This window comes from Amycolatopsis sp. N2S4-7 (assembly GCF_058119595.1).
Genome location: NZ_CP172299.1, coordinates 3,966,138 through 4,022,059, shown reverse-complemented (window position 1 = coordinate 4,022,059; position 55,922 = coordinate 3,966,138). Strand labels below are relative to the sequence as shown.

The 55,922-nt window shown below is 72.4% G+C and carries 54 protein-coding genes (2 of these 54 cut by a window edge); 25 read left to right on the top strand and 29 right to left on the bottom strand.

Annotation, left to right across the window (positions count from 1 at the left end):
- A protein-coding gene (locus ACH54P_RS18730; protein WP_489914438.1) for a carbon-nitrogen hydrolase family protein crosses the window boundary here: on the top strand, positions 1–70 show its 3' end. It extends 764 nt beyond the left edge of the window; only the last 70 of its 834 coding nucleotides appear in the window; the start codon falls outside the window, past its left edge; its stop codon occupies positions 68–70.
- Positions 71–87: 17 nt separating this feature from the next.
- On the opposite strand, the gene ACH54P_RS18725 is transcribed toward ACH54P_RS18730, so the two are convergent.
- The 6 genes from ACH54P_RS18725 to ACH54P_RS18700 all read right to left on the bottom strand — a co-directional run bounded on the left by ACH54P_RS18725 (position 88) and on the right by ACH54P_RS18700 (position 4,487).
- Positions 88–690 carry a hypothetical protein gene (locus ACH54P_RS18725; protein WP_489914436.1) on the bottom strand — a complete coding sequence of 201 codons (603 nt, stop codon included), beginning with the start codon at positions 688–690 and terminating at the stop codon, positions 88–90.
- A 56-nt stretch (positions 691–746) separates the two neighbouring features.
- Positions 747–917: a hypothetical protein gene (locus ACH54P_RS18720; protein ID WP_489914434.1), complete on the bottom strand. Its 171-nt coding sequence runs from the start codon at positions 915–917 to the stop codon at positions 747–749.
- Positions 918–1,173: 256 nt separating this feature from the next.
- Positions 1,174–1,920, bottom strand: coding sequence for an SDR family NAD(P)-dependent oxidoreductase (locus ACH54P_RS18715; protein ID WP_489914432.1), 747 nt, complete (start codon positions 1,918–1,920; stop codon positions 1,174–1,176).
- A gap of 105 nt (positions 1,921–2,025) precedes the next feature.
- On the bottom strand, positions 2,026–2,214 hold the full coding sequence (locus ACH54P_RS18710) for a hypothetical protein (protein ID WP_489914430.1): 189 nt from the start codon (positions 2,212–2,214) through the stop codon (positions 2,026–2,028).
- 117 nt (positions 2,215–2,331) lie between these two features.
- On the bottom strand, positions 2,332–3,225 hold the full coding sequence (locus ACH54P_RS18705) for a LysR family transcriptional regulator (protein ID WP_489914428.1): 894 nt from the start codon (positions 3,223–3,225) through the stop codon (positions 2,332–2,334).
- Positions 3,225–4,487 carry a cytochrome P450 gene (locus ACH54P_RS18700; RefSeq protein WP_489914426.1) on the bottom strand — a complete coding sequence of 421 codons (1,263 nt, stop codon included), beginning with the start codon at positions 4,485–4,487 and terminating at the stop codon, positions 3,225–3,227. The genes ACH54P_RS18705 and ACH54P_RS18700 overlap by 1 nt, the downstream gene beginning before the upstream one ends.
- A 46-nt stretch (positions 4,488–4,533) precedes the next feature.
- Between ACH54P_RS18700 and ACH54P_RS18695 the strand changes: the two genes are divergently transcribed.
- Both ACH54P_RS18695 and ACH54P_RS18690 read left to right on the top strand, forming a co-directional pair.
- Positions 4,534–5,262, top strand: coding sequence for an alpha/beta fold hydrolase (locus tag ACH54P_RS18695; RefSeq protein WP_489914424.1), 729 nt, complete (start codon positions 4,534–4,536; stop codon positions 5,260–5,262).
- Positions 5,263–5,500: 238 nt separating this feature from the next.
- A complete protein-coding gene (locus ACH54P_RS18690) occupies positions 5,501–8,746 on the top strand; it encodes a tetratricopeptide repeat protein (RefSeq protein ID WP_489914422.1) in 3,246 nt (1,081 codons plus the stop codon).
- Here the strand turns inward: ACH54P_RS18690 and ACH54P_RS18685 are convergent.
- On the bottom strand, positions 8,671–8,907 hold the full coding sequence (locus tag ACH54P_RS18685) for a hypothetical protein (protein ID WP_489914420.1): 237 nt from the start codon (positions 8,905–8,907) through the stop codon (positions 8,671–8,673). The genes ACH54P_RS18690 and ACH54P_RS18685 overlap by 76 nt on opposite strands.
- Positions 8,904–9,704 (bottom strand): L-histidine N(alpha)-methyltransferase, encoded by an 801-nt coding sequence (locus tag ACH54P_RS18680; protein WP_489914418.1) that lies wholly within the window; start codon positions 9,702–9,704, stop codon positions 8,904–8,906. The genes ACH54P_RS18685 and ACH54P_RS18680 overlap by 4 nt, the downstream gene beginning before the upstream one ends.
- Positions 9,705–9,732: 28 nt before the next feature.
- Between ACH54P_RS18680 and pdxR the strand changes: the two genes are divergently transcribed.
- From pdxR to ACH54P_RS18665, 3 genes are all read left to right on the top strand, one after another.
- Positions 9,733–11,193: a MocR-like pyridoxine biosynthesis transcription factor PdxR gene (pdxR, locus tag ACH54P_RS18675; protein ID WP_489914416.1), complete on the top strand. Its 1,461-nt coding sequence runs from the start codon at positions 9,733–9,735 to the stop codon at positions 11,191–11,193.
- Positions 11,194–11,318: 125 nt separating this feature from the next.
- Entirely contained in the window at positions 11,319–13,088 is a 1,770-nt protein-coding gene (locus ACH54P_RS18670; protein ID WP_489914414.1) for an MFS transporter, read from the top strand.
- Positions 13,089–13,150: 62 nt separating this feature from the next.
- Positions 13,151–15,334: an nSTAND3 domain-containing NTPase gene (locus tag ACH54P_RS18665; protein WP_489914412.1), complete on the top strand. Its 2,184-nt coding sequence runs from the start codon at positions 13,151–13,153 to the stop codon at positions 15,332–15,334.
- A gap of 1 nt (position 15,335) precedes the next feature.
- On the opposite strand, the gene ACH54P_RS18660 is transcribed toward ACH54P_RS18665, so the two are convergent.
- Both ACH54P_RS18660 and ACH54P_RS18655 read right to left on the bottom strand, forming a co-directional pair.
- Positions 15,336–15,995, bottom strand: a complete 660-nt coding sequence (locus ACH54P_RS18660; protein ID WP_489914410.1) for a peptidylprolyl isomerase — start codon at positions 15,993–15,995, stop codon at positions 15,336–15,338.
- A 25-nt stretch (positions 15,996–16,020) separates the two neighbouring features.
- Positions 16,021–16,278: a DUF2631 domain-containing protein gene (locus tag ACH54P_RS18655; RefSeq protein WP_003057577.1), complete on the bottom strand. Its 258-nt coding sequence runs from the start codon at positions 16,276–16,278 to the stop codon at positions 16,021–16,023.
- Between the two features lie 94 nt (positions 16,279–16,372).
- Between ACH54P_RS18655 and dxr the strand changes: the two genes are divergently transcribed.
- The 3 genes from dxr to ispG all read left to right on the top strand — a co-directional run bounded on the left by dxr (position 16,373) and on the right by ispG (position 20,063).
- Positions 16,373–17,575: a 1-deoxy-D-xylulose-5-phosphate reductoisomerase gene (gene dxr / locus ACH54P_RS18650; protein ID WP_489914408.1), complete on the top strand. Its 1,203-nt coding sequence runs from the start codon at positions 16,373–16,375 to the stop codon at positions 17,573–17,575.
- A gap of 3 nt (positions 17,576–17,578) precedes the next feature.
- Positions 17,579–18,793, top strand: a complete 1,215-nt coding sequence (locus ACH54P_RS18645) for a M50 family metallopeptidase (protein ID WP_489914406.1) — start codon at positions 17,579–17,581, stop codon at positions 18,791–18,793.
- 118 nt (positions 18,794–18,911) lie between these two features.
- Positions 18,912–20,063 (top strand): flavodoxin-dependent (E)-4-hydroxy-3-methylbut-2-enyl-diphosphate synthase, encoded by a 1,152-nt coding sequence (gene ispG, locus ACH54P_RS18640; protein ID WP_489914404.1) that lies wholly within the window; start codon positions 18,912–18,914, stop codon positions 20,061–20,063.
- A gap of 55 nt (positions 20,064–20,118) precedes the next feature.
- Here ispG and ACH54P_RS18635 read toward each other — a convergent pair whose 3' ends face one another.
- On the bottom strand, positions 20,119–20,373 hold the full coding sequence (locus tag ACH54P_RS18635; protein ID WP_086853692.1) for a hypothetical protein: 255 nt from the start codon (positions 20,371–20,373) through the stop codon (positions 20,119–20,121).
- 81 nt (positions 20,374–20,454) lie between these two features.
- Between ACH54P_RS18635 and ACH54P_RS18630 the strand changes: the two genes are divergently transcribed.
- Together ACH54P_RS18630 and ACH54P_RS18625 are read left to right on the top strand one after the other, a co-directional pair.
- Positions 20,455–21,261 carry a helix-turn-helix domain-containing protein gene (locus tag ACH54P_RS18630; RefSeq protein WP_489914402.1) on the top strand — a complete coding sequence of 269 codons (807 nt, stop codon included), beginning with the start codon at positions 20,455–20,457 and terminating at the stop codon, positions 21,259–21,261.
- Positions 21,258–21,650, top strand: a complete 393-nt coding sequence (locus tag ACH54P_RS18625; RefSeq protein WP_489914400.1) for a VOC family protein — start codon at positions 21,258–21,260, stop codon at positions 21,648–21,650. Before ACH54P_RS18630 ends, ACH54P_RS18625 begins: the two co-directional genes overlap by 4 nt.
- 66 nt (positions 21,651–21,716) lie before the next feature.
- Here the strand turns inward: ACH54P_RS18625 and ACH54P_RS18620 are convergent, their stop codons facing one another.
- Positions 21,717–21,923, bottom strand: coding sequence for a DUF4177 domain-containing protein (locus ACH54P_RS18620; protein WP_489914398.1), 207 nt, complete (start codon positions 21,921–21,923; stop codon positions 21,717–21,719).
- Between the two features lie 99 nt (positions 21,924–22,022).
- On the opposite strand from ACH54P_RS18620, the gene ACH54P_RS18615 reads away from it, so the two are divergent.
- From ACH54P_RS18615 to map, 3 genes are all read left to right on the top strand, one after another.
- Positions 22,023–22,877: a GNAT family N-acetyltransferase gene (locus ACH54P_RS18615; RefSeq protein ID WP_489914396.1), complete on the top strand. Its 855-nt coding sequence runs from the start codon at positions 22,023–22,025 to the stop codon at positions 22,875–22,877.
- 62 nt (positions 22,878–22,939) lie between these two features.
- Complete coding sequence (locus ACH54P_RS18610; protein WP_489914394.1) at positions 22,940–24,730, top strand: penicillin-binding transpeptidase domain-containing protein; 1,791 nt, start codon at positions 22,940–22,942, stop codon at positions 24,728–24,730.
- Positions 24,731–24,753: 23 nt separating this feature from the next.
- Positions 24,754–25,611, top strand: a complete 858-nt coding sequence (map, locus tag ACH54P_RS18605; RefSeq protein WP_489914392.1) for a type I methionyl aminopeptidase — start codon at positions 24,754–24,756, stop codon at positions 25,609–25,611.
- 6 nt (positions 25,612–25,617) lie between these two features.
- On the opposite strand, the gene ACH54P_RS18600 is transcribed toward map, so the two are convergent.
- The 5 genes from ACH54P_RS18600 to ACH54P_RS18580 form a co-directional block, all read right to left on the bottom strand.
- On the bottom strand, positions 25,618–26,421 hold the full coding sequence (locus tag ACH54P_RS18600; protein ID WP_489914390.1) for an ABC transporter permease: 804 nt from the start codon (positions 26,419–26,421) through the stop codon (positions 25,618–25,620).
- Complete coding sequence (locus ACH54P_RS18595; protein ID WP_489914388.1) at positions 26,421–27,377, bottom strand: ATP-binding cassette domain-containing protein; 957 nt, start codon at positions 27,375–27,377, stop codon at positions 26,421–26,423. The genes ACH54P_RS18600 and ACH54P_RS18595 overlap by 1 nt, the downstream gene beginning before the upstream one ends.
- A 27-nt stretch (positions 27,378–27,404) precedes the next feature.
- Entirely contained in the window at positions 27,405–28,247 is an 843-nt protein-coding gene (locus tag ACH54P_RS18590; protein ID WP_489914386.1) for a DUF4097 family beta strand repeat-containing protein, read from the bottom strand.
- 70 nt (positions 28,248–28,317) lie between these two features.
- Positions 28,318–28,815, bottom strand: a complete 498-nt coding sequence (locus ACH54P_RS18585) for a hypothetical protein (protein WP_489914384.1) — start codon at positions 28,813–28,815, stop codon at positions 28,318–28,320.
- A 92-nt stretch (positions 28,816–28,907) separates the two neighbouring features.
- Positions 28,908–29,591, bottom strand: coding sequence for a FadR/GntR family transcriptional regulator (locus ACH54P_RS18580; RefSeq protein ID WP_489914382.1), 684 nt, complete (start codon positions 29,589–29,591; stop codon positions 28,908–28,910).
- A gap of 49 nt (positions 29,592–29,640) precedes the next feature.
- Here ACH54P_RS18580 and ACH54P_RS18575 point away from each other — a divergent pair, with 49 nt between their 5' ends.
- Entirely contained in the window at positions 29,641–30,849 is a 1,209-nt protein-coding gene (locus tag ACH54P_RS18575) for a CynX/NimT family MFS transporter (RefSeq protein ID WP_489914380.1), read from the top strand.
- Between the two features lie 262 nt (positions 30,850–31,111).
- On the opposite strand, the gene ACH54P_RS18570 is transcribed toward ACH54P_RS18575, so the two are convergent.
- Entirely contained in the window at positions 31,112–32,506 is a 1,395-nt protein-coding gene (locus ACH54P_RS18570; RefSeq protein WP_489914378.1) for a mycothione reductase, read from the bottom strand.
- Between the two features lie 96 nt (positions 32,507–32,602).
- Positions 32,603–33,466 carry a M15 family metallopeptidase gene (locus ACH54P_RS18565; protein ID WP_489914376.1) on the bottom strand — a complete coding sequence of 288 codons (864 nt, stop codon included), beginning with the start codon at positions 33,464–33,466 and terminating at the stop codon, positions 32,603–32,605.
- A 166-nt stretch (positions 33,467–33,632) separates the two neighbouring features.
- On the opposite strand from ACH54P_RS18565, the gene ACH54P_RS18560 reads away from it, so the two are divergent.
- On the top strand, positions 33,633–34,451 hold the full coding sequence (locus ACH54P_RS18560) for a S1 family peptidase (RefSeq protein ID WP_489914374.1): 819 nt from the start codon (positions 33,633–33,635) through the stop codon (positions 34,449–34,451).
- A 19-nt stretch (positions 34,452–34,470) separates the two neighbouring features.
- Positions 34,471–34,902, top strand: a complete 432-nt coding sequence (locus ACH54P_RS18555; RefSeq protein ID WP_489914372.1) for a GNAT family N-acetyltransferase — start codon at positions 34,471–34,473, stop codon at positions 34,900–34,902.
- A 186-nt stretch (positions 34,903–35,088) separates the two neighbouring features.
- Here ACH54P_RS18555 and ACH54P_RS18550 read toward each other — a convergent pair whose 3' ends face one another.
- The 3 genes from ACH54P_RS18550 to ACH54P_RS18540 form a co-directional block, all read right to left on the bottom strand.
- A complete protein-coding gene (locus tag ACH54P_RS18550; RefSeq protein WP_489916507.1) occupies positions 35,089–36,249 on the bottom strand; it encodes an 8-amino-7-oxononanoate synthase in 1,161 nt (386 codons plus the stop codon).
- Positions 36,250–36,360: 111 nt separating this feature from the next.
- The gene (locus ACH54P_RS18545; RefSeq protein WP_489914370.1) at positions 36,361–37,923 is read right to left on the bottom strand and encodes a DEAD/DEAH box helicase; all 1,563 of its coding nucleotides are present in this window, start codon (positions 37,921–37,923) and stop codon (positions 36,361–36,363) included.
- Positions 37,924–38,249: 326 nt separating this feature from the next.
- On the bottom strand, positions 38,250–39,248 hold the full coding sequence (locus ACH54P_RS18540; protein WP_489916506.1) for a serine protein kinase RIO: 999 nt from the start codon (positions 39,246–39,248) through the stop codon (positions 38,250–38,252).
- Between the two features lie 428 nt (positions 39,249–39,676).
- Between ACH54P_RS18540 and ACH54P_RS18535 the strand changes: the two genes are divergently transcribed.
- A complete protein-coding gene (locus tag ACH54P_RS18535) occupies positions 39,677–41,215 on the top strand; it encodes a phytoene desaturase family protein (RefSeq protein WP_489914368.1) in 1,539 nt (512 codons plus the stop codon).
- 6 nt (positions 41,216–41,221) lie between these two features.
- On the opposite strand, the gene ACH54P_RS18530 is transcribed toward ACH54P_RS18535, so the two are convergent.
- Positions 41,222–42,124 carry an MBL fold metallo-hydrolase gene (locus ACH54P_RS18530; protein WP_489914366.1) on the bottom strand — a complete coding sequence of 301 codons (903 nt, stop codon included), beginning with the start codon at positions 42,122–42,124 and terminating at the stop codon, positions 41,222–41,224.
- A gap of 83 nt (positions 42,125–42,207) precedes the next feature.
- Here ACH54P_RS18530 and ACH54P_RS18525 point away from each other — a divergent pair, with 83 nt between their 5' ends.
- Positions 42,208–43,053, top strand: coding sequence for a LysR family transcriptional regulator (locus tag ACH54P_RS18525; RefSeq protein WP_489914364.1), 846 nt, complete (start codon positions 42,208–42,210; stop codon positions 43,051–43,053).
- Positions 43,054–43,057: 4 nt separating this feature from the next.
- Here the strand turns inward: ACH54P_RS18525 and ACH54P_RS18520 are convergent, their stop codons facing one another.
- Positions 43,058–43,612 (bottom strand): suppressor of fused domain protein, encoded by a 555-nt coding sequence (locus tag ACH54P_RS18520; RefSeq protein WP_489914362.1) that lies wholly within the window; start codon positions 43,610–43,612, stop codon positions 43,058–43,060.
- Positions 43,613–43,696: 84 nt separating this feature from the next.
- On the opposite strand from ACH54P_RS18520, the gene ACH54P_RS18515 reads away from it, so the two are divergent.
- Positions 43,697–44,767 (top strand): NAD(P)/FAD-dependent oxidoreductase, encoded by a 1,071-nt coding sequence (locus tag ACH54P_RS18515; protein ID WP_489914360.1) that lies wholly within the window; start codon positions 43,697–43,699, stop codon positions 44,765–44,767.
- A gap of 419 nt (positions 44,768–45,186) precedes the next feature.
- Entirely contained in the window at positions 45,187–45,486 is a 300-nt protein-coding gene (locus tag ACH54P_RS18510; RefSeq protein WP_489914358.1) for a GNAT family N-acetyltransferase, read from the top strand.
- Here ACH54P_RS18510 and yaaA read toward each other — a convergent pair.
- On the bottom strand, positions 45,473–46,219 hold the full coding sequence (gene yaaA / locus ACH54P_RS18505) for a peroxide stress protein YaaA (RefSeq protein ID WP_489914356.1): 747 nt from the start codon (positions 46,217–46,219) through the stop codon (positions 45,473–45,475). The genes ACH54P_RS18510 and yaaA overlap by 14 nt on opposite strands.
- A gap of 156 nt (positions 46,220–46,375) precedes the next feature.
- On the opposite strand from yaaA, the gene ACH54P_RS18500 reads away from it, so the two are divergent.
- A complete protein-coding gene (locus ACH54P_RS18500; protein WP_489914354.1) occupies positions 46,376–47,329 on the top strand; it encodes a GNAT family N-acetyltransferase in 954 nt (317 codons plus the stop codon).
- 21 nt (positions 47,330–47,350) lie between these two features.
- Here ACH54P_RS18500 and ACH54P_RS18495 read toward each other — a convergent pair whose 3' ends face one another.
- The 3 genes from ACH54P_RS18495 to ACH54P_RS18485 all read right to left on the bottom strand — a co-directional run bounded on the left by ACH54P_RS18495 (position 47,351) and on the right by ACH54P_RS18485 (position 51,031).
- Positions 47,351–48,253 carry a 2-hydroxyacid dehydrogenase gene (locus tag ACH54P_RS18495; RefSeq protein ID WP_489914352.1) on the bottom strand — a complete coding sequence of 301 codons (903 nt, stop codon included), beginning with the start codon at positions 48,251–48,253 and terminating at the stop codon, positions 47,351–47,353.
- Between the two features lie 16 nt (positions 48,254–48,269).
- Positions 48,270–50,108 carry a S1 family peptidase gene (locus tag ACH54P_RS18490; protein ID WP_489914350.1) on the bottom strand — a complete coding sequence of 613 codons (1,839 nt, stop codon included), beginning with the start codon at positions 50,106–50,108 and terminating at the stop codon, positions 48,270–48,272.
- A 572-nt stretch (positions 50,109–50,680) separates the two neighbouring features.
- Positions 50,681–51,031 carry a VOC family protein gene (locus ACH54P_RS18485; protein WP_489914348.1) on the bottom strand — a complete coding sequence of 117 codons (351 nt, stop codon included), beginning with the start codon at positions 51,029–51,031 and terminating at the stop codon, positions 50,681–50,683.
- Between the two features lie 124 nt (positions 51,032–51,155).
- Between ACH54P_RS18485 and ACH54P_RS18480 the strand changes: the two genes are divergently transcribed.
- From ACH54P_RS18480 to ACH54P_RS18470, 3 genes are all read left to right on the top strand, one after another.
- A complete protein-coding gene (locus ACH54P_RS18480; RefSeq protein WP_489914346.1) occupies positions 51,156–52,904 on the top strand; it encodes a proline--tRNA ligase in 1,749 nt (582 codons plus the stop codon).
- Positions 52,904–53,800, top strand: a complete 897-nt coding sequence (locus ACH54P_RS18475) for a DUF8017 domain-containing protein (protein WP_489914344.1) — start codon at positions 52,904–52,906, stop codon at positions 53,798–53,800. The genes ACH54P_RS18480 and ACH54P_RS18475 overlap by 1 nt, the downstream gene beginning before the upstream one ends.
- A gap of 64 nt (positions 53,801–53,864) precedes the next feature.
- Entirely contained in the window at positions 53,865–54,569 is a 705-nt protein-coding gene (locus tag ACH54P_RS18470; protein WP_489914342.1) for a hypothetical protein, read from the top strand.
- Here ACH54P_RS18470 and ACH54P_RS18465 read toward each other — a convergent pair.
- A protein-coding gene (locus ACH54P_RS18465) for a bifunctional lysylphosphatidylglycerol flippase/synthetase MprF (RefSeq protein WP_489916504.1) crosses the window boundary here: on the bottom strand, positions 54,547–55,922 show its 3' portion. Its footprint extends 688 nt past the window's final position; 1,376 of the gene's 2,064 nt are visible here — the last part of the coding sequence; the start codon falls outside the window, past its right edge; the stop codon is at positions 54,547–54,549. The two genes, ACH54P_RS18470 and ACH54P_RS18465, sit on opposite strands and share 23 nt — an antisense overlap.

Below are 55,922 nucleotides of genomic sequence, written 5' to 3'. Positions count from 1 at the left end.
CGCGAGGCCGGACGTTTTCGCGCTGACGGTGGACGAGCGCCCCCAGGACGGCGTCACCTTCCTGCGGTGACGCCGTCCTGCTCTCGGCTAGCTTTCGAGTTCGCTGAGCATCTGCCTGGCGGTTTCGGGGTCGTTGCGTATTGCGGCACGCAACTGCTTGACCCGGAACCTCTCGCGACTCGCCTCGACGACGTCCGGCCACCCCGTGCGGCCAGGCGTCAGCTTCTCGACGATGAGGAACTCGATCAGGTCTTCGATGGTGGGCCGAAATCTCCGGGGACCGACCGGGAAATGCAGGCGGGCCATCTCGCGAGTCGTGCCGTCGGGCCGTGTGCAAGCCTTCTGCCAGGCCTTCGAGGTCGCGCAGATCTGCAGGTGGGCCTCGGGGTATCCGTCGGACTTGTTTCTTTCGTAGTCGTAGTGGAACAGCTCTTCGCTCAGATCCTTGTCGGTGGTCACGACCAGCGCCGATGATACGACCATCAGGTACTCGGACTTCGAGTCCGGAGCGAGGCGGTACGACAGTCCCAGAAAGAGCCGCGGCTCTTTGTTGTCCATGGCGAGAGGAATTCCCACGCGCGCGTCCAGGACGTGCTTACTGATCTGGTAGCCGACAACGGAACGCGGGCTCTTCTCGTTCGAGATGACGGAACTCAGCTTGACGTTCGTGCACACCGTCCGGTTCAGCAACGCGGCGAGGTCGTCGCTGAACTTCCGAGACTCCTGAGCCAGCTCGAAAGTGGACCTCAGCGCACGCCTCCGTGCAGGTCGCCGATCGCCACCCAAGCCAGGCGCGCACGGGTGGACTCGAAGTCTCCGCTCCTGGCTTGTTCCGCGAGCTCGTCGAAGGTGAGCCCGGCGTGTTCCAGTGCGTTCCTGATCGCTTCTTCGAGGTCGGTGGCAGTGGCCTGAGTCACGTCGCTCCCGGGTCGCTCTGCGATCGCAGTCAACGCGAACTCCTCTCGGACGGGGTCTCGGGTTCCATACTCCGGTGGGGACCGACAGTTCTCCAGCTTGAAGTGTGCGATCCGGGCCACGAGTGCGGAGCATCACCCATTGGACGTAACCGTCCTGTGCGGCTGCACGTGCACGCCGTCCTTGAGGTCAACAGACGGTGGACGAGCGCCCCCAGGACGGCGTCACCTTCCTGCGGTGACGCCGTCCCGTGCGGACTCACACCGCCGCGCGGCCGCCGTCCACCGGGAGGATTGCGCCGTGGACGAAGCTTGCCTTCTCCGTCACCAGGAACGCGATCGCCGAGGCGATCTCCTCCGGGGAGGCCACCCGGCCGGCCGGGCCCGCCGAGGCCAGCTCGTCCAGGCCGTCGCCGAAGACCGCGGTGCCCTCCGTGCGGGTCGGGCCGGGGCTGACCGCGTTCACCCGGACCCCCGACGGCCCGTACTCCGCCGCCCACGCCTTCGTCATCAGCTCGACCGCCGCCTTCGACGAGCCGTAGAGGGCCATTCCCGCCATGCCGCGCAGCGCGACCATCGTGGACACGTTCACGATCGCGCCGTGGCCGCGCTCGGCCATCTCCGGCGCCAGCTCGGCGACGAGGTAGAACGGCACCTTCACGTTGGTCGTGTAGACGCGGTCGAAGTCGGCCTCGGCCGTGTCGGCCGTGGGGCCGGTCGGGAACACACCGGCGTTGTTCACCAGCACGTCGACCCGCCCGCCCACCTCCCGCGCCCGGGCGGCGAGCGCCCGCGCCGCCGCCGCGTCCTTCAGGTCGGCCGCGACGAAGTCGGCCTTCCCGCCCGCCGCGCGGATGGTCTCGACGACCTGTTCGCCGCGCCCGGCGTCCCGGCCGGACAGCACGACGTGCGCGCCGAGCCCGGCCAGCGCGACCGCCGTCGCCCGGCCGATCCCGCTGGTCCCGCCGGTCACCAGCGCCGTCGTCCCGGACAGTTCTGCAGTCATGGCTTTCACTCCCGCTCACTCGCCGGGGTGTTTCCCCGGTCGCAGGGTTCAAGCGGGAGCGGCCCTCCGGGCTTCCGGGAGCGCGTTCGGCGCTCCTTATGCCGGCTATCGGCCGCGGTGATGGCCCGGCACCGCCGCCTCGAGCGCGGCGAGGAACCGGTCGCGGCCGACGGTGTTCGCCGGGTTCCGGACCGGCGTGCCGCGCTTCGCGGAGATGCCGAACTCCAGGCCGGACTTTCCCGATCCGCGGCAGAACACGAGCCGCCGGTCGGTGAGCACCAGCGTGCCGCCCATCATGGGACACCTCCGAGGAGCCGGCCGCCGAACTGGGTCGTCACCACGACTTCGCCGGACATCGCCGCTTCCTCCGCCGTCGCCGGGAAAGAGGCCGAGACGGCCGGGCAGATACGGTCAGCCCGCGTTTTCCAGCGCCGCGACGAACTCCGCGACGTCCCGGCGGTGCGACGTCGCGGGCCACACCGCCCAGGTCCGCCGGACGATCGGGTTCCCGGCCAACGGCAGCCACCGCACGGTGTCCGGCATCGGGTACGGCCAGTCGGGCGGCGCGAAGGCGTAGGCCCCGCCCGCGCTGACCGCCGGGATCTTGAGCTCGACGATCAGCCGCTGCTCCTCGGGGACGTCGGGGCCGACGTCGAGGCCGTGGCTGCGGAGGATCGCCGCCAGCTCGTCGTACCACGCCGGGCTGCCCGCGCGGGCGAAGGCGAACCAGTCGAGCCCGGCCAGGTCCTGCAGGCGCACGCCGTCCGGCCCCGCGAGCTTCTCCGCGAGGTCCGCCGCCAGCAGGACACCCACGTTCTCCTTGACGACGAGCGACGCATCCAGGTCGGGCCCGGCCGGGCGTTCGCGGACCAGCCCGACGTCCAGCTCGTCCGCCCGCAGCGCGGCCACCTGCGCCACCGACGACAGGTGGCGCGCCTGCACCCGCGTGTCCGGGAACGCCTCCGCCAGCCGCGCGAGCGCCGACGGCAGCAGGTCCGGCGGCAGTTCGAGCGGGACGCCGACGCGCAGCACGCCGCCGCCGGTCGCCGTGTGCCGGGCCATCGCGGCCAGCGCCTGGTCGTGCCGCGCGAGGACCGCCCGGGCCTCGCCCAGCAACGTCGTCCCGGCGTCGGTCGCCTGGACACCGGTGCTGGTGCGCACGAGCAGCTGGACGCCGAGCCGTCGCTCCAGCGCGGTGATCGTCTGGGACAGCGCCGGCTGGCTCACGTGCAGCTGCCGCGCCGCCTTCGACATCGCCCCGGCTTCGACGACCGCGACGAACGCGCGCATCTCACGGATCTCCATCAGCGGGCCCACCGGATCGGCAGCGACTTGAGGCCGTTCTGGAAGTTCGACCGCAGCCGCACCGGCTCGCCCGCGAGTTCCACGAAGCCGAGCTGGTCGAGCACCGCGCCGAACATCGCCCGCAGCTGCACGCGGGCCAGGTGCGCGCCGAGGCAGAAGTGCGGGCCGTGGCCGAAGGTCAGGTGGTCGTTCGGCGACCGGCCGACGTCGAAGACGTCCGGCGCCGGGAACACCTCGGGGTCGCGGTTGGCCGAAGAGAACCAGACCACCACCTTGTCCCCGGCGCGGATATCCACATCGGACAGCCGGACGTCCGAAACGGCCGTGCGCCTGAAGTGCATGACCGGAGTCCACCAGCGGAGCATTTCTTCGACGGCGGACGGCAGCAGCGACCGGTCCGCCAGCAGCCGCCGGTACTGCGCGGGGTGCGACAGCAGGGCGAGCATCCCGCCGGGCAGGCCGTTGCGGAGGGTTTCGTTGCCCGCCACGGAAAACAGCCAGAACAGGTTTTCGAACTCGGCGAGCGAGACGCGCCCGCCGTCGTCGCCGACGTGCCGCATCAGGTTGCTCATCACGTCGTCGCCGGGGTGCTCGCGCTTGTGCTCGCCCAGCGCGTTCGCGTACGCGTAGAGGTCCGGCATCCCGGCGCGGGTCCGCGGGTCCGGCATCGAGCCGTCCGGGCCGGGGGACGGGCGGACGGCCAGTGCCGCCCGCGCCAGGTCGGTCACCTCCGCCGCGTCGACGGTCGCGCTGACCGCGTACTCGGCGTCCTGGTAGCCGATCACGCGGTTGCTCCAGTCGTACATCAGCCGCCGGTCGCGCTCCGGCACGCCGAACACCGCGGCGAGGGTGAGCAGCGGCAGGTCGGCGGCCACCTTCGCGAAGTCGCACTCGCCGTCGGCGGCGACCGCCGCGACGAGCTCTCGCGCCCGGCTTTCGATCTGCGAAGTCAGCTTCGCGACGGCGCGCGGGGTGAACGCCTTGGTGAGCAGCCCGCGCAGCCTGCCGTGCTCCGGCGGGTCCATGTTGAGCATCATCCGGCGCACGTAGGCCAGGTCCGCCTCCGACGCCGGGTCGCGGATCTGCGTCCCGCCGAGCTGGGAGGAGAACACGCCGGGGTCACGCAGGACGCGCCGCACGTCGGCGTGCCGCAGCACGGCCCAGAAGTCGCCGACGCGCACCACCGGCGACTCGCGCCGCAGCCGCGCGAGCTCGTCGTACGGGACACCCCGCACGTAGGTGTCCGGATCGGTGATCGCCACGAGCCGACCCTAGCCGCGCCCACCGGCGATTTGGGAGGCTGCGCGGATGGACACGCTCAACATGCGCTCCGGCGGCCAGGGCGAACCGGCCGTCCTCCTCCTGCACGGCCTCGGCGCGACCGGCGCCGTGTGGGCCCACTTCGCCCCCTTGCTCGGCCGGCGCGTCCTGGTCCCCGACCTGCCCGGCCACGGCCCGTCCTCGCCGTTGCCGCACTACAGCTTCGAGACGCTCACCGCGGCGATCGCGCGGGCGCTCCCGGACACCGGCCCGCTCGTCGTCGCCGGGCACTCGCTCGGCGGGGTGCTCGCGCTGGAACTGGCGTCCGGCCGGTACGACGTCGAGGTCGCCGGCGTGCTCGCGCTCGGGGTGAAGGTCGAGTGGAGCCAGGACGACCTGGGCCGCGCGGCGTCCTTCGCGGCCCGGCCGGTCCGGGTGTTCGAGACGCGGGTGGACGCCGAACAGGCGTACCTGAAGGTCTCCGGGCTGCTCGGGATCGCGCCCGCCGACCCGGCCGGGCTCCGCGAGACCGAGGGAGGTTGGCGTCTCGCGATGGACCCGGCCGCGTTCGGCGTCGGCGCGCCGGACATGCCGGCCCTGCTCGCCGCGGCGCGGTGCCCGGTGGTGCTGGCGGCGGGCGAGACCGACCCGATGAGCCGTCCGGAGCAGCTGCGCGCGCTCGACCCGGACGCCGTCACCCTCGCCGGCCTCGGGCACAACGCGCACGTCGAGGACCCGGCCGCCGTGCGTGCCCTGCTGGAGCGGTTCGGCGTCTGAAGGTCCGGAGCAGCCGTCGTACCCCAGGCGACGGCTGCTCCGCGAACCCCTCGCCACTACGGACCCGGCAAAGCCTAGGAACACCCGGTGGACGAATGCCTGTACTCGCGGCCCGCGCCGCCGTCACCGTCGGTACCTGCGGAAACGGTTATCTTCGCCGATCGGTGGTACAGGTGGAGCGGCACGATCGTGATGCTGGAGGGGTACGTTCCGCTCGGGCACGCGGGAGAGGACGCCTGTGGACGAAGGCCTGTCGTTCGCCGGATGGCTGCGGGAACGGCGCGTGCTCGCCGGTCTCACCCAGGCCCAGCTCGCCGAGCGGGCCGGGCTGAGCCTGCGCGCGGTGCGCAACGCCGAGCTCGGCAGCGTCCGCCGTCCCCGCCCGGAGACGGCGAGGCGGCTGCGGGAAGCGCTTGCCGAAGCCCCGCCGGAGCCGGTGCGGATCGGCGTCCTCGGTCCGCTGACGGTGACGCGGGGCGCCGAGCCGGTCGAGATCGGCGCGGAGAAGCAGCGCCTGCTGCTCGCGCTGCTGGCCCTGCAGCCGAACCGGACCGTGCGGCGCGAGGACCTCGTCGACGTCATCTGGGACGAGCCGCCGCCGTCGTGCCTGGAGCTGCTCCACACCTACGTGGCGCGGCTGCGGCGGGCGCTGCGGCCGGCCGATCTCATCGCCACCGACAAGGGCGGTTACCGGCTGACCGCCGGCGAGGACGAGCTCGACTTGCTGCGGTTCGAGGCCCTCCTCGCGCGCGACGCCCACCGCGAGGCGCTCGAACTCTGGCGCGGGCCGGCGCTCGTCGACGTCGAACGGCTGCGCCAGCACCCCGCCCGGCTCGCGCTCGCGATGCGGCGCGCCAAGGCCGTGATGGCCTACGCCGGGGTCGCGGACCCCGAGGACGCGGCGGTGCAGCTGCGGGTGCTGACCGCCGAGGAGCCGCTCAACGAGTCCGCGCACGCCCGGCTGGTGCTGACGCTGGCCGCGTCCGGGCGCCAGGCCGCCGCGCTGGACGTGTACGACGAGGTGCGCCGCCGGCTGGCCGACGAGCTGGGCCTCGAACCCGGCCCCGAGCTGCGCGCGGCCCAGCGCCAGGTGCTGCGGCAGGACTTCGCCGCCCCGGAGCCGCCGGCCCGCGTCCCCGCCCAGCTGCCCGCCGACGTCTCCGGCTTCCGCGGCCGCGCGTCCCAGCTGGCCGAGCTGGACGGCCTCGTGCGCCGCGACGAAGGCGACACCGGCGCGCGGATCGCCGTCCTCTCCGGGACCGGCGGCGTCGGGAAGACCGCGCTCGCCGTCCACTGGGCCCAGCGGTCCCTGGCGGAGTTCCCGGACGGCCAGCTCTACCTCGACCTGCACGGTTACGGCACGGTCCGGCCGGTCGAGCCGGGCGACGCGCTGTCGGGGTTCCTGCGGGCCCTCGGCGTCGACGGCGCCGACATCCCGGCCGAGCCGGACGAGCGCGCGGCGAAGTTCCGCACCGCGCTCACCGGCCGCCGGATGCTGCTGGTGCTGGACAACGCCGGCTCGGTCGGGCAGGTCCGCCCGCTGCTGCCCGGCTCGCCGTCGTGCCTGGTGCTGGTGACCAGCCGCGACGCGCTGCCCGGGCTCATCGCCCGGCACGGCGCCCGCCGGGTGCTCGTGGACCTGCTCACCGACGCCGAAGCCGGTGACCTGCTGCGGACGCTGCTCGGCCGCCGCGTCGACGACGAGCCCGAGGCCACGGCGGCGCTGATCGGCTACTCGGCCCGGCTGCCGCTGGCGCTGCGGCTGGTCGCGGAGCTGGCCCTGAGCCGGCCGGGGGAGCGGCTCACCGCGCTCGCGGCCGAGCTGGCCGACGAGCGGCGGCGGCTCGACCTGCTCGACGGCGGTGGTGACCCGCTGACCGCGGTCCGCGCCGTGTTCTCGTGGTCCTACCGGCACCTGGCGCCCGACGCCGCCCGCGTGTTCCGGCTCTGCGGCCTGCACCCGGGCCGCGACCTGACGCCCGCCGCGATCGCCGCGCTCGCCGGCGTCGCGCTGCCGGAGGCGGAACGGCTCACCGGCGCGCTGGTGCGCGCCCACCTCGCGCAGGAGACCGGGGCCGACCGCGTCCAGCTGCACGACCTGCTGCGCGTCTACGCCGCCGAACTCGCCGCCGCCGAGCCGGCCGAAAGCCACGCGGCCCAGGAGCGGCTGTTCGACTTCTACGTCCGGTCGGCCGCGCAGGCCATGGACGTCGTCCTGCCCCTGGAACGCCACCTGCGCCCGCACGTGCCCGACCCCGACGTCAAGGTGCTCGACGCGCCGGCGTGGCTGGAGGCCGAGCGCCGCAACCTCCTGGCCGTCGCCGCGCACGCGACCCGGCACGGCTGGGCCGACCACCTGCGGCTGCTGTCCGGGATCCTGTGGCACTACCTCGACGTCGGCGGCTACCACGAGGAAGCGCTGGTGCTGCACACGCACGCGTCGGCACTGGCCCACGACGCCGGCGACCGGGTGGCCGAGGCCGAGCCGCTCACGCTGATCGCGCTGGGCCACTGGCGGGTCGGCCGGTCCCGGGAAGCCCGGCGGTACCTGGAGGAAGCGCTCGTCCTCGTCCGCGAGACCGGCGACCGGCGCACCGAAATCCACGTCCTCAACACCCTCGGCCTGGTCTGCCGCGCACTCGGCCGGTTCGCCGAGGCGATCACGTACTCGGCGGAAGCACTGGCCCTGGCGCGGAAAACCGGCGACCGCACCAGCGAAGGCCTGGTGCTGGTGGTGCTCGGCTGTTCCTGCCGCGGCATCGGCCGCTACGGCGAAGCGATCGGCTACCTCGGCGAGGCCCTCGCTCTCGCGCGCGAGATCGCCGACCGCACGAGCGAGGGCTACGCGCTGGTCAACACGGGCGACGCGTTGTCGGCGCTGGGGCGCCACGACGAAGCGGTCCGGGCCCTGCGGGAGGGCCTGGAACACTTCCGCGCCATGGGTGTCCGGGTGAGCGAGGGGTACGCGCTGGGCATCCTCGGCGACGTCGAACACGCGCGCGGCCGGTACGCCGAGGCCGCCGCGCACCTCGAGCGGGCGCTGGAGATCGCGCAGGAGACCGGAAGCCCGCCGAACCGCAGCGTCGCGCTGAAGCACCTCGGCGACGTCCGGCTGGCGCAGGGCCGGCACGCGGAAGCGGCCCAGCACCTCGAAGAGGCGCTGGGCCTGGCCCGCGAATGCGGCGACCGGGGCGTGGAGTCCCGCGTGCTCAACAGCCTCGGTGCCCTGGCGTCGGCACGCGGCGCTTCGCCGGACGCGCTCGCGTACCACCGCGAAGCCCTGGCCGTGGCCAAGGAAACGGGCTGCGGTCCCGAGCAGGGCCGGGCCCACTGCGGGCTCGGCGAAGTCCATTGTGGACTCGGTGACCCGGAGGCCGCGCGCGAACACTGGGAACGCGCGTTGGCTTGTTACGCCGGGGAATGCGTCCCCGGCCTGATCCGCGTGAAGGACCACTTGGCGGCGCTGGAGCGCGTCGCGGGGTAGTGGCGTTCGTCGGCGACCAGGTCGCCTTCGAGCCGCTGGGCGTCCCGGTCGAAGACGTCGGTGCTGCCGGCCAGCCGGTTGCGCGGGTACGGGCGGCGGCGGTACGCGCGGTCCAGGGCCCACGCAACGAGAACGGCGGCGGCGAGAACGGCGATGATCATGACGCTCCTCCCGGAGTGCGGAGTGCTGTTGCCTTGAAGAACGTGTAATGGAAGGTCCCGTATTCCCTGGTGGTGCGGTAAAGGTCGGCGATGCCGCGCGCCCAGCCCGCCTCGTCGGCGAGCCCCCCGGACACGGCGGCCGCGCCGACGCCTTCGACCATCGCGATGAACGTGTCGCGGGTGAACCCCGTGACGAGCTCGGGCCGCGACGCGTCGGCGTAGACGGTCCTCGGTTCCAGTGCGACGTCACCGAATCCGGCTTGCGCGAGCAGCGGGTACAGGCGGCGCCCGAGGAGCCCGTCGCCGCCGGCGTCGGCCTGGAGGCGGACGAGGCAGTCGATCGCGGCCTGGGCGTGCTCGCTGCGCGGGTGGAAGAACGCGGAGCCGTGGTCGCCCTCGATGACGGTGATCGTGCCGCCCGGCCGCAGCAGGGTTCTCAGGTGCGCCAGCGCTTTCTCCGGCTCCGGCAGGTGCTCCAGCACGAAGCAGACGAAGAGGTGGTCGTATTCGCCGTCGAGGTCGAACAGGTCGGCCCGGCGGAAGTCGGCCCGCGGGCCGACTCTGGCCTTGGCCTGGGCGAGGGATTCCGCGGAGACGTCGACCGCGGTCAGGTGCGCGCCGGGACTGCGGGCCACGAGGTGGACGGTCTGGGCGCCGACGCCGCAGCCGACCTCCAGCACGCGGCTGCCGTCGGGGTAGGCCGTCCCGGCGTGCAGCAGGTCGGCGAGGGTGTCGGCCTGGTCGCCGAGGCGGCGGGCCTCGGGGGCGGTGTATCCGTGCACGTAGGTGGTGTCCATGGGTCCAGCGTGCTGCGACAATGGTCCGATGGACAGAGCCAAAACCCACCATCCGGAGGGGTCCATAGGGTCCGACTTCCTCCAGCTCGACGTCCGCGAGGCGCCGCCGGGCGGGCTCGCGGACTGGCTCGCCGGGCGGCTGCGCGCCGCGGTCGCCGACGGCAGGCTCCCGATCGGCGGCCGGCTCCCCGCGTCCCGGGTGCTGGCCGCCGAGCTGCGCGTGTCGCGCGGGGTGGTCACCGAGGCCTACCAGCGGCTGATCGACGACGGCCACGCCGCCGGGCGCGGCCGGGCGGGCACCGTCGTGGTGGCGGCGCCGGTGCTGCCGCCGGACCCCGCGCCCGTTCGGCAGCCCGCGAAGGTGATCACGCCGCTGCCCGGCGTCGAGGTCTTCGACGAGATCCGCGCGATGCCGGCCCGGATCGACCTGACCCCCGGCGTGCCGGACCTGACGGCGTTCCCGCGCGCGGCGTGGCTGAAGGCGGAGCGCGCGGTGCTCGACGAGCTCGAGCCGTCGCACTTCGGCTACGGCGACCCGCGCGGGGCGCCGGCGATGCGGCTCGCGGTGTCGCGCTGGCTGGCGCGCAACCGGGGGATCCGGGCCGACCCGGGCGAGATCATCGTGGTCGCCGGGGTCGCGCAGGCGCTGACGCTGCTCGGGGAGGTGCTGCGGCAGCACGGTCTCTCCGAAATCGCCGTCGAGGACCCGAGCTCGCTCGGCGCGCGCCAGCACCTGCACCACTGCGGCCTGGCGACCCCGCCGGTGCCGGTGGACGACGACGGCGTGCGGGTCGCCGAGCTGCGTGCCCTCGGCGCGCCGGCGGTGCTCCTGACCCCCGCCCACCAGTTCCCGACGGGCGTGGTCCTCGGCGGCGACCGCCGGCGCGACCTCATGCGCTGGGCGGCCGACGGCGGCATCGTCGTCGAGGACGACTACGACGCCGAGCACCGGTACGACCGCGCGCCGGTGCCCGCGGTCCGCTCGATGCTGCCCGAAGTCTGTTACACGGGCAGCGTTTCGAAGCTGCTGGCACCCGCGCTGCGCGTCGGCTGGCTGCTGGCGCCGCCCCGCTTCCGCGACGACCTCGTGGCGGCCAAGCGGTTCGCCGACCTCGGCAACGCGGTGCTGGCCCAGCTGGTGCTGGCCCGCCTGATGGAGACCGGCGAGCTGGAGCGGCAGCTGCGGGTGGTCCGGACGCGGCACCGCCGCCGTCGCGACGCGATGATCCGCGCCCTTTCTTCGGAACTGCCGGAAGCGGTGGTCCACGGCGCGGCGGCGGGCCTGCACCTGACGATCACGTTCGGCACCGAGCTGGACGACGTCGCGCTGGCGGCGGCCGCGCTGGCGGAGGGGGTGAAGGTGCAGCCGCTGTCGTGGCACCGGCAACGGCCCGGGCGTCCTGGCCTGGTGCTGGGGTACGCGGCCCGGACGGCGGGCGAGATCGCCGAGGGCGTCGCCCTGCTGGGAAGGCTCCTGCGGGCTCGGTAAAGGGTCCTCAAAGGACGGTCAAGTGAGTGTGATCATGCTCTCGCAGGCAGTTCCGGAACTTGGTTGCCATACGCAAGCAAGTTGCTTAGCCTAGCTAAGGGACTGGCGAGCAGAAGGGTTGCACAGTGGCGGAACGCCGGACGTATTCGATCGCGGAACTGGGGCCGCGGTACAAGTGGATCGCGCTGTCCAACACGACGCTGGGCATGCTGATCGCCACGATCAACTCCTCGATCGTGCTGATCGCGCTGCCCGACATCTTCAAGGGCATCGGGATCAACCCCCTGGAACCGGCCAACACGAGCTACCTGCTGTGGATGATCATGGGCTTCCTCGTGGTCACCGCGGTGCTGGTGGTGAGCTTCGGCCGGCTCGGCGACATGTACGGCCGCGCGAGGATGTACAACCTCGGCTTCGCCGTCTTCACCGTTTCTTCGGTCATGCTGGCCGTCACGTGGTTCGACGGCGACGCGGCCGCGTTGTGGCTGATCGGCTGGCGGATCGTGCAGGGCGTCGGTGGCGCCTTCCTGATGGCGAACTCCTCGGCGATCCTCACCGACGCCTTCCCGGCCAACCAGCGCGGGCTGGCGCTGGGCATGAACGGCGTCGCGGCCATCGCGGGCTCGTTCCTCGGCCTGGTCGTCGGCGGCGTGCTGGCCCCGGTCGACTGGAACCTGATCTTCCTGGTGTCGGTGCCGTTCGGCGTCATCGGCACGATCTGGGCGTACCTCAAGCTGCACGACACCGGCGTCCGCAAGCACGCGCGGATGGACTGGTGGGGCAACATCACCTTCGCGGTCGGCCTGATCGCGGTGCTGATCGGGATCACCTACGGCATCCAGCCGTACGGGTCGTCGCCGACCGGCTGGGGCAGCCCGTTCGTGCTCTCGTGCCTGATCGGCGGCATCGCGGTGCTGATCGCGTTCGTGATCATCGAATCGAAGGTCGACAACCCGCTGTTCCGGCTGTCGCTGTTCCGGATCCGCTCGTTCACCTGGGGCAACGTCGCGAACCTGACGGCGTCGCTCGGCCGCGGCGGGCTGCAGTTCATCCTGATCATCTGGCTGCAGGGCATCTGGCTGCCGCAGCACGGCTACACGTTCGAGCAGACCCCGCTGTGGGCGGGCATCTACATGCTCCCGATGACGGTGGGCTTCCTGCTGGCGGCGCCGGCGTCCGGCGTGCTGTCCGACCGGATCGGCAGCCGCCTGCTCGCCTCGAGCGGCCTGCTCATCACGGCGGTGACGTTCCTGCTGCTGATCCTCCTGCCGGTGAACTTCGACTACTGGGCGTTCGCCGGGATCCTGCTCCTGAACGGCATCGGTATGGGCATGTTCGCCTCCCCGAACCGCGCGGAGGTGATGAACAGCCTCCCGGCCGACGCGCGAGGCTCCGGCGCGGGCATGATGACGACCTTCCAGAACGCGGCGATGGTCCTCTCGATCGGCTTCTTCTTCAGCCTGATCATCGCGGGCCTGTCTTCGAGCCTGCCGTCGACGATGAGCGCAGGCTTGATCGCGCACGGCGTCCCGGCTTCGGAGGCGGCGCAGATCGCGAACCTCCCGGCGGTGGCGGTGCTGTTCGCGGCGTTCCTGGGCTACAACCCGATCCAGCAGCTGCTCGGTGGCCAGCTGTCGTCCCTGCCGCCGGACCAGGCGTCGTTCCTGACGGGCCGCAGCTTCTTCCCGAACCTGATCTCGGGCCCGTTCCAGTCGGGCCTGGCGGTGGCGTTCGGTTTCGCGATCGTGGTGTGCCTGATCGGCGCGGTGGCTTCGCTGCTGACGAAGAACCCCCGCCCCTCGAAGGGCGAGTCGGTGGGGGAGGAACTGGCCGCGGTGGCCGGGGAATCGGGGAGCGGGCCGAGCGAACTGGTGTCGCCTTCGACGGAACGCTGATCTTCCACCGGCCGGGTGTCACCAAGCGGTGGCACCCGGCCGGTGGCTGGCACACTCCCCCGGTGGACGCTTTCGACCTCGGACGGCTGAGCCCCTACGACTTCGAAACGGTTTGCCGCGATCTTTTCGAGCAGATCACCGGGCTCTCCTTCGAGATCTTCCCGCAGGGACGAGACCTCGGAATCGACCTCCGGCACGTCGCGGACGACGGAAGCACGACGATCGTCCAGTGCAAGCACTGGCCACGCGGCAACGCGGCCCGGCTGGTGAGGACGATGTTCAGGGAAGAGCTTCCCAAGATCTCGGCGCTCAAGCCCGCCCGGTACCTCCTCGCGACGAGCGTCGAGCTGACCGCGGCGGCCAAGGACAAGCTCGCCGCCGGCCTCGCACCCCACGTCACGAGCCCGGGCGACATTTACGGCGCCGAGCAGCTCGTCGAAGAGCTTCGGAAACGCCGGGAAATCGTCGAACGGCACTTCCGGTTGTGGCTGAGCAGCACCGGGGTGCTTCAGTCGCTCCTGCGCAAGGAAAGCCTGATCCGGTCCGCGGATCTGCTCGCCGACATCGAGGGCCGCGCCCTGACCTTCGTGCCGACCCCGGCGTTTTCCGAGGCGAAGCGGCGGCTGTCCGAGCAGGCCGTCTGCATCGTGACCGGGGGTCCGGGCATCGGCAAGACCACCATCGCCAAGATGCTCGCCGCGACGTATCGGCACCAGGGGTACGAACTCGTCGAAATCTCGCGAGACGCCGATGAAATCAACGCGGCATGGCGGGACGACCTCCCTCAGTTCTTCTACTACGACGACTTCCTGGGGCGCAGTACGTTCGGCGACAAGCTGGGGAAGAACGAAGACAGCCGTCTCTTGCAGGTCATCGAACGCGTCCGGCGGACGCGGGGGAAGCGGCTCGTGCTGACGACCCGTGACTACCTGTTCAAGCAGGCCGAGCAGATGTACGGCTCCCTCGGGGACGCCGATCTTTCGCCGATCCTGTACTTCGTGAACCCGATGGGGTTCGATGCCGATCTGGCCGCGAAGATCCTCTACAGCCTCGTCCACCATTCCGGGATCCCCGCCGCCGAGAAACGGCGCTTCGGCGACCGGAGCACCTGGGCCGGCCTGGTGCACAGCGACCACTTCAATCCCCGGCTGGCCGAGCGGACCCTGGGGCTCAGCGGGTTCTCCGGAACTCCGACGACGCGCGTCGCGGAGCAGATGCTGGCGAACTTCCGAGAGCCGGAGCGAGTCTGGGAACGGGTGGTCGAGCAGGAGCTGGACGACGCGTGTGTGCACGTCCTCGAACTGCTCTCGGTGTTCGACGTCGAATCGGGTGTTTCCGTGGACGAGCTGGCCGGCGTGTGGCGGCGGTACGCCAGGGCCATCGATGCACCGCACGCCCTGCCGGTACTCCACCGGTCCCTCAAGGTGCTCGACGGAGCTCTGGTGACGATCTGGGACCACGGTGCCGGACAGCCCTGGGTGGGCCTGCACAACGCGTCTGTCCAGGAGTACCTCGAGGGCCGGCTGCACCGGGGCCGCTGTGATCTCGACGCGCTGATCGACAGCTTGGAAGACCCGGAGCGCCTGGCTCGCCTGTTCATCGTCGGGTTGAACGTGCTGGACGGTCTGATCATCCGGAAACTGGGCGAGCGGACGCAGGTGATGGCAGACGTCGTGCTCAAGTGCCTGGTCGCGCCGTGTCCCTACGGCAGCGGTTCCCTCGGCTCGGCGTCCCACTTCGGGCGGTCCAGCTGGATCGCGCACGTGACGGACGTGCTCTCGCACGCCGACTGCCTGCGCTCGGCGCCGCTCGCCGAGCACGTGGTCGAGGACCTGGAGGTGCTCGACGACTTCCGTCCGGGTCGTGCGGGAACCTTCGCGGAACTCGCCGACCTGCTGGCCACGGTCCTGGCGTCCGAGCTGCTGCCGCGTCAGCTCGTCGCGGAGGTCGAGGCTTTCGTGGTCGGCTGTGCGCGTGACCTCGTCCGCGGCTTCGCCCGCGAGGGGTTTGCCGGGTGGGGCAGGTACGACTTGCGCTGGGCCCTCAACGTCATCAAAGCGCACGCACCGCACGATCGTCCGCGGGAGTTCGAAGCCGCCGAGGCGGCCGTGGCCGCCGAATCCCGTCGGAGCGACGAGGCGTTCGCCCCCAAGTTCGAGTCCCGCCGGGTGGGCCATGCGGGTGAAGGGGAGGAGAATCCTTCGGCGGTGATCGAACAGCTGCGGGTTCTGCTGGCGTCCGACTGACCTACCAGCCGACAGAGGCGCGCTGGATCTTCACCGGCTTCGCGGGAGCGCCGTCCAAAGGCCCGTTCGGATCGGTCGGAATGATCCCGTCCGCGACCATCCGATCCAGCGCCGACATCCCGCGCACCACGGTCCCCAGCACCGAATAATTGGCCGGGATGTTCGCGAACGAATGCACGATGAAGAACTCCGACCCGTTCGTCCCCGGCCCCTGGTTCCCCATGGCCACAGTCCCGCGCGGGTAGGTCTCGGTCCCTGAAACCTCGTCCGGGAACTTGTACCCCGGCCCGCCCTTCTCGACTTCGTAGATGTCCCCGCACTGGAGGACACCAAGACGAGCGGAGTTGGACAGACGCCAGCACCGGGACCGGTCGTAGAACCGCTGCAAAATCAGCGAAACCATGTTGTGCACCGCGCACGGAGCCGCTCCGGCGCGGTTCAGCCGCACCGTCACCGGGCCGTAGTTGAACCGGAACGTCACATCGACGGTCCCGCGGGTCAGAGCGAACGGCGCCGGGCGCACCACCGGCCGCGCCGCCGGGTTGTCCGGGGTCGGCGTGAACGAACAGCGGACCAACGGGACCGAGGCGGACGCCGGGGCCGGAGCCACCAGCAACGCGCCCAGCACACCGACCAGAGCCAGACCCCAGCGCAGCTTCATGCCCGGGACGTTAGCGCTTGACGAACTACTTGCGCCAGGCCGTGCGCTGCTTGCGGATGTCCAGCACCAGCAGGAGGATCAGGAACAGCGAGAGCCCGACCAGCCAGACGTTCTCGGTGTTGTTCTCGTGGTTGCCCTTGATCATCACCAGCAGGATGATCGCGCTGACCCAGCCGGCGATGCGGGTGGCCTTCGGGAACGAGCCGTGCCAGCCCCAGGCCGCGGACGGCTCGTCGCGCGGGTCGACCTCGGGCCGCCTCTTCTCGACCGCCTTGCCTGCCACGATGAACTCCTCAAACCCCGTGAACCTCGGACCCGCCGATGATCCCACACCTCCGGGTGCGCCGCGGAGACGCCCCGCGCGACAATGACCGGCGATGACTACCTCGCGAAGCGTTCTCGTGCTCGGCTCGACCGGGTCCATCGGCGTGCAGGCCCTCGACGTCGCGGCGCGCAACCCGCACCTGTTCCGCGTGGCCGGGATCGCCGCCGGCGGGGCCGATCCGGCCGCCCTCGCCGCGCAGGCGCTCGCCCACGGCGTCGAGGCCGTCGCCGTGACCAAGGCCACCGCCGCCGAGGACGTGCAGCTCGCCCTGTACGCCGAGGCGCAGAAGCGCGGCTACGACCAGGGCGAGTTCAAGCTCCCGAGGCTCTTCGCGGGCTCCGACGCCGTCACCGAGCTGATCGACTCCGTGCCCGTCGACACGGTCCTCAACGCGCTGCCCGGCTCCCGCGGCCTCGAGCCGACGCTGCGGGCGCTCGCCACCGGCGCCACCCTCGCGCTCGCCAACAAGGAGTCGCTCATCGCCGGCGGGCCGCTGGTGCTCGCGGCGGCCAAGCCGGGGCAGCTGGTGCCCGTCGACTCCGAGCACTCGGCCATCGCGCAGGCCCTGCGCGCGGGCAGCCGGAGCGAGGTGGCCCGGCTCGTGCTCACCGCCTCCGGCGGCCCGTTCCGCGGCCGCAAGCGCGCCGAGCTGGCCGGCGTCACCGTCGAGCAGGCGATGGCGCACCCGACGTGGTCGATGGGCCCGCTGATCACGATCAACTCCGCCACCCTGGTCAACAAGGGGCTCGAGCTGATCGAGGCGGCGCTGCTGTTCGACATCCCGCCGGAGCGGATCGACGTCACCGTGCACCCCCAGTCGATCGTGCACTCGATGGTGACCTTCACCGACGGCTCCACGATCGCCCAGGCCAGCCCGCCCGACATGCGGCTGCCGATCGCGCTCGCCCTGCACTGGCCCGACCGGGTGCCCGGCGCCGCGCCCGCCTGCACCTGGGACACGGCCGCGACCTGGACTTTCGAGCCGCTGGACGACGAGGCCTTCCCGGCCGTCGAGCTGGCCCGGCACTGCGGCACGGTGGGTGGCTGCCTGCCCGCGGTGTACAACGCCGCGAACGAGGAGCTCGTGTCCGCCTTCCTCGCGCAGAACACCCGCTTCACGTCGATAGTGGACACTGTTTCCGAGGTGGTGGGAGCCGCCGACGAATGGCGTCGCGAACCTCGCGACGTCGAGGACGTACTCGCCGCCGAGCGCTGGGCTCGCGCGCGGGCCGGTTCGATCATCGAGGGGAAGTAGCGGGTGCTCGCCTACATCATCGGTGTGGTGCTCTTCGCACTGGGGATCTGCGTCTCCGTCGCACTGCACGAAGCCGGCCACATGGTCACCGCGAAGGCCTTCGGCATGAAGGTCCGCCGGTACTTCGTGGGCTTCGGGCCCACGGTGTTCTCCTGGCGCCGCGGGGAGACCGAATACGGCCTGAAGTGGATTCCGCTGGGCGGGTTCTGCGACATCGCCGGCATGACCGCCCTCGACGAGGTGACGCCGGACGAGGCGCCGCGCGCGATGTGGCGGTTCAAGACCTGGAAGCGCACCGTCGTGATGTCCGCCGGGTCGATCACGCACTTCATCCTGGGCTTCGTGGTGCTCTACCTGATGGCCGTGACCATGGGGCTGCCGAACCTGACCCCGACCGCGACCGAGCCGGTGCTGGCGTCGACCTCCTGCGCCCGCTCGACCACGACGGAGGCGCAGGCCAAGGACACCAGCTGCCCGCCGGGTGCCCTGACCCCGGCGAAGACGGCCGGGCTGCAGGTCGGCGACAAGGTCCTCTCCGTCGGTGGCAAGCCGGTCGCGACCTGGGAGGACATGCTCGCCGCCGTGCAGGCCACCAGCGGCCCGACCGTGTTCCAGGTGCAGCGCGGCGAGCAGCGGCTCTCGCTCACCGTCGACGTGCCGAAGGTGCAGCGCTGGAGCAGCACCGGCGTCAAGGAGGTCGGCATGATCGGCGCCTCCCCGCAGCTGCCGGCGATGACCACGCAGTACGGCCCGGTCGCCGCGATCGGCGCGACGTTCAGCTTCACCGGCACGATGTTCGCCGAGACCGCGCAGCGGCTCGTCGAGTTCCCCGAGCGCATCCCCGCCGTGGTCACCGCGATCTTCGGCGGCGAGCGCGACCCGAACACCCCGGTCAGCGTCGTCGGCGCGAGCCGGATCGGCGGCGAAGCGGTCGAGCAGGGCATCTGGGTGCTGTTCTTCTTCCTGCTGGCCAGCCTGAACTTCTTCATCGGCGTGTTCAACCTGCTGCCGCTGCTCCCGCTCGACGGCGGGCACATCGCGGTCGTCTGGTACGAGCGCGTCCGCGACTGGATCCGCGGGCTGCGGGGCAAGGCGGCCGGCGGTCCGGTGGACTACACCAAGCTGTCCGGGATCACGATGGTCCTGGTGCTCATCGGTGGCGCGGTGACCCTACTCACGGTGACGGCGGACATCGTCAACCCGATTCGCCTGCAGTAGTGCCCCGCCCCGGAGGGGTTCCGGCCCCTCCGGGGCGGGTCGCACAGGCCGTAACGCTGCTCACCGTGACGGTTGACATGGTGAAGGTGGCCCGGTCGGGGTAGGTACGCTGGAAGCCGTGACCGTCGCACTCGGTATGCCCGCCCTGCCCCCGCCCGTCCTGTCCGAGCGCCGCAAGACCCGCCAGCTCCAGGTGGGCTCGGTCGGCGTCGGCAGCGACTTCCCGATCTCCGTCCAGTCGATGACGACGACGCTCACCTCCGACGTCAACGCGACGCTGCAGCAGATCGCCGAGCTGACCGCGGCGGGCTGCGACATCGTGCGCGTGGCGTGCCCGTCGGCCGACGACGCCGAGGCGCTGCCGGCGATCGCGCGCAAGTCGCAGATCCCGGTGATCGCGGACATCCACTTCCAGCCGAAGTACGTCTTCGCCGCGATCGAGGCCGGCTGCGCCGCGGTGCGCGTCAACCCGGGCAACATCCGGAAGTTCGACGACCAGGTCAAGGAGATCGCGCAGGCGGCGAGGGACCACGGCACCCCGATCCGGATCGGCGTCAACGCGGGCTCGCTGGACAAGCGGATCATGGACAAGTACGGCAAGGCGACGCCGGAGGCGCTGGCGGAGTCGGCGCTGTGGGAGGCGTCGCTGTTCGCCGAGCACGACTTCCACGACATCAAGATTTCGGTGAAGCACAACGACCCGGTGGTCATGGTGCGCGCCTACGAGATCCTCGCGGAGCAGTGCGACTACCCGCTGCACCTCGGCGTCACCGAGGCCGGCCCGGCGTTCCAGGGCACCATCAAGTCGGCCGTCGCGTTCGGCGCGCTGCTGCGCCAGGGCATCGGCGACACGATCCGCGTCTCGCTGTCCGCGCCGCCGGTCGAAGAGGTGAAGGTCGGCATCCAGATCCTGCAGTCGCTCAACCTCAAGCAGCGGAAGCTGGAGATCGTGTCGTGCCCGTCGTGCGGGCGCGCGCAGGTCGACGTCTACACCCTCGCCGAACAGGTCACCGCCGGGCTCGAGGGCATGGAGATCCCCCTGCGCGTGGCCGTCATGGGCTGCGTCGTCAACGGCCCGGGCGAGGCCCGCGAGGCCGACCTCGGCGTCGCCTCCGGCAACGGCAAGGGCCAGATCTTCGTCAAGGGCGAGGTCATCAAGACCGTGCCCGAGCACGCGATCGTCGAGACGCTCATCGAAGAGGCGATGCGCATCGCCGAAGAGGCGGGCGAAACCCTCGGCGAGGGCGCTCCCGTCGTCACCGCGGGCTGAGTTTTCCCGCTGAAGCCCTCCTCACCTCGCCGGTGAGGAGGGCTTCAGCGCGTTCTCAGCCCTGCAGGTGGTGCTGGGCGGCGTCGCGGATCTGCAGCCGGACGTTCTCCAGCGCCGCCGCGACCTCGTCGATCTGCTGCGACGCGAGCTGGATGGCCCCCTGGATCGCCGTCGCGGACGAGGTTTCCCCGAGCAGACCGAGCACTTGGGCCTGCAGGTCTTCGAGGTCGCTCTTCGTGGCGAGCGCGATGCCGGTGGGCACCTGGTCGGCGAGCAGCTCCAGCTGCTGCGCCTGCTCCTGGATCGTCATCGGGGTTTCCTTCCGCGGTGGGGACGCACCTCCGTGTTAGCAGACCCCGCACCGCCGGTGGTGACGATTACGCTGGCATTCGTGACCGTGACCTGGGCCGTCCGCGAGCCGCACCCCGTGGTGCGGCCGCTGGTCACGCGCTATGTCGGGTACGCGCAGGACGACGTCACGCTGGCCGTCCACCGCGGCCTGCCGTCGCGGCATGTGACGCTCGTCATCAGCCTGGCCGGGCCGGTCCGGATGGCCGGGCACAGCCTGCAGGCGCTGGTCGGCGGGCTGCACACGCGCGCGGTGCTGATCCGGCAGGACCGCGTGCAGGAGGGGCTGCAGCTCGAGCTCGACCCGCTGGGCGTGCGCACCCTGTTCGGCGTCACGGCGGCGGAGCTGAGCGGCGAGGTCGCCGACCTGGCCGAGTTCGGCCTCGGGTCGCTCGCCGAGCGGCTGCGGGAGCTGCCGACGTGGGCCGAGCGGTTCACGCTGCTCGACGACGTCCTGGCCGCCCGTGCCGTGGAGCCGGTGGCGCCGCCGCCCGAGCTGGGGGAGGCGTGGCGCCGGATGCGCGGCGCCGACGGCCGGGTGCGCGTGGCGGAGCTGGCCGGCGAGGTCGGCTGGAGCCGTCGTCACCTGGGCGAGCGGTTCCGCGCGGAGCTGGGGCTGGCCCCCAAGCAGGCGGCGCGGGTGCTGCGGTTCGAGCGGGCCGCGCGGCTGCTGCGCCGGGGACACGCCGGGCTGGCCGAGCTGGCCGTCGAGTGCGGGTTCTACGACCAGGCGCACTTGACCAACGAGTGGCACGCGCTGGCCGGGTGCACGCCGGGGACGTGGATCGCCGAGGAGCTCCCGTTCCTCCAAGACGAGGGGACGCCGGCCGGGCAAGACTCGCCCGCATGACTCCTGAACCGAATGTCTGGCCGGCCTTCCGCTACGACGACGCCCCGGCCGCGGTCCGTTTCCTCGTCGACGTCCTGGGTTTCACCGAGACGCTGGTGGTGCCCGAAGGCGACCTCATCGCGCACGCGGAGCTGCGCTGGCCCGAGGGCGGCGCGGTGATGCTGGGCAGCGTCCGCCCGCCGGACGGCGTGCACGACGCGATGAAGCCCGGTACCGGCGCGGCGTACGTCGTTTCCGACAAGGTGGACGAAATCTACGCGCGGGTGAAGGACGCGGGCGCCGAGATCACGGCCGAGCTGACCGACACCGAATACGGCTCGCACACGTTCAGCCTCCGCGACCCGGAGGGCAACTCGTGGACGATCGGCACCTACCGCGGCGCGGCCTGACCGGAGCCGGGCACCCGGGCTCCGAACGTCGTGGACTGTCGTTCACGACGTTCGGCCGGGCCCCGGCTACTGCACCGGCCGCTCGAAGGTCACCAGCAGTCCCTCGACCCCGCCGGGCCCGACCCGGCCCTTCACCTCGGCGGAGGTGATGGCCTTCAGCTGCCACCCGTCGGCCGCGTGGTCGTTGAGCAGCTTCTCGAGTTTTCCGCCGGACATCTTGCCGCCGAGCAGCTTCTCGCGGACCTCGACGACCTTGTACGTGTAGCGCTGCATGCCTCCATCCTGCCCGCGAGCCCGACCTGGGGCTCTTCATCCCAGCGTGTCGAGAGCCTCGCGTTCCGTTTCGGCTGTTCATCTGGCACCCTGGAGCCCGTGTTGCGGCTTGCAGGTGCACGGCTGCTCGATGATCGGGACTATCCGGCGGTCCGTGCCGCGCTCGCCGCCGACCCGGTGGGCAGCTGCATGGTCAGCGCCCGGGTCGAGGCTGCGGGCCTTGATCCGTGGCGGCTCGGTGGTGAGCTCTGGGCCGCCGACAGCCGCCCGGTTCGCGCCGGGCGGCTCCAAGGGCTGTGCTTCTCCGGGCCCAACCTCATCCCGCTCCGCGGCAACGCGCCCGCCCTCCGCTCCTTCGCCGACCGCGCGCTGCGCCGCCAGCGAACCTGCTCCTCCTTGGTCGGCCCGGCCGAGCAGGTGCTCGGGTTGTGGGACGAGCTCACCGACGAGTGGGGCCCGGCCCGCGAGGTCCGCGACGACCAGCCGCTGATGGCGCTGGACAGCACGCCGCTGGTGGCCGCCGATCCGCTGGTCCGCCCGGTCCGGCCGGACGAGCTCGAGCGGTACCTGCCCGCGGCCGTCGCGATGTTCATCGAGGAGGTCGGCGTCGACCCGCGCAGCGGCGACGGCGGCGCCAGCTACCGCGCCCGCGTCACCGAGCTGATCGGCGCCGGGCGCGCGTTCGCCCGGTTCGAGAACGGCGAGGTCGTCTTCAAGGCCGAGATCGGCGCGATGTCGGCGACCGTCGGGCAGATCCAGGGCGTCTGGGTGCACCCCGCACGCCGGGGCGACGGGCTCGGCACCGCCGGCACGGCCGCGGTGGTGAACCGGCTCGTCCGCGGCCTGGGCCGCACGGCCAGCCTCTACGTCAACGCCTTCAACACCCCCGCCCTCGCGGCCTACCGCAAGATCGGCTTCAAACAGGTCGGCCAGTACGCGACGGTCCTCTTCTAGCCACTCTTCCGTGGCGGCGTTTCACCCCCGGCCGCACCGCCCTGACCAGGCATCATCCCGCCATGAGCGCACGTCGACACCGTGCCCTCGCGGTGCTGCTGCTCGCCGCCGCGACCACGGCCGGGTGCTCGGGCAACGGTCCCGAGGACGCCCTCTCCGCGTTCCTGGACGCCGTCGCGGCCGGCGACGTCGACGCCGCGGCGGCGGCCACCGACTCGCCGGACGCGGCGAAGACCGTCCTGACGCAGGTGCGCGGGGTCCTCGAGCCGGAAGGCCTGGACGTCGACGACGAAGAGGTGAAGCAGCCGGACGGCGACACCGTCACCGCCGGCTACCAGCTCACCTGGCACCTGCCGCACGGCCGCACCTGGACCTACCGCGCCGACGCGCAGCTGCGGGCGGCCGAAAACGGCTGGCAGGTGCACTGGCAGCCGACGGTCGTGCACCCGCAGCTGGCCGTCGGCCAGACCCTCGGCCTGCTGCCCCAGCTGCCGGACACCGCGCCGGTGCTCGACCGCGACGGCGTGCCGCTGATGCGCCCGCAGACCGTGATCGGCGTGGTCGTCGACCCGCAGAAGACCGGCGACGCGAGCGCCGTCGCGGGGTCGCTGGCCAAGGCGCTGCACCGGTTCGAGCCGTCCGTCACGGGCCGGTCGGTGCTGGACGGGATGAACAAGACCAAGCCCGGGGACGCCTACCCGGTGATCACCCTGCGCGCCGGCGACTACCAGCGGGTGAAGTCGGTGATCTACGACCTGCCCGGCGTCCGGTTCGCCAGCCAGGAACGGCTGCTGCCGGTGACCCGCGGGTCGGGGCAGCAGGTGCTGCCGGCCATCCGCGCGCTCGTCGAGCAGGAGCTGGCCGGGGCGGCGGGCTGGCGGATCGTCACCCGGGACGTCACCGGCGGCGAGGTCGCCGAGCTGCGGGCCGAGCCGCCGCGGCCCGCGCCCGCGGTCACCAGCACCCTCAGCTCGCGGATCCAGGACGCCGCCGAGAAGGCCCTCGACACCGAGGACTACCCGGCCGCGCTGGTGGCGCTCCAGCCGTCGACCGGGGACATCCTCGCCGTGGCGCAGAACGACGCCGCGAACGCCGAAGGCTCGCTGGCCCTGTCCGGCCGCTACCCGCCCGGTTCGACGTTCAAGATCATCACGGCGGCGGCCGCGCTGTCGGCGGGTGACGTCGACGCCGGCAGCCCCGTCGACTGCCCCGGCACCACGGTGATCGAGAACCGGGTGGTGCCGAACGAAGGCCGGTTCGACCTCGGCCGGGTGCCGCTCGAAACGGCGTTCGCGCGGTCCTGCAACACGACGTTCGCCCGGCTCGCCGCCGGGCTCCCGGCCGCGGCCCTGACCGACGCCGCCCGCTCCTTCGGCCTCGGCGCGGACTTCGTCGTCCCCGGCCTGACCACGGTCACCGGCGCCGTCCCGGCGAGCGACTCGGCCGTCCAGCGCGCGGAGAACGGCTTCGGCCAGGGCACGGTGGTGACCAGCCCGTTCGGCATGGCCCTGGCCGCGGCGACCGTCCAGGCCGGGAAGGTGCCGACGCCGTCGATCGTCCGGGGGATGCCCGCGACCACGAAGAACGTCGGCGACGCGCCTTCCCAGGACGTGCTCGACGCGCTGCGCGGGATGATGCGCGAGGTCGTCACCACCGGCACCGCGACCGGCCTGCGTGACCTCCCCGACGTCGCCGGCAAGACCGGCACCGCCCAGTTCGGCGACGGCTCCCGCTCGCACGGCTGGTTCGTCGGCTACCGCGGTGACCTGGCGTTCGCCGTCCTGCTGACCGAGGCGGGGTCGTCCAAACCGGCGGTGCAGGCGGCACACCGGTTCCTGGCGGGGATCGGCTGAGGGGGCCGTCGTAAGGTGGGGGCATGTCCGTTCGTGCCCCGCTGGTTCCCGGCGTCCAGACGCCGCGCCGTGCCGTCCCCAGCTCCATCGCCCGTCCCGAATACGTGGACAAGCCGGCGCCGAAACGGGACACCGGCAACGGCGTGCGCACGCCCGAGGTGATCGAGGCGATGCGGGTGGCGGGCCGCATCGCGGCCCAGGCGCTGGAGGAGGGCGGCAAGGCCGTCAAGCCGGGCGCCACCACGGACGACATCGACAAGGTGGTGCACGAGTTCCTGCTCGACCACCACGCCTACCCCTCGACGCTGGGCTACCGCCGGTTCCCGAAGTCGTGCTGCACCTCGCTGAACGAGGTCATCTGCCACGGCATCCCCGACTCGACGGTGATCGAGGACGGCGACATCTGCAACATCGACGTCACCGCGTTCATCGGCGGCGTCCACGGCGACACCAACGCGACCTTCCTGGCCGGCGACGTCTCCGAGGAGGCCCGCCTGCTGGTGGAGCGCACCCGCGAGGCGACGATGCGGGCGATCAAGGCGGTCCGGCCGGGCCGCCAGCTCAACGTGATCGGCCGGGTCATCGAGGCCTACGCCAAGCGCTTCGGCTACGGCGTGGTCCGCGACTTCACCGGCCACGGCGTCGGCCCCGCCTTCCACACCCCGCCGACGGTGCTGCACTACGAAGAGCCCTCCGTCGACACGGTGATCGAGGAGGGCATGACCTTCACGATCGAGCCGATGATCACCCTGGGCACCATCGACTACGACATCTGGGCCGACGACTGGACCGTCACCACGAAGGACAAGAAGTGGACGGCCCAGTTCGAGCACACCCTCGTGGTGACGGCCGACGGCAGCGAGATCCTGACGCTGCCCTGAGCCGAGTCAGTGGCTGGTGGCCTTCTTGTAGCAGCGCACCGAAAGCGGCACGAAGATCACCAGCAGCAGCGCGATCCACAGCACCGAGGCGAGCGCGGCGTGCTGCATCGGCCAGACGTCGCGCGGCGGGAGCGCCGCGCTCGTGTTGCCGAACAGCTCCCGCGCCGCCTGCGTGACCGCCGAGACCGGGTTCCAGTCCGCGATCACCCGCAGCGGCGTGGGCAGCCGCCCGCTGTCGACGAACGTGTTGGCCAGGAAGGTGAGCGGGAAGATCACCACCATCGACACGTTGTTGAAGACCTCGGGCTTGCGCACGGCCAGGCCGAGCGCGCCCATCACCCACGACAGCGCGTAGGAGAAGGCGAGCAGCAGCACCACCCCGCCGAGCGCTTCGAGGACACTCGTGTGGATGCGCCAGCCGACCAGGAGACCCACGAGTCCCATGATGAGCAGGCTCGCCGTGCTGAGGATGAGGTCGGCGGTGGTCCGCCCGATCAGCACGGCCGCCGGTGACATCGGCAGCGAGCGGAACCGGTCGATGATGCCCTTCTGCAGGTTGTCGGTCAGCCCGTAGCCGGTGACGATCCCGCCCATGGCCACCGCGAGGGTGAAGATCCCCGGCAGCATGAACTCGCGGTACGACAGGCCGGGGATGTCGATCACGCTGCCGAACACGAAGCCGAAGAGCAGCACGAACATCACCGGCGTGAAGACGAGGGACCCGAGCAGGTCCAGCGACCGGAAGATCTTGATCGAGTTGCGCTTGGCGATGGTCACGCCGTCGGTGACGGCCAGCTGCACCGCGTTCATCACACGGCCTCCTTCGCGGTTTCGGCCGGTTCCTGGCCGGTGAGGGTGAGGAAAACGTCGTCGAGGGTCGGACGCCGGACCCCGACGTCGCGGGCTTCGACGCCTTCCGCGGCGAGCAGGGCGAGGGTCTCGGTAAGCGCTTTCGCGCCGTGGGTCACGGGCACGGTCAGCCGGAAGCCCTCGGCCTGCGGCTCGCCGCTGGCCAGCCGGGCCAGCGCCCGCCGCGCGGTGGCGACGTCGGCGTGGGTGCCGACGACCAGCTCGATCCGCTCGCCGCCGACGAGGTCCTTGAGCTCGTCGGCGGTACCGCGGGCGATGACGCGCCCGTGGTCGACGACGGCGATGCTGTCGGCGAGCCGGTCGGCCTCTTCGAGGTACTGCGTGGTGAGCAGCAGCGTCGTGCCGCCCGCGACCAGCTCGGTGATGACGTCCCAGAGCTCGGTGCGGGCCCGCGGGTCGAGCCCGGTCGTGGGCTCGTCGAGGAACAGCACCGGCGGGTTGGCCACGAGCGCGCCCGCCAGGTCGAGCCGGCGCCGCATGCCGCCGGAGTAGCCCTTGACCGGGCGGTCGGCGGCGTCGGCCAGGCTGAACCGGGCCAGCAGTTCACGTCCGCGGGCCTTGGCCCGCTTGGTACCCAGGTGGTACAGCCTGCCGACCATCTCGAGGTTCTCGGCCCCGGTGAGTTCCTGGTCGACGGCGGCGTACTGGCCCGAGGCGCCGATGTGCGAACGCAGCTCGTGCGCGTCCCGCACGACGTCGAACCCGGCGACCGTCGCCCGGCCCGCGTCCGGCTTCTGCAGCGTCGTGAGGATCTGGACGGTGGTGGTCTTCCCGGCACCGTTCGGCCCGAGCACGCCGAGCACGGTGCCCTCCGGGACCCGCAGGTCCATCCCGTCGAGCGCGGTGACCTTCCCGTACTTCTTGACCAGTCCCTCGGCCACGATGGCGTCTGGCATGGATCTTCCCCTTTGTCTTGTGGAGTCTCAGGCCCGGCGGATGACGATGTCGCCGGTGTAGGTGTGGGCTTTGACCTCGACCGTCTCGGTGGTCCCGCCCGGCCCGTCGGAGGGCGTGAGCGTGTTGCGCACGGAGCCGGTCAGGGAGTTGAGCTCGAGCCACGCGGCGCTGCCCTCGCGGACGCCGACCTCGATCTCGCCGACGGCGGTCTCGAGGACGACCCGGTCGCGGATCACCTCGCCGATCCGGATGTCGCCGGCGGCGGTCTTGGCGTGGACGCCGGCGTGGGCGAGGTCGACGTGGATGTCGCCGTTGGCGGTGCCGACGCGCAGGTCGCCGGTCACCTCGCCGACGCGGGTTTCGCCGTTGGAGTTCTTCAGCACCGCCGTGCCGTCGATCTCGCGGATGCGCAGCTCGCCGGAGCCGGTGTGGACCTCGGCGAACCCGGTGGCCCGGTCGACGAAGACGTCCCCGGTCGCCGTGTGCGCCTCGAGCCGGGCGGCCTCGTCGAGGTGGATGTCGCCGACGGACGTCTTGATGCGGCTGTCGCCGATGCGCCCGCTGACCCGGTAGTCGCCCATCGCGGACGTGCCCCGGATCCGCGAGCCGGCCGGCAGCTCGATCGTGACGTGCAGCGAACCGGCCTTGCCGAAGATCCGGGTGGCGTACTTCGGGCCCTTGACCAGCAGCTCGCCGCCGGTGAACTCGACGCGGGTCTTGGCGACGGCCTTGACGTCCTCGGGTTCGCCCGGATCGGCCGGTTCGACCTCGACGGTGGTTTCGACGCGGTCGGAGGCGACGATCCGGACGTCGGCGATGCTGACGTCGATCGTGGCCGTGATCGGCTCGGGGGTGGCGAAAACAGGCATGGCTGCGCCCTCCTGGGGTGCTCGGGGTGGCGTCTCCGCAGGCCGGAGACGTGAAGGGGGAAAGAGCGGGTTACTGGACCCAGCCGGTGTACTTCTCGCCGTACGCGGATCGCCGGTGGGTGGTGCGGCCCTTGTCGGAACCGAGCGCGCTCGTCGCGGCGCGGACGAGCCAGGCGTTGATGGAGAGCCGCTCCCGGTTCGCCGCCTCCTCGACCCGCAGCTTGAGCTGCTCGGGCAGCCGCAGGTTGATCCGCGAGACGGCGCCGTCGTCCGCGTCCGGCGAGGGCGGGGGCGGCGGGGCTTCCTGGGGCGCCGGCTCGGGCGCGGTGGGCAGTGAGACGGCGAACTCGGCCTCACGGCGGCGCAGGCGCACTTCGACGGAACCGGGCGCGAGGTCACGGGTGATTTCGTCGGCCGCGGTCGAGAGGGCGTCGAGCAGGGTCAGCCGGATCGCCGACTCGAGCGGCGCGGTGAGCCGCTCGGCGAGGGCGACGGCGTCCTCGCCCGCCGCCTCGGCGGCGACCGCGAGCTCCCGGCGGAGTCCGTCCACGAAGGGCGTCAGGTCCATGGCACTACTGTGGCACCACGGTGGCACCACGACAACCCTGAATTGGCACCCTTAGGGGTTGTCGGTGATGCCATGGCGAGAGAAAACGCTGGTCAGGCGCGTTCGATGCGCTCCAGCAGCTCGTCCAGGAACCCGCACGCCTCGGCGGCGGCGCGGTCCGGGTCGCGCTCGGCGATGGCGCCGGCCAGGCCTTCGTGGCCGATTTCGGGAGCGTGCTCGGCGCCCGGCGTGATGCCGGCCGTCGTCGCGACGCTGGCCGTGATGACCTCGGTCAGCCCGCGGTAGAGCTCGGTGAGCAGCCGGTTGTGCCCGGCTCGCACCACGGCGCAGTGGAACTCCGCGTCCGTGCGCGCGAAGTCCACCCAGCGGTCTTCGCGCAGTTCGACCTCGCGGCGGGCGAGCAGGGACCACAGTTCCGCGACTTCCTCCTCGGTCCGCTCTACGGCGGCCAGCCGGGCGCCTTCGACCTCGAGGGTGCGCCGGACCTGCAGGACTTCGCGCAGTTCCGAGCCGCAGAGCCGGCGGATCGCGCCCGACACCTCACTGGTGGCGCGCACGTAGGTGCCGTCGCCCTGCCGGACTTCCAGGATTCCCGTGTGCGCGAGCGCGCGGACGGCTTCGCGGACGGTGTTGCGCCCGACGCCGAGCTGCTCGCCGAGCTCGACCTCGGTGGGGATGCGTTCGCCGATGGGCCATTCGCCCTGCGTGACCGCGGTCCGCAGCTGTTCGATGACCTGGTCGACGAGGCCTGCCCGCCGGGTGGTGGCCAGAGGCACAGCACTGATCCCTTCATCCAATCATCCTACGTATGTAATAGTAGCGGGCATGCGCGTGGATTCCGAACTCGACGACGCCGTGGCGATCCGGACCCCGGGTGTGGTCGCTGCCGGGGCCCTGCTCGCGGTCGCGGTGGTGCTCACCGCCCTCAACCTGCGCCCGGCCATCACCGGCGTCGGCCCCATGCTCGCCGAGATGCGCCAGGACCTGGGTGCGTCCGTGGTCTGGGCCGGCGTGCTCACGACGTTGCCGACGCTCTGCTTCGCCGGCGCCGGGCTGGCCGCGCCCTTGCTCGCCCGCCGGGCCGGGGTCGGTGCCGCCATCGCGCTCGCGCTGGGCGCCCTGGCGGCCGGGCTCGTGCTGCGCGTGCTCGACGGCCCGCTGGTGGTGCTGGGCGGGACGCTCGTCGCCACCGCCGGGATCGCCCTGATCAACGTGCTCATCCCGGTGGTCATCAAGGACTCCTTCCCGGCCCGCATCGGCCTGCTGACCGGCGTCTACACCGCCGCCCTGCAGGGTGGCGGCGCACTCGGGTCGGCGGTGACCCCGCAGCTCGGCGACGCCTTCGGTGGCTGGCGCCCGGCCCTGGGCGGCTGGGCCGCACTGGCCGTCGTCGCCCTCTTCGCGTGGCTTCTCGCGGCCCGCGGCACCGGCCGGGCCCCGCGCCACACCGACGCCGCCCAGGGCGGCCGGTCGCTGCTGGGCAACCGGCTGGCCTGGATCGTCACGGCCTTCTTCGGCCTGCAGGCGTTCTACGCCTACGCGGCCATGGGCTGGTTCCCGCAGGTCCTGATGGACGCCGGCGTGCCGCGCGACGACGCCGGGCTGCTGTTCGGCCTGGTCTCGCTGATCGCCGTGCCGATCAGCCTCTTCGTCGCGCCGATGGCCGCGCGCCAGCACGGGCAGGGCCCGTGGATCGTGGGCCTCGGCGTGCTCGGCTTCGCGGGGACGACCGGCCTGATGCTGGCCCCGTCGTGGTCGCCGCTGCTCTGGAGCGTCCTCGTCGGCCTCGGGATGAGCGTGTTCTCGCTGGCCTTGACCGTGATCGCGCTGCGCGCCCGCACCGGCGCGGACACCGCCCGGCTGTCCGGGATGGCGCAGGGCTTCGGCTACCTCTTCGCCGCGCTCGGGCCGTTCCTGTTCGGCCTCCTGCACGACCTCGCGGGCGGCTGGACCGTGCCGCTGGCGATGCTGCTCGGCCTGCTCGGGGTCCAGCTGGTGTTCGGCGTGCTCGCGGGCCGTCACCGGTTCGTCTGAGTCTTGACTGTTAACGCCCTTCGCTGCGGCGACGCTGCTTAGGACCGCCCGGTGGCCGTGCTGGGTTGCTGCGCGACGGCCCGTTCGACGCCGCCCTGCGCGCGGCCATCCGCGCCCGCGGCTGAGCTACTGGCAGTCCGGCCGCAGCCGCCCTCGAGGTGCCGCCGGGCTCGCTCGCCGCGTTGCTCGGCCCGCCGCGGGCACGCCCTCGCCGGGGGGACGTGAAGGCCACCTCGAGGGTGGCCTTCACGGACCAGCGGCTTCAGTCCAAGGGCAGGCTGAGCAGGGCGTTCTCGATCAGCTCCGGCATCGCCGGGTGGATCCAGTACTGTCCGCGCGCCATCTGCCGCGCGTCCAGGCCGAAGCTCATCGCCTGGATGAGCGGCTGGATCACCGACGACGCCTGCGGCCCGATGATGTGCGCGCCGAGCAGCTGCCCGGTCGCCGGGTCGGCCAGGAGCTTCGCGAAGCCCGTCGTGTCCTCCATCGCCCAGCCGTACGCGATCCCGGCGTAGTCCTGCTTCGAGACCACATAGGACACTCCGCGCTCGCGCGCGGCCTGCTCGGTGAGCCCGACCGACGCGATCTGCGGGTGGGTGAACACCGCGTGCGGCACGAACCGGTGGTCGGCCGTCATCGGCTCGTCCGGGTGCACCAGGTTGTGCTGCACCACGCGGGCTTCGTGGTTGGCGACGTGCTTGAGCTCGTGCGGCGACGAGAGGTCGCCGAGCGCGTAGATGCCCTCGACCACGGTTTCCTGGTGGTTGTCGACGACGACGTGTCCACTGTCCACTGTGGTCACGCCGGTGGCGGCGACGTCGAGGAGGTCGGAGTTCGGCTTCCGGCCGGTCGCGATGAGCAGGACGTCGCCCTCGACCGTTTCGGCGCCCTGCGGACCTTCGAGGTCCAGGGCGACTCCGCCGCCGGTCTTGCGCGCCCGCACGGTCTTGCGGTCCAGGCGGACGTCGAACCGCTCGGCGGCCAGCTCGGTGAAGCGGGCGCTGACGTCCTCGTCCTCCGAGCGCAGCAGCCGCCCGGAGCGGTTGACCAGCGTGACCTGCACGCCGAAGGACGCGAAGACGTGCGCGAACTCGGCCGCGATGTACCCGCCGCCGAGGATCACGATCCGCTCGGGCAGCTCGTCGAGCCGCATCACGGTGTCGGAGGTGTAGTAGTCCACGGTGTCCAGGCCCGGGATCTCCGGGATGACCGGACGCCCGCCCGCGGCGAGCACGAACTTGTCGGCGGTCAGCACCTCGTCGGGGCGCCCGTCGGCGAAGCTGACGCGCAGCTCCTTGTGCCCGGTGAAGCGGCCGGTGCCCTCGTAGACGTCGACGTTCGCGTTGTCCTCGTGGCTGCGGCGGTACTCCGCGCCGCCCTCGGCGATCGGGTCGATCCGGCCGAAGATCCGGTCGCGGATGTCGCGCCAGCGGACGCCCTTCAGCTCTTCGTCGACGCCGTACTTCGCGCTGTGCGAAGGCGTGTATGCGACGTCGGCGGCGTACACGAACATCTTCGTCGGGATGCAGCCGACGTTCAGGCAGGTGCCGCCGAAGGTGCCCTTCTCCACGATCGCCGTCTTCTTGCCGGCGAAATCGGGCCCGAGGATGGAGTTCCCCGATCCCGTCCCGACGATCACCAGGTCGTAGTGGGGCACTGCATCCTCCGCGGGTTCGGTTCCGGTCGATTCACCCTAGCCAACCGCCTTCGCGGAGCGGGTGTTCCCGCTTGTGCTTAACGTCGTATTACGTGGTCAGTGACCGGTCGCGGTGAAGTGCATCCGGTCCTTGGGGCTGCGCCAGGAGCCGCCCCAGCTCCACCCGATCGCCGCGAAGGCGCGCACGGTCGCGTCGCCGGCCAGCACCATGCCCGGCCGGGCGCGCGCCCGGTCGACGTAGGCCGAGGCCAGCTCGGGCAGCACCAGGTCGCCCTGGGTGTAGGGGTTGCAGAACGGGTTGACGTCGACGGCGAGCCCGTACGCGTGCGCCGACCACGTCGTCTGCCCGCGCGCCGGGCGGCAGACGAACGCGCTGGTCGAGTTGCCGTCGCCGGTCGGCGGGGCGGTGAGCTCGGCGGGCGCGGTCACCCGCATCTCTTCCAGGGGGAACCGCGCCGCGAAGAGCTTCCCGAACACCTGGGTGATCCCGGTCGCGGCGGAGGCGTCGACCAGCATTTCGCCGGTGTGCGCGCGGCCGTCGAAGCCCCAGAACGCCATGGTGAGGTAGCGCAGGTCGGTGGCCTTGACCGGGCAGGCGGGCTGCCAGGTGCTGCGCGCGAGGACGGCCGCCGGGACCGCGCTGATCGTCGCGGCGTAGGTGTCCCCGGTCGGCGGCGGCAGGAGGTCTTTTGTCGGAAGTGCCCGGTTCACCAGTTCGGGTGGAGTCGGCTCGACCTCACCGAAGCCGTCGGGACGGCGGGGGAGGGGACGGGCACCCACCTGCCAGGTCGCGGCGGGTGCGCTCGACGCCGTCGTCCGCGGGGCCGTCGCCCGGGGCGGGGCCGGGGTCGAGGACGGGGTCGAAAGCGCAGGCAGCGGCGTCGACGGCACCTCGGAGGAGCACGCGCTCAAAGCGAGGGCCAGCGCCACCCCCGCCACCGCTGTCGCTCTCCGCCGCATCCGGCCAGCTTCGCAGAATCGCTCGGTGGGCGCGGAGTCCACCCGTTCCAGTGACACCGTTTCGAGCCCACTCGGATTAGGGTATTCAGGGCCGCTCGTTCACGCACCGGAGTCATCCGGGTGCCGAGTGCTTTGTCTTGTGCTGGTTTGACGAGGGGAAAGACCCATGTCCGTGAAGTCCCGCCGATCCCTGCTGCTCGTGAGCGGAGCGCTCCTCGCGGTCGCCGCGGTGACCGTCCCGGTCGTGGTGGGCACGGCTTCGGCGGACCCGGCCTCCGCCAACCAGCCGCGCATCGTCGGCGGCGAGAAGGCTTCGCTCGCCGACCACCCGTACGCGGTGTACCTGATGGACGCGAGCGGCAACCAGTACTGCGGCGCGGTGATCGTCAGCTCCACGGCGGTCGCGACGGCGGCGCACTGCGCCAAGGCGGTCGCGAAGCAGGACGTCCGCGTGGTGGCCGGCCGCGAGGACAAGCGCACCACCGACGGCCAGGTGCTGAGCGTGTCGAAGGTGTGGGTCGGCAGCGGCTACACCGACCCGACCCAGGGCGACGACATCGCGGTGCTGACCGTCCGCGGCCAGCTCGACTACCGGCCCGCGAAGCTGCCGGAGGGCGGCGACACGGCGTCGTACCGCGCGGGCACCGAAGCGACGGTGCTCGGCTGGGGCCGCACCGCCGACGGCGGAGCCCGGTCCGACTACCTGCGCAGCGCCCGGGTCCCGGTGGTCTCGGACAGCGACTGCCGCGCCGACTACACCGTCTACGACCAGCGGAGCATGGTCTGCGCGGGCTACGCCGAGGGCGGCGTCGACGCCTGCCAGGGCGACTCCGGCGGCCCGCTCGTCGTGGGGGACACCTTGATCGGGATCGTGTCCTTCGGCGACGGCTGCGCCAAGGCGGGCAAGCCGGGCGTCTACACGCGTGTCTCGGCGTACGCGGACGACGTCAAGGCCCAGGCCAAGCCCCGCACGCTCCTCGGCTGAGCGCGTGGTAAGCAGGGGTATGCCGACCCTGCACGACGCGACCGGCCCCGAGCTGACCGCCGCCCAGCTGCACGACATCCTCCGCCTGCGCGTGGACGTCTTCGTGGTGGAACAGAAGGCCGCGTACCCCGAACTCGACGGCCGTGACCTGCGCCCGGACACCCGGCACCTGTGGTTCGAGGGCGACACGGGGGTCACGGCGTACCTGCGGGTCCTGCTCGACCCGGACGGCGTCCGCCGCATCGGCCGGGTGGTGACGGCCGCCTCCGCCCGCGGCCGCGGCCTGGCGGCCCGCCTGATGGAGGCGGCCCTGACGGTCCCGGGCGAGTACGTCCTGGACGCCCAGACGTACGTCCAAGGCTTCTACGCGCGCTACGGCTTCGTCGCGGAAGGCGCGGAGTACACGGACGAAGACGGAATCCCCCACATCCGCATGCGCCGCCCCGCCTGATGCCCGCCCAATCACGCGAGATCCGCCTTCAAGCACGCGAGTCCCGCGCCTGATCACGCGAGTTCCGTCCCCGATCACGCGAGATCGGCCCCCGATCACGCGTGTCGGCCGTCCAGGTACGCGTGTCGGCCGTCCAGGTACGCGAGCCGACCGTCCAGGTACGCGAGCCGACCGTCCAGGTACGGCTCAGGCGGTCGCGCCCCGCGGTGCCGTCGCGGTGATCACCTTCACCGCACGGTCCACATCGGACTCCGTGAGGTCGGCTCGCGCGGTCAGGCGCAGCCGGGAAATGCCGTCCGGCACCGACGGTGGCCGGAAGCACCCGACGCGGATGCCCTGCTCCGCACACGCCGCGGCCCACGCCACCGCCGCCTCCGCGGACGGCGCCTGGACCGAGATGACGGCGGCGTCCGGCAGGCTCGCCTTCAACCCGGCCGCCTTCAACGACATCGCCAGGTTCCCCGCGTTCTCGACAACCTTGCCCGCCAGCCCCGGCTCCTCCTTCAGCGCGTGCAACGCGGCGAGCGCGGCAGCGGCGCTGGCGGGCGCGAGGGCGGTGTCGAAGATGAAACTGCGAGCCGTGTCGATCAGGTGCTTGATCACGCGCCGCGGCCCGACCACCGCGCCGCCCTGAGCCCCGAGGGACTTCGACAGCGTCAACGTCGTGACGACGTCGGGCGCGCCCGAGAGCCCGGCCGCGTGGACCGCGCCGCGGCCGCCCTCGCCGAGGACGCCGAAGCCGTGCGCGTCGTCGACCAGCAGGGCGGCGCCGTGCTCGCGGCAGAGCCCGGCCAGCTCGCCGAGCGGGGCGAGGTCGCCGTCGACCGAGAACACCGAGTCGGTCACCACCAGCGCCCGCGGCTTGCGCCGGGTCGCCAGCGCGTGTTTGAACGCCGTCGGCGTCGAGTGCGCGACCGCGGCGACGTCGGCCCGCGACAGCCGGCAGCCCTCGATCAGCGACGCGTGGATGTACTTGTCGGTGACGATCGCGGACTCGGCTCCCGACAGCGCGGTCACCGCGCCGAGGTTCGCCGTGAAGCCGGACGAGAACACGAGCGCCGCCTGCGCGCCGCAGAACCGGGCGAGCTCCAGCTCCAGCTCGGTGTGCAGCTCGGTCGACCCGGTGACCAGCCGTGACCCGGTCGAGCCGGCGCCCCACCGCAGCGCGGCGGCCGCGGCGGCCCCGGCGACGCGCTTGTCGCGGGCCAGCCCGAGGTAGTCGTTGCCGGCCAGATCCAGCTCGTCCGCCCGCGCGGGACGCGGCCGCAGCTGCCGCACGAGTCCCGCGTTCGCACGCTTCTCCGCCTCGGTGTCGAGCCAGTCGAAAACCTGGTCGGGCGGGGGCATCGGCGGCGTAGTCACGTCCCGCAGTCTCCCACCCGGACCTCGCGCGGCGGCGAAGCGGGCCCTGGAAACGCCGGAAGCCCCGGACCACCGGTCCGGGGCTTCCAGGGGAAATCAGCTGTCGTAGCCGCGACGCGGGCCACGGCTCGGGCGGCCGTAGCCACCGCCGTTGCCCGAGCGGGGCTGACGGCCGCGGCCGCCGAAGCCGCCGGGACGGCCTTCGCGCGAGCCCTGGCCGTAGCTGCCACGGTCGCCACCGCGGTCACGGTCGCCGCCGCGGTCGCTGTAGCTGCGCTCGCCACCACGGCTCGAGCCGCCGAAGCCGCGGTCGCCGCGGAAGCCACCGCCGCCGCGACGCGGGCTCTCGCGCCGACGCTCGACAACCGGCTCGCCGCTGGGCTCGCGGGCGCCGGTGATGCGGGTCAGCTCGGCGTCGCCCGGACGAACCATCGTGGACTCGGCGCGGACGCCGGCCCGGTCGGTCATCCGCTTGACCATGCGGCGCTGGTCGTTGGTCACGACCGTGACGACAACCCCGGACGCCCCGGCGCGCGCCGTGCGGCCCGCGCGGTGGAGGTAGTCCTTGTGGTCGGCCGCCGGGTCGACGTGCAGCACCAGCGAGATGTCGTCGACGTGGATGCCGCGCGCGGCGACGTCCGTGGCGACCAGCACCGGGGTGTGGCCTTCCTTGAAGTCGGCGAGGACGCGGTTGCGCTGCCCCTGCGTCTTGCCGCCGTGCAGCGCCGCCGCGTTCACGCCCTGCTCGCGCAGGCGCTCGGCGAGGCGGTCGACGTGGTGCTTGGTGCGCACGAACATGATCGTGCGGCCCTCTCGGGCGCCGATCTGCGTGATGACGTCCTGCTTGTCCTGGTGCGAGACCTGGAGCACGTGGTGGTCCATGGTCGTGACGCTCGCCGTCGACGGCGCGACCGAGTGCGTCACCGGGTCGGTCAGGTACTGCCGGACCAGCCGGTTGACGTCACCGTCGAGCGTCGCGGAGAACAGCAGCCGCTGCCCGCCCGGAGGGGTGAGGTCCATGATCTCGCGGACCTGCGGCATGAAGCCCATGTCGGCCATCTGGTCGGCCTCGTCGAGGGCGATGAAGTTGCAGTCGCCCAGGTGCGCGGTGCCCTGGCGGACGTGGTCCGACAGCCGGCCGGGGGTGGCGATCAGCAGGTCGACGCCGCGGGAGAGCGCCTCGGCCTGGCGGGCGAAGGCCATGCCGCCGACGGCCGTGCGGCACCACAGGCCGAGCGACTTGGCCAGCGGGGTGAGCGAGTCGGCGACCTGCATGGCGAGCTCGCGGGTCGGGACGAGGATCAGCGCGCGGGGGCGCTTCGGGCGGGCCCTGCCGCCGTCGAGCCGGGCCAGCATGGCCAGGCCGAAGGCGAGGGTCTTGCCGGACCCGGTCTGGGCGCGGCCCAGCACGTCGCGGCCGGCCAGCGCGTCCGGGATGGTCGCGGACTGGATCGGGAACGGGCTGTTGATGCCGGCCTCGGCCAGCGCGCGGAGCAGCGGCTCCGGCAGGCCGAGCTCGGCGAAGGTCTTGGTGGCCACCAGCTCGACCGCGTCGTCGCGCAGCATGTCCCCACCGGCCGGGCGGGTGCGCGGCTTGCGGTCGGGACGGCCCGCGTGAGCGGACGTCGAGGAAGGGCCGGAGTTGAACGTGACGGTCACAAATGCCTCTCGGACGTGGTTCGTCGCAAGGGAGGCCCGGGCTGCCCGCGCGCAGGCAGGGCAAGATGGTGTGCGATGGGCGTTCACAGGGACGGACCCGGCACACCGTGTCTATCGCTTGCCGACACTGCGCGCCGCTGGGGGGTTGCGGATCACCGCGAGCCATTCGGTGGCTCTGGAGGCGACGGACACCAACTCATCCACGCCGCCGGTTGCGGTCTGTACATACTGTACCCGAGAGGGAGCCGGTCCTCCTCATGGAGGTCACCGGTTGTGGGCGGCGTCGCAGACGTGTTCCGGGCCACAGCCGCGACGCCGCCCCTCGATCACCCGATCCCGGCCGCGGAAACGAGTTCCGCCAGGAGCTCGTCGGTGTTGGTGACGTGCTCGCCGAGGCCGCGGCCGTGGAACCAGCCGGCGAGGTTGCGCACGTCCCGGGCCAGGAACTCGACGCCGCCGGGGTTGGCGACGACGTCGACCACCTGCGGCAGGTCGATCACCACGAGCCTGCCCCGGTGCACGAGCAGGTTGTACGCCGAGAGGTCGCCGTGCGCGAGCCCCTCGGAGGCGAGCAGCTCGAGGGCCGCGGTGGCCTGGAACCACAGGTCGGCCAGCTCGTCCGGCTCCGGGCGGACCTGGGCCAGCCGGGGCGCGGCCGTGCCGTCGTCCTCGCCGAGGAACTCCAGCAGCAGTTCCGTCCCGTTGCGCTGCACCGGGTACGGCACCGGCGCCCCGAGCGTCCACAAGCGACCCAGCGCGGCGAACTCCGCGACGGCCCACTGTTCGGCGATGAGGTTGCGACCGAACGCGGTGCGCTGCGCCATCGCCCGCATTTCCCGGGACCGGCGCATCCGCCGCCCTTCGAGGTAGCCGGCGTCGCGGTGGAACAGCTTGTGTTCGTCGCTGCGGTACCGCTTCGCGGCGAGCAACGTGCCCGGGGTGCCGGGCAGCCCGCGCCGCAGCAGGTGGACGTCGGCCTCCTTGCCGGTCTTGAGGACGCCGAGATCGGTGTCGACGGCGGCCAGTTCGGTGACGACCCAGTCCGGCCGGGGGAGCGGGCCGTGCTCGGCGTCGTCCCAGGTGGACCAGCGGTCGGCGCCGCCGGGCAGCTGGTTTTCGGTGTAGGCGTCGTCGCGCAGCTTGGCGAGCCGGACGCGTTCGCCTTCGGTGAGCCGGCCGCGGCGGGTGGGTTCGGGTTCGTCGTCGAACCGCGCACGACGCGAGAAGTGTTCGCCGTCGCTGGTTCGCCCGCGGCGGGAACGGTGTTCGTGCTCGTCGTCGAACTGCGCATGACGAGAGAAGTGTTCGTCCGCTTCCTCGTCGATCCGTCCCCGACGGGCGGGGCGTACGTCGTCGTCGGTCCGTCCGCGGTGCGCGGCGGGCTGCTCGTCGCCCTCGTCGTCGAGCCACGTGCCCACATATGAGGTCCGCGGGTCCGTTTCGTCGAACAGGTCGAAGTCTTCGAAGTCGTGCTGGCGCACTGGTGGGTTTCTCCTTGGTCAGGGATGCCCCACCGGGCGCGTCGTCAGCCTCGGGGGGCGGGTGGGTGAGGGCGCGGAAGGGCCCGGACAGTCATCACGTGAGGCACCTCCCTGCTCGTTCACACCCGGCTCCCTGCCGGACCTGCCCAGCTTGCCGGACCGTTCCGGTGCCGCGCAAGCGAATTGCGCGAACGGACCGTTCGTGCCCTTTCCTTGAATTCCCCCCGCCGCCGTGACCACGATGAAGGGGCAAGCTCAACGAGGAGGGGCGGATGGACAGCTACGACGTCGTGATCGTCGGCGGCGGGCACAACGGCCTGGTGGCGGCCGCGTACCTGGCGCGGGCGGGCCGGTCGGTGCTCGTGCTGGAGCGGCGCGGTGAAACCGGTGGCGCCGCGGTGTCCTTCCGCGCGTTCGACGGCGTCGACGTCCGGCTTTCGCGCTACTCCTACCTCGTCAGCCTGCTGCCCCGGAAGATCGTCGCCGACCTCGGTCTCGACGTGGAGCTGCGGCGGCGCCGGATGTCGTCCTACACCCCGTCGGGCGGCTCGGGTCTCCTTGTCGACACGGGAGACGGCGGCCGGACCGCGGCCTCCTTCCGCGCGCTCACCGGGTCCACAGAGGACTTCGCGGCGTGGCAGCGGTTCTACGAGCTGACCGGGCGCGTCGCCGGACGCACCTTCGGCACGCTCACCGAGCCGCTGCTGTCCGAAGTGGACTTCCGCGACCGGATCGGCGACGCCGAGGCGTGGTCGGTGCTGTTCGAGCGGCCGATCGGCGAGACGCTCACCGCGTGGTTCGGCGACGACACCGTGCGCGGCGTCGTGCTCACCGACGCGCTGATCGGCACGTTCGCCCCGGCGGCGGGCGAGGATCTGCGGCAGAACCGGTGCCTGCTCTACCACGTGATCGGCAACGGCACCGGCGACTGGGACGTGCCGGTCGGCGGCATGGGCGCGGTCACCGGCTCGCTCGCGGCGGTGGCGTCCGCGGCGGGCGCGCGCCTCCTGACCGGCGCGGAGGTGCTGTCGGTCGATCCGGAGGGCGAGGTGCGCTACCGGCGTGACGACGCCGAGCACGTCGTCCGGGGCGGCCACGTCCTCGCCAACGTCGCCCCGCCGACGCTGGCGCGGCTGCTGGGTGAAGAACCGGCGGACCGGCCGGAAGGCGCGCAGCTGAAGGTGAACATGGTGCTGTCGCGGCTGCCGAGGTTGCGGGACCCGGACGTCGAGCCGGCCGAGGCGTTCGGCGGCACGTTCCACGTCAACGAGACCTTCTCCCAGCTGGAGACGGCCTTTCGCGAGGCGGCGGCGGGGAAGATCCCCACGCTGCCGCCGTGCGAGATCTACTGCCATTCGCTGACCGACCCGTCGATCCTCGGCCCGGCCGAACGAGCGGCCGGCGCCCAGACCCTCACCCTGTTCGGCCTGCACATGCCCGCGCGGCTCTTCGAGGGGCGCAACGAAGAGGCGCGTGAAGCGGCGTTGCGCGCGACGCTCGCTTCGCTGAACAGCGTGCTGGCCGAGCCGATCGAGGACTGCCTGCTGACCGGACCGGACGGGAAACCCTGCGTGGAAGCGAAGACCCCGCTCGACCTGGAGGCCGAGCTGGGCCTGCCGGCCGGGCACATCTTCCACCGGGACCTGTCCTGGCCGTTCGCGGACGACCCGGCGCAGGTGGGGCGGTGGGGCGTCGAGACGGCGCACGAACGCGTGCTGCTGTGCGGCGCGGGAGCGGCGAGGGGAGGAGGTGTCAGCGGCATCCCCGGTCACAACGCGGCCATGGCCGTCCTCGGCGTCCGGCGGGAGTAACGCGGTTCAGGCGGGAGCGGGCCGGGCGTCGTGCTCGGTGCACAGGCAACCGACGCCCGGTTCGAGCCACTCCTGGCCGGCCCACTCCGGGTGGCGCTCGACGAGCACCGACCGAACCTCGGCGACGGTCTCGTCCCGGCCCATGGCGGAGTCCCGCCGTCGCCAGGTCTCGTCACGCAGCTCGCGCAGGTAGTCGCGGACGTCGGTGAGCACGGAAACGTCACCGACCTCTCCGTGCCCCGGCACCACCACCCGCGGTCCGGTGGCGGCCAGCCGGTCCAGCACCGCGAGCCAGCCCACGCCCGAGACGTCCGTGTCGTGCGGCGGGAACCACGGGAAGATGGCGAACTGCCCGGTCTCGGCCAGGTCGCCGGTGAACAGGACATCGGCGTCCGGCACCTCGACAACCTGGTCGCCCTTCGTGTGGCCGCGGCCGGTGGGGCGCAGCCGGACGGTCCGGCCGCCGAGGTCGAGGTCGTACCCGCCGTCGTAGACGACGTCGGGGGTGGGCACCCGGACGCCGTCGAGGCGGCGGGCGATCACCTCGCCCAGGCCCCGGAACATCTCCAGGTAGCCCGGGCCCTTGGCGATCAGGTCGTCGGCCTGGCCGCGGTTGACCAGGTACGTGGCCTCGCCGGCGAACACCTGCGCGCCGAAGGCGTGCTCGGGGTGGAAGTGCGTCGTCGTCAGGTACAGGCGGCGGCCCTTCGCCACCTCGGTCGCGAAGGCGAGCACGTCCGACGCGTTGGCGGTGCCGATGCCGGTCTCGACGACCAGCACGGCTTCCGTGCCGCCGATGACGCCGATGTTCGGCACGAGGTCGACGCGGGAGTTCGGGATCACCAGCAGGTCCGGGGCGATCTCCTGGGCACCGGCGACGCGCACGGCGGGATCGGTCAGTTCGGTCATGCTTTCGATTCCAGCGTCGCGCGGGAGGGTTCGTCCAAGACCGATTCGGTGGCGCCGATACCGGGCGCCTATCGTCGCCGGTCATGGAGCTACGCACGCTGCGGTACTTCGTGGCCGTCGCCGAGGAACTCCACTTCGGCCGGGCCGCCGCGCGGCTGCACATGAGCCAGCCGCCGCTGAGCCGGGCGATCAAGCAGCTGGAGGCCGACGTCGGCGCCGTCCTGCTGGTGCGCTCGGCCGCGGGTGTCACGCTCACCGCGGCCGGGGCGGCGCTGCTGGACGAGGCGCGGGCGCTGCTGGAGCAGGCCGACCGGGCGCGCGTGCGCGTCTCGGCGGCGGCCGGGGCGGCGACGCTCACCGTCGGCATCCTGGCCGACAGCGCCGACCCGGGCGCGACGCGGCTGGCCGACGAGTACCGCCGGCAGCACCCGGGCGTCGAGGTGCACGTCCGCGACACGGACCTCACGGATCCGACGTGCGGGCTGCGCGCCGGGCTGGTCGACGTCGCGCTGACCCGCGGGCCGTTCGACGAGACCGGCCTGACCGTGCACGAGCTGCGCACCGACCCGGTGGGCGCGGTCCTGCGCGCGGACGACCCGCTGGCTCACCGCGACCGCCTGGAGCTGGCCGACCTCGCCGGGCGCCGCTGGTTCCGGTTCCCGGACGGCACCGATCCGCGCTGGCAGTCCTACTGGCACGGCGGCGAACCCCGGGACGGGCCGGTGGTGCGCGCCGTCCAGGAGTGCCTGCAGGCCGTGCTCTGGAACGGCACGGTCGGGCTGATGCCGCTCGGGCACCGGCCGCCCGGGGAGCTGGTCGTGGTGCCGTTGCGCGACATGGCGCCGAACCCCGTGGTGGTCGCCTGGACGGACGCCGGCCCGCTGGTCCGGTCGTTCGTGCGGATCGCGGCGGCCGCGTACCGGGGGTGAGCGCTCAGACCACCGGCGCGCGGCGGACGTCGTAGAGGTCCCAGTCCAGCTGCCAGAACGCGTCGATGCCGTGCTCGCGGATGTACTTCCGCTCGGTGTCGTGCACCGGGTAGCAGCCGGCGATGCTGACCGGCGCGCCCCCGATGTCGATCAGCGTGTACTGGTGCGCGTCGAGGCCCGCCGGCGCGGAGACGGCGAAGGCGGTCATGGCGGACTCGGGGGCGATCGGCTGGCCGAAGTCGATGGTGTCGCCGTAGACGAACGGGCAGGTGCCGCGCAGCTGCTCGGCGAGGTAGCCGATGGCCAGCGCCCAGACCGGGTCGTCGGAGCGGACACTGATCCACAGCTCCGGTTTGACGCCGTGCCAGTCCTGGTGGTCGGCCAGCGAGAGCCCGTACGTCGCGCCGGTCAGGTAGCGCGGCTCCGGCTCGTCGGCGTAGACGAACGCGATGACGTCGTCGAGCCCGGGATGGGTCGACGGGATCGGCTGCAGCCGGGGCTCGGTGCTCCCGGTCAGGGTGTCGAGATGGGCGACATACCGCTCGGCACGGCTCGGCATGGCGCGCAGCATACGACCGACCGGCCGGGTGCGGGGCGTAATCCCGTTGGCCCGGGCGCGGCACGATCGGGCAGGGTGGGAAGCATGCGAGTGCTCGTGATCGGAAGCGGAATCGGCGGCGCGGCGACGGCCTGGCACCTGGCGGGCCGGGGTGCGGAGGTGGTCGTGGCGGACGCGGCCCGGCCGGGGACGGCGACCGAGGCCGGCGCGGGGATCGTCAGCCCGTGGACGTCGCGCCGGGACGACGCGCTGTACCCGCTCGCGGCGGCCGCCGGCCGGTACTACCGGGAGTTCACCGCGGAACTGGAGGACTCGTCGTTCGAGGTCGTCGGCGGCATGATCGTCTCGGCCGACGAGGCCGAGCTCGCCGAGGCCCAGGGGCGGCTGACCGCGCGGGCGGCGGACGCGCCGGAGGTCGGCGAGGTCCGCCGGCTCGATCCGGCGCAGGCCCGCGAGCTGTTCCCGGCGCTGGCGCCCGGGCTGGGCGCGGTGCACCTGACGGGCGCCGGCCGCGTCGACGGCCACCTGCTGCGCCGCGCCCTGCTGGTCGCCGCCGAGCGCCGGGGCGCGAAGTTCGTCGAGGGTGAAGTCGCGTTCCGGGCCGACGGAACCGTGGCGGGTGAGGCAGGGCCGCTCGAGGCGGACAGCGTCGTGGTCGCGGCCGGCGCGTGGAGCCGGGAACTGCTGGCGCCGCTGGGGATCGACCTGCCGGTGACGCCGCACCGCGGCCAGATCAGCCACTTCGACCTGCCGGACACGGACACGGTGGCGTGGCCGGTGGTCCTGCCGCGGAGCAGCCACTACCTGCTGGCGTTCGGCGGTGGCCGGGTCGTCGCGGGCGCGACGCGCGAGGCGGAGTCGGGATTCGACTACCGCGTGACGGCCGCCGGGCAGCGCGAAGTGCTGGACAACGCGCTGGCGGTGGCGCCGGGCCTGGCGAACGCGACGCTGGCCGAGACGCGGGTCGGCTTCCGCCCGGGCACGCCCGACGACCTCCCGGTACTGGGTCTCCTTCGCCCGGGTTTGGCAGTGGCGACGGGCTTCGGCGCGGGCGGGCTGACGAACGCACCGTTCGCGGGGAAGCTGGTCGCGGCGGTGGCGCTGGGGGAGGACCCGGGCTTCGACCTGAGCCCGTTCGCCCCGGACCGGTTCTGACGGCGTACCGCCTCCGCCCGGCAACGGAGTCGGACCTGAAGGCTCTGCTGGCCATCCTCGACGGCGCGATCGACTGGCTCGGATCGCAGGGGCTCGACCAGTGGGCGGCAGGGCGATGGCGCGCGGAGGAACTGCGCCCAGGCTTGGAGACGGGCGGGCTCTGGGTAGCGGAGACCCCGGCGACGGCCCTCACCTCAGAACCGCCGGCGATGGGTGAGGTCGTCGGAGAAGTGCGGGCGGCGGGCGTGGTGCCGGGTGGGGTTTCCGCGGCCGGCGCGTCGGGGTCGGCTGGTTCGGCGCCGACGGGTGAAGTTGCCGAGGCGATGCGAGCGGCGGGTTTCGTACCCAGTGCGCCGGACGAGATCGTCGCGGCGGAAGCTCACCCCGGCGAAGGTTTGAAGCCGATCCCGGTCGGGACTATGACCCTCGGTGAAGAAGCTCCCTCCCTCTGGCTTCCGGCCGACGAGCCCGCCTCCGCGCTCTACGTCGGCCACCTCGCCGTGGACCGGCGTTTCGCGGGGCTCGGCGTCGGTGCGTGGCTGCTCGACCAAGCCGCCGGGGAAGCCGGGCGGCGGGGGAAGGCGAAGCTGCGGCTCGATGCCTGGACCACCAACCCCCGGCTGCACGCCTACTACCGGCGGCAGGGCTTCCGGCTCGTCCGGGTCGACGAGCGACGCAGCTCGGACGCCCTGTTCGAACGGCTCGTCAGCCCTCGGTGACCAGGTCCAGCGCGTGGTCGCCCGTGCGCTCCACCACCAACCCCGCCTTCCGGATCACCTTCACCAGCTGCTCCACAGTGGACGGTTCCGCGCGCGTCGTCACCAGCACGCGCGCCAGGCGGCCCTTGTACGCCTTGTTGAAGTGGCTGACCGTCGCGCGCTCGCCGACGGGGTTCTCGGTCACCACCCGGACCGTCACCGCGTCCGGGCCCAGCTTCGCGAACGCCGAGTACGTGCCCGACCGCAGGTCCACGACCAGGCCCTCGACCTGCTGCAGCACCGGCTCGAGGACCGGCTTCCACACCCCGCGGACGGTCCCGAGCGCGGGCAGCGAGTTCCCGCCCGACAGCCGGTACGCCGGGATCGGGTCGGTCGCCGAGACCACGCCGAACAGCGACGACGTCACCGCCAGCCGCCGGTGCGCCTTCTCCAGCGCGGCCCTCGTGAAGGTCTTCACGTCGAGCGCGTCGTAGAGGACGCCGGTGTAGCGGCGCAGCGCCGGCATCGTCGGCGACGTCCACAGCTCCGCGTTGCGCGTGACCTCCCCGGTCTGGCGCTCGGTGATGCCGAGCGCCGCGATGCTGGCCGGGACGTCGGCGGCCAGCTCGGCGAGCGCGTCGGCGACCTTCGCGCGCGTCGGGTTCAGCTCGGGGAACGACAGCGCGTCGAGGTCGAGCGGCCCGCCGCGGCCGCCGTCGGCCTTGGTTTCGGAAGGGGGGAGGAGCACCAGCACGCCCTGAGCGTACTGGGCCGATCGTGACCGATCCGGACGGCAGCCACGGCGGAACGGGTGCCGGTGAGCGGGTCGGCTCCGGACCGCGTCCGCCTGCTTTCGGCCGGATCGGTAATCGGGGTGCGCGGGCGGCACCGCCCGGCCTAGCCTCGCGGGATGGACCTGACCTGGCGCCCGTTGACCCTCGACGACGTCCCCGCCCTCACCCGGCTGTACGCGGCGGCCGAGGAAGTCGACCGGACGGGCGATCACTTCAGCGAGGAAGACCTCCGCGAGGAGCTCGAAGGCCCCAACATCGACCTGGCCCGCGCGACCGTCGGCGCCTGGGCGGGCGACCGGCTCGCCGGCTACGGCCTGGTCCGCCGCCGCGACGCCGCCAACCCGGTGCACATGCTCCGGCTCCAGTCGGTCGTGCACCCGGAGCACCGGGACGACGCCGTCGGCGCTCACCTGGTCGAGTGGTTCACGCGCACGAGCCGCGAGGTCAGCGAGCGCGCCTTCCCGGGCGCGCCCTGGGAACTGCACCACGGCATCCACCAGAACGAACGCTGGATCGCCGGGGTCCTCGCCGGCGCGGGGTACACGCACAACCGGACGATGGTGAACATGCGCGTCGGCCTCGACGGCCTGCCGCCGCAGCCGCCGCTGCCGGACGGCGTCGAGGCGGTGCCGTTCGACTTCGCCTACGACCTCGCCGTGCTCGACGCCCGCAACGACACCTTCGCCGGCCACTGGGGCAGCACCCGCTACGAGCCGGACGCCTGGCGCCACCTGGTCACCGGCTCGAAGGACTTCCGGCCCGACCTGTCGTTCCTCGTCGTCGACGACGACAAGGTCCTCGCGTTCGTGCTGAGCCACTTCTACGCGTCCGAGGCCGAGGCGACGGGCATCCGCGAGCACTACGCCACCTGGGTGGGCACGCGGGAGGCGCTGCGCGGCCGCGGCGTCGCGTCCGGCCTGCTCGGCCACACGCTCCTGGCGGCGAAGGCCGCGCGGTTCGACCGGTCGGCCCTCAACGTCGACGTCGACAACGCGCACCGCGCCCTGGGTGTCTACGAGCGGTGCGGCTATCGCGTCGACGACGAATGGCACGTGTACGTGCTGTCCTGACTCCGGGACAGCACGCCGCGGTCAGGGTTCTACGAGGTTGAGCAGTTCCTCGCCCTGCACGTACCTCTTCACCTGTTCCGCCGCCAGCTTCTTCGCGCGCGGGTAGAACGAGGCCGAACCGCCGGCGATGTGCGGGGTGATGATCACGCCCGAAACCGTCCACAGTGGATGGTCGGCGGGCAGCGGTTCCGGGTCCACGACGTCCAGTCCGGCGCGCAGCCGGCCGGTGCGGGTCTCCGCGAGGAGGGCGTCCGTGTCGATCGCCGTGCCGCGGCCGACGTTCACCAGCAGGGCGTCGTCCGGGAGGGCGGCCAGCTCGTCCGGCCCGATCAGGCCGCGCGTCGCGGGGTTGTCCGGCAGGACCAGCACCACGATGTCGGCGGCGGGCAGCAGCTCCCGCAGTTCGGCGACGCCGTGGATGTCCTCGTCCGGGCGGGGGCGGCTCGCCACCCTCGTCACCACGGCCTCCGCGGCGAGGAGCTGGCGTTCGATCGCCTGCCCGATCGAGCCGTAGCCGACCAGGAGCACCCGGCTGTCGGCGAGGGACCGCGTGTGCTCGCGCACCCACTCGCCCCTGGCCTGCTGCGCGAACCACCGCGGCAGGTCCCGCTGCGCCGCGTGGATCAGCGCGAGGGCGTGCTCGGCGACGCTCAGGTCGTGCAGTCCCCGCCCGTTCGCCAGCCGCACGCCCTCCGGGAGCAGCGGAACCAGCGTCTCGACGCCGGCGGAGAGCGACTGCACCACGCGCAGCGACGGCAGTTCCTTGATGAGCTTCGGCGGCTCCGGCCCGTGGTCGTAGGGCAGCACGTAGAACTCGACCCCGCCGAGATCGGCCGGAGGGGGCTCGACCCCGTCGTAATAGGCGGCGTCGATCCCCTCCGGCACGTCGATGTCGGTCCACGGCAGCAGTACGCGAGCGCTCATGCCGCCTTTCTACCCGCTACCGCGTGTAGTAGCCCTGCAGGTCGACGACCAGGTGCGTCGACCCCGCCGAGTTGCGGACGTCGAAGCGCGCTCCCGCGCCGAGGCGGACCGTCGCGGCGTTCGAGGTGTTCTGGCCCTCCATGATGTTCACGGTCGAGGGGACGCTGCTGCTGTACGGCAGGTCGTGCGACCAGGCGGCCAGGAACGTCGAGGTGCTCGGCTGCACGCCGGTGAGGTTCAGCGCCGCGGCGGTCGCCCCGGAGGGCAGGCCGGCGGCCGTGACCGTGACGATCCCGCCCGGGCCGAGCGGCGCCGGCGTGCCGACGCGGGTGTCGAGCAGGCGGGTGGGCGTGCTCAGTGCCGCGTACCGGCTGCCCGCGTCGCCGGGCACGAACGAGCCGGTCACCGACAGCAGCACGTGGCTCTGGCCGTGGTGGAGGAAGATGCGGATGGCGCCGTCGTCGCCGATCCGCACCAGCGACTGGGTCGCGCGGTGCTCCTCCGGCCGGATGTTCAGCGTCGACGGGCCGGGCGTGCCCTGGGCGAAGACGCTGAAGAAGGTGTCCGAGTCGCTCTCGGTCCCGGTGAGGTTGACGGCCACCGCGACGGCGTCGGCGGGGACGCCCGCCACGCCGCGGACCGGCACCGTCACGACTTCGCCCGGGGTCAGCCTGCCCGGGTGCCCGCCGAGCGAGCTGCGGGTGTCGAGCACCAGGTCGGGCTGGGCCTTCGGCTGGTAGGTCGACTCGCCGGAGGCGCTGTAGTAGCCGAGGTAGTCGACGATGACGTCGATGTCGCCGGCGTTGTTGCGGACCTTGATCTTGCCGTCCGGGCCGACCGGGACCACGGCCATGCCGGCGGCGGTGCGGCCGGCGGTGAGGTTGACGTTGGACGTCGTCGGCAGGGCGTCGCCGTAGGCGGTGAGGAAGGTGCTCGCGGTGCCGCCGGTGCCGACCAGGCTGACCGCGACGGAGCTGGCGTTGCCCGGCAGGCCCGGGATGGCGACGGACACGGATTCGCCCGCGGCGACGGGCTTCTTGTGGCCGCCGGTGTCGGTGCGGGTGTCGAGGACGCGCTGCGCGGTGGGCAGCGCGGTGTAGGCGTCGCCGCGGAGGCGGAGGCCGATCCAGCCGGTGATGTCGTCGACGCGGGTCTCGACGGTGCCCTGCCGGGTTTCGTTCGAGCCGAGGCAGCCGGCCTGCCAGGACGAGTGGTGCAGGCCCGCGAGTTCGACGGCGCCGTCGTGTTCGCGCAGCAGCGGGCCGCCGGCGTCGCCCTGGCAGGTTGTCGCGGCCGCCGGGTCGCCGAGGACGGCCAGGGTGGTGCCGCCGACGCTCTGGACGGCGACCGGCGCGGTGTGGACCTTGTCGGGCACCCACTCGGTGGCGGTGCGGCCGTAGCCGGCGATGCGCAGGGGTTCGTTCTGCGCCGGGGCGGCGGTGCCGAGGGCGACCGGAGCGACGTCGGCGACCGGGGCGGCGAGCTTCGCCAGGGCGAGGTCGCGGTCGGCGCGGAACAGGACGTCGACGACGGCGCGCTGGGCGCCGGCGGTGCCGCGCTGGCCGACGATGGCCTTGGCGGCGAGCTTCGGCGGGCCGGCCTGCCCGGCGTTCTCCGGGAAGCAGCTCGCGGCGGTGATCACCCACTGCGGCGCGACGAGGGCGCCGCTGCAGCCGTGAACCCCGCCGACCTCGACCTTGGTGGCGAAGGCATAGGCCCCCTCGGCGGCGGGAGCACCCCCGGTGACGGCGGCCCCGGGCCCGGCGGTCACCAGGCTGACCACCGCGGCGGCGGCGAGCAGAGCCCCCGCCCGGCCGGTTCTGGACGCGCTGAAGACACCCTTGACGGGCGGCATGGATCCCCCTGTGAAATCGAGCATGGTCGCGAACAGGATTCGCTGTGGTCGCCTCGGACCAAGGACCCCCCCGTTCCCTGTCGCGCCGATGCTAGCGGGTTGCGTTGGCGGGTCGCCAGTAGCGAAACGACGGCGGGGCAAGGGATTGAGCGAGGTTGAGCCGAACGGACGATCACCGGTGGGGTGGGCGGATGGTCCGGAGGTTTCGGCGCCGGTTGGGGAAGTTCGCGGTTGGGAAGGGGACTTTTGTTGGCGCTCGGTTCGCGGGGTTGGCTCGGCTTTCCGGGTTCAGCTTGCCCCTTCGCCGGGGTCGGGTTCGCCGGGGCTGAGTTCGCTTCGCCGGGGGCGAGCGCGGAGGCTTCGCCCGCTCCGCGGGCGTCGCTTCGCCAGGGTCAGGTGAGCGCCGAGGCTTCGCCCGCCCCCGGGCGCAGCCCACCAGAGCCGCACCAGCCCCCGGCTCAGCCCTTCCGGCCCGGCAGAACCGCCCGGCTCAGCCCTTCCGGCCCGGCAGAACCGCCCGCCCCAGCCCTCCGGCCCCGCAGAACCGCCCGCCTCAGCCCCCCGGGCCCGGCTCAGCCCTCCCGCTCCGAGACGCAGAACTCATTCCCCTCCGGATCCGTCAGCACCGTCCACGCCAACCCCGGCACCTCGTGCTCCGCCACCTCCGTCGCCCCCAGCTCCACCAGCCTCTTCACCTCCGCCCCGCGGTTGTCGCCGCTGAAGTCGATGTGGACCCGGTTCTTGCCCGTGCGGGGCTCCGGGACCCGCTGCAGCCCCACCGAGAGCCCGCCCTCCGGAGGCGCCAGCATCACGAACTCGCCGTAGTCGTGGGCCACCGTCGTGCCGAGCGCCGCCGTCCAGAAGTCCGCCAGACCGCGCGGATCGGCGCAGTCGATCGTGATCATGCCCATGTGGATCGCCATGTCGGAGAAGCTAGCCCCCACCACCGACAAAAACGGGCCGCCGAGTAACCCGTTGGAGTCACGGCCGGGGGATTGACTACCCTGAGCGGGACTTTCACACCCGCCCGGCGCAGGGAGCCCCGCAGTGATCACCAGGACTTCGTCGTTGTTCCTTCGCACGTTGCGCGAGGACCCGGCGGACGCCGAGGTACCGAGCCACCGGCTCCTGGTGCGCGCCGGCTACGTCCGCCGGGTCGCTCCGGGCGGGTACTCCTGGCTGCCGCTGGGCCTGCGCGTGCTGCGCCGCATCGAGGCCGTCGTGCGCGAGGAAATGAACGCCATCGGCGCGCAGGAGATCCAGTTCCCCGCGCTGCTGCCGAGGGAGCCCTACGAGGCCACCGGCCGCTGGACCGAGTACGGCGACGGCCTCTTCCGCCTCAAGGACCGCAAGGGCGCCGACTACCTCCTCGGCCCGACGCACGAAGAGCTCTTCGCGCTCACCGTGAAGGGCGAGTACAGCTCGTACCGCGACTACCCGGTCACGCTGTACCAGATCCAGACCAAGTACCGCGACGAGGCGCGTCCCCGCGCCGGCATCCTGCGCGGCCGCGAGTTCGTCATGAAGGACTCCTACTCCTTCGACCTCGACGACGAGGGCCTCGAGCGCTCCTACCAGGCCCACCGCGACGCCTACGTGAAGCTGTTCGACCGCCTCGGCCTCGAGTACGTCGTCGTGAAGGCGACGTCGGGCGCGATGGGCGGCTCGGCGTCCGAGGAGTTCCTCGCGGTCGCCGAGACGGGCGAAGACACCTACGTCCGCAGCACCGAGTCCGGCTACGCGGCCAACGTCGAAGCCGTCGTCACACCCGCGCCGCCCGCGCAGCCGATCGAGGGCCGCCCCGAGGCGCAGGTGCACCACACGCCGAACACGCCGACCATCGAGACGCTGGTCAACTTCCTCAACAACGCCGGTCTCGGCCGCACCTTCACCGCCGCGGACACGCTGAAGAACGTCATGCTCAAGACGCGTCGGCCGGGCTCGGCCGAGTGGGAGCTCGTCTGCGTCGCGCTCCCGGGCGACCGCGAAGTGGACATGAAGCGCCTCGAAGCGTCGCTGGAGCCCGCCGAGGTGGCGCTGCTCGAAGAGGCCGACTTCGCGAAGAACCCGTTCCTCGTCAAGGGCTACATCGGCCCGAAGGCGCTGCAGGACAACGGCGTGCGCTACCTCGCCGACCCCCGGATCGTCCCCGGCACCGCCTGGGTCACCGGGGCCGACAAGGTCGACCACCACGTCGTCGACCTCCTGGCCGGCCGCGACTTCACCCCGGACGGCACCATCGAGGCCGCCGAGGTCCGCGAAGGCGACGCGTCGCCGGACGGCCACGGCACCCTGATCGCCGCGCGCGGCATCGAGATCGGGCACATCTTCCAGCTCGGCCGCAAGTACACCGACGCCTTCGAGGTGGACGCGCTCGGCCCCGACTCGAAGCCGATCCGGATCACGATGGGCTCGTACGGCGTCGGCGTCTCGCGGCTGGTCGGCGTGCTCGCCGAGCAGAACCACGACGACCTCGGCCTGATCTGGCCGCGCGAGGTCTCGCCGTTCGACGTGCACATCGTCATCGCGGGCAAGGACGAGACGGTCGCGGCCGGCGCCGAGAAGATCGCCGCCGAGCTCGACACCGCGGGCCTCGAGGTCATCCTCGACGACCGCAAGGCCACCCCGGGCGTCAAGTTCGCCGACGCCGAGCTGGTCGGCGTGCCGACCATCCTCGTGGTCGGGCGCGGCCTGGCCAACGGCGTCGTCGAGGTCAAGGACCGGCGCACGGGCGAGCGCGAGGAGATCGCGGTCGACGCCGTCGTCGAGCACCTGGTCAAACTCGTCCGGTCCTGATGGGGCGGTTCTCCCGGCGTTCCGAAGAGCCGACGCCGGGGTACGAGGACAACGCGGCGCTTCGCGGGTTCGGCGGTTACGAGCCCGCGGACGCGCCGCGCGCGCAGCCGAAGCGGATCCGCCCGGCGCCGAAGCCGCTGAAGTGGCGCCGAGCGCCGTGGTTCGGCCTGGTGTTCATCGCCCTGGTCGCCGGCGTGCTCAACGCGCTGGGCGTCGGGAAGCCGCGTCCCGCGTCGTCTTCGCCGCCGCCCGCGCCGCTGGTGGTGACGCCTTCGCCGCGAGTGACGGTCCCCGCGGTGGTGGACGGCTGGCGATCCGTCGCGGGCAAGGACGGGGCGTACGCCTACGACGTCCCGCCGAACTGGGAACCCGCGCCGGGCACCCTGCACGGCTGGGAGAAGACCGGCGCGGTCCCCGGGATCAGGCTGATCACGAGCGCGTTCCTGGGCCAGGACTTCTGCGGCCGCTACGACCTCGGCGGCGCGGGCGTCACGAGCGAACCGCAGCCCGACTTCGACGCGGCGGCCCGCCGGGCGGTGACCGACCTCGCGGTGAGCGCGTACAGCCCGGACAACGGCCCGCTCGCGGCGGTCACCCCCGGCGCGGGCACGGACGCGCAGCTCACCAAGGCCGACGGCACGAAGGCACCGGCCCGGATCGTGGTCGCCGAAGTGATCCCGGCGGACACGGGCGAATGCGCGGCGAAGCACGCACTGGTCGCGGCGATGGCGTTCGGGGGCAGCGCGGGCACGTCCGGAGTGGTGGTGGCGTACGCGGACAGCGACCGTGCCGGCCGCACGATCCGCGAGGACCTCGAGCGGATCGTGCGGAGCTACCGGTTCGTCCCGGCGGCGGACCGCGGCACGACGACTCCGCCACCGACCACCTCCCGCTGACTCCGGACCCCGCCGCGCACTTGCCGCTACCGCTGATCGCCCGGATTCGGCAGGCTGTGCCCTCATGAGCGGTGAAGGGGAGAGACGGCTCGGGCGGATCCGGGCCGTCGCGTTCGGGGTGCTGGGTGTCGCGGGGTTCCTGCTGCTGTTCGGGCCGCTGCTGGCGAAGACGTGGAGCTGGCTCGTCGAGCCGCGGGACCCGGACTGGTGGGGCGCCTCCGGGCAGTGGGTCGGCGGCATCGGCACGATCGGCGCCGTCGTCGTGGCGTTGTGGATCGCCATCCGGGACAACCGGCAGGCGCAGGCGGATCGGCGCCGGCAGGCCCAGCGGGAACGCCAGGAACAGGCCGCGAAGGTCACCGCGTGGATCGAACGCGCCGAGCCCGGCACCGTCCTCGAGGACGGCGGCCGGGTCGACGGCTACATGATCGTCTCCAACGCGAACGCCGAGGCGATCAACCACGTCGTCGTTTCCTTCGACCTCGTGCGGCACCTGCCGATGACCGGGTCCACCCTGCACCGCGGGCCGGAGATCGAGGACGACGAATACCTCTACGCCATCCTCCCGCCCGGGAAGTGGCGGATGCCGGTCCGCGAAGGCTGGCAGCGCCCGGACCTGACCCCGGGCGTCATGCTCGCCTTCACCGACTCCCGCAACGGCCACTGGCTCCGGCTGACCGACGGCAGGCTGATCGAGAAGGACCAGAACGTCGTCAGCAGGCGGAAGATCCGCTTCCCGCAGCGGATCAGCGTCCCCGAGAGCTACTGACCAGCTTCGCCAGTTCCCGCAGCCGGACGTCGGGCAGGTACGCCCGGCTCAGCGCCAGCCCGATCCGCGGCAGGTCCGCTTCGTCGCGGAAGGCCAGGTACAGCGGCACGTGCCGCGGCTGGAACTTCGCCTTGAACGCGTGCAGTGACCGGAAGCCGTAGTATGGCTCCATCACGCGGCCCAGGGACTCCAGCACCCGGTCCACCGGGCGGGCCGGCGCCCCGGACGCGCTGCGGGCCAAGGGAGCGCCCGACAGCGACACGAACCGGGCGCCCTCCTCGCGGAACGCCAGGCAGGCCGAGGCGATCAGGAACTCCATCACCGGGCGGAAGCCGTGGGCGCTGCGGCGCATCACGTCCAGCGTCCAGCCGCCGACCTTGCCCGCGCCGGTGTAGACCGGCAGCCACGACGTCACGCCGTGGACCGTGCCCTCCGCGTCGACCGCGAGGCCGACCCGGGTCGCCGGGTCCATCGCCTCGTCGAGGCCGCCGAGGGTGAACCCCATCTCCGGCATGGCCTTGTCGGCCATCCACTCCTCCGACAACGCCCGGACCTGGGCGAGGATGGGCTCCGGCTGGTCGGCCAAGCGGACCAGCCGGAAGTCGATGTCCTGCTTGGCGGCCTTGTTCAGCGCCGACCGGACGTCCTGCCACGCCTTGCCGCGGAACTCGAGGCCGTCGAGGTCGAGCACGTTGTCCTCGGCCACCTGGACGTGCTGCCAGCCCAGCTCGCGCGTCGCCGCGACGGTCGCCTCCGTCGCCGAGAACACGCACGGCACCAGGCCGGAGTTCTCGCACATCGCGGTGAACTCGGTGACCGTGGCCGCCGCGGTGCCGTCCGGGGCGATCGGGTCGCCGAGCGCGACCGCGACCCCCGCGTGCCGCCGGTAGGCGAGGTAGGACCGGCCGTCCTCGCGGACGAAGTAGGTGTTGCGCGGCCAGGTCGTCATCCACGACAGCGTGCTGCCGCCGTGCCGCCCGAGCAGCGTGCGGGCCAGCGCCGGCCCCGGACCCTGCGCGTGGCGCCGCAGCCGGCGCCGCGAAGGCACGCGGAAGGCGTGGCGCGCGGCGATCAGGACGGTCAGCTCGACCGTCCACAGGAGATTGTCCACGAAGAACAGCGGCAGGCCGTCGGTGTCGTAGTCCGCGCCGAAGACGTCGGCGAGACCGACGGCCGTGGCGACGGCGAGTCCTTGCAGCGTCACGAAAGCCGACAGCGCGACGGCCCAGCGCCACGCGACGCGGCCGCCCTTGCGCAGCCCGTTGAGCATCGGCACCACCAGCAGGACCAGGATCGCCAGCTCCGGCGCCGACAGCGAAACCCCTTCGGTGGAGCCGAACGGGCCGTCGCCGG

Bases quoted from the DNA above. Each gene is read 5' to 3' on its own strand.
- ACH54P_RS18530 (WP_489914366.1), bottom strand. From the start codon at position 42,124: ATGACCGAACTGACCGATCCCGCCGTGCGCGTCGCCGGTGCCCAGGAG.
- ACH54P_RS18490 (WP_489914350.1), bottom strand. From the start codon at position 50,108: ATGCCGCCCGTCAAGGGTGTCTTCAGCGCGTCCAGAACCGGCCGGGCG.
- ACH54P_RS18620 (WP_489914398.1), bottom strand. From the start codon at position 21,923: ATGCAGCGCTACACGTACAAGGTCGTCGAGGTCCGCGAGAAGCTGCTC.
- ACH54P_RS18695 (WP_489914424.1), top strand. From the start codon at position 4,534: ATGGACACGCTCAACATGCGCTCCGGCGGCCAGGGCGAACCGGCCGTC.
- ACH54P_RS18575 (WP_489914380.1), top strand. From the start codon at position 29,641: ATGCGCGTGGATTCCGAACTCGACGACGCCGTGGCGATCCGGACCCCG.
- ACH54P_RS18515 (WP_489914360.1), top strand. From the start codon at position 43,697: ATGCGAGTGCTCGTGATCGGAAGCGGAATCGGCGGCGCGGCGACGGCC.
- ACH54P_RS18710 (WP_489914430.1), bottom strand. From the start codon at position 2,214: ATGGGCGGCACGCTGGTGCTCACCGACCGGCGGCTCGTGTTCTGCCGC.
- ACH54P_RS18510 (WP_489914358.1), top strand. From the start codon at position 45,187: ATGACCCTCGGTGAAGAAGCTCCCTCCCTCTGGCTTCCGGCCGACGAG.
- ACH54P_RS18500 (WP_489914354.1), top strand. From the start codon at position 46,376: ATGGACCTGACCTGGCGCCCGTTGACCCTCGACGACGTCCCCGCCCTC.
- ACH54P_RS18485 (WP_489914348.1), bottom strand. From the start codon at position 51,031: ATGGCGATCCACATGGGCATGATCACGATCGACTGCGCCGATCCGCGC.
- ACH54P_RS18705 (WP_489914428.1), bottom strand. From the start codon at position 3,225: ATGGAGATCCGTGAGATGCGCGCGTTCGTCGCGGTCGTCGAAGCCGGG.
- ACH54P_RS18565 (WP_489914376.1), bottom strand. From the start codon at position 33,466: ATGCGGCGGAGAGCGACAGCGGTGGCGGGGGTGGCGCTGGCCCTCGCT.
- map (WP_489914392.1), top strand. From the start codon at position 24,754: ATGTCCGTTCGTGCCCCGCTGGTTCCCGGCGTCCAGACGCCGCGCCGT.
- ACH54P_RS18535 (WP_489914368.1), top strand. From the start codon at position 39,677: ATGGACAGCTACGACGTCGTGATCGTCGGCGGCGGGCACAACGGCCTG.
- ACH54P_RS18600 (WP_489914390.1), bottom strand. From the start codon at position 26,421: ATGAACGCGGTGCAGCTGGCCGTCACCGACGGCGTGACCATCGCCAAG.
- ACH54P_RS18585 (WP_489914384.1), bottom strand. From the start codon at position 28,815: ATGGACCTGACGCCCTTCGTGGACGGACTCCGCCGGGAGCTCGCGGTC.
- ACH54P_RS18625 (WP_489914400.1), top strand. From the start codon at position 21,258: ATGACTCCTGAACCGAATGTCTGGCCGGCCTTCCGCTACGACGACGCC.
- dxr (WP_489914408.1), top strand. From the start codon at position 16,373: ATGACTACCTCGCGAAGCGTTCTCGTGCTCGGCTCGACCGGGTCCATC.
- ACH54P_RS18560 (WP_489914374.1), top strand. From the start codon at position 33,633: ATGTCCGTGAAGTCCCGCCGATCCCTGCTGCTCGTGAGCGGAGCGCTC.
- ACH54P_RS18475 (WP_489914344.1), top strand. From the start codon at position 52,904: ATGGGGCGGTTCTCCCGGCGTTCCGAAGAGCCGACGCCGGGGTACGAG.
- ACH54P_RS18685 (WP_489914420.1), bottom strand. From the start codon at position 8,907: ATGATCATCGCCGTTCTCGCCGCCGCCGTTCTCGTTGCGTGGGCCCTG.
- ACH54P_RS18610 (WP_489914394.1), top strand. From the start codon at position 22,940: ATGAGCGCACGTCGACACCGTGCCCTCGCGGTGCTGCTGCTCGCCGCC.
- ACH54P_RS18470 (WP_489914342.1), top strand. From the start codon at position 53,865: ATGAGCGGTGAAGGGGAGAGACGGCTCGGGCGGATCCGGGCCGTCGCG.
- ACH54P_RS18550 (WP_489916507.1), bottom strand. From the start codon at position 36,249: ATGCCCCCGCCCGACCAGGTTTTCGACTGGCTCGACACCGAGGCGGAG.
- ACH54P_RS18495 (WP_489914352.1), bottom strand. From the start codon at position 48,253: ATGAGCGCTCGCGTACTGCTGCCGTGGACCGACATCGACGTGCCGGAG.
- ACH54P_RS18635 (WP_086853692.1), bottom strand. From the start codon at position 20,373: ATGACGATCCAGGAGCAGGCGCAGCAGCTGGAGCTGCTCGCCGACCAG.
- pdxR (WP_489914416.1), top strand. From the start codon at position 9,733: ATGGACAGAGCCAAAACCCACCATCCGGAGGGGTCCATAGGGTCCGAC.
- ACH54P_RS18595 (WP_489914388.1), bottom strand. From the start codon at position 27,377: ATGCCAGACGCCATCGTGGCCGAGGGACTGGTCAAGAAGTACGGGAAG.
- ACH54P_RS18660 (WP_489914410.1), bottom strand. From the start codon at position 15,995: ATGAAGCTGCGCTGGGGTCTGGCTCTGGTCGGTGTGCTGGGCGCGTTG.
- ACH54P_RS18555 (WP_489914372.1), top strand. From the start codon at position 34,471: ATGCCGACCCTGCACGACGCGACCGGCCCCGAGCTGACCGCCGCCCAG.
- ACH54P_RS18520 (WP_489914362.1), bottom strand. From the start codon at position 43,612: ATGCCGAGCCGTGCCGAGCGGTATGTCGCCCATCTCGACACCCTGACC.
- ACH54P_RS18715 (WP_489914432.1), bottom strand. From the start codon at position 1,920: ATGACTGCAGAACTGTCCGGGACGACGGCGCTGGTGACCGGCGGGACC.
- ACH54P_RS18680 (WP_489914418.1), bottom strand. From the start codon at position 9,704: ATGGACACCACCTACGTGCACGGATACACCGCCCCCGAGGCCCGCCGC.
- ACH54P_RS18590 (WP_489914386.1), bottom strand. From the start codon at position 28,247: ATGCCTGTTTTCGCCACCCCCGAGCCGATCACGGCCACGATCGACGTC.
- ACH54P_RS18525 (WP_489914364.1), top strand. From the start codon at position 42,208: ATGGAGCTACGCACGCTGCGGTACTTCGTGGCCGTCGCCGAGGAACTC.